Here is a 57,671-nt window from a genome sequence, read left to right as displayed (position 1 = left end):
TGTGAACAGTGCGGGTCACCATTTGACTGGTTACGATGCCGATAGTAGCGGCAATATCATTTCTTCTTCACCTGTTGACTTGCAGATTGATTCAACAGATTTGCAGCCGCAAGCAACATCCACACAAACCGTCGGTGTGAACCTTGATTCTCGTTTAAGTGCCATTACAGCAACATTTGACTCGACTGATGCAACTACTTACAACAAGAGTGCATCACAAACCGTTTATGACAGTTTGGGTAATCCACATACACAAGCATTATATTTCCAAAAAACAGCCTCAAACTCTTGGAATGTGTACATGACAGTCGATGGTACGGCTGTTAATTTGAATGGCGCCTCAGCTGCCGCGACAATGACTTTTGGCACTGATGGTACATTGAGCACTGTTACATCATCAGGTGCAACAACAGATCATATTCTCTCTGCTTCTTACACAGCGGCAGGTGCTAATGCTCAAACGTTTGATATTGATGTTTCAAACTTCACCCAGTTTGGTAGTTCATATAGTGTAAATACACAAACCCAAGATGGTTATTCTTCTGGTCGTTTGAGCGGGATTACGATTGCGGATGATGGTACGGTGCAAGGTAACTATACCAATGGCCAGTCACGCAATATGGGTCAAATTGTGTTGGCCAACTTTACAAATCCGCAAGGCTTACAGGCGAAGGGTAGTAATGAGTGGGTGGAAACTCCAGATTCTGGGGGGGAAATTATTGGCGTTCCTGGTTCTTCAAGTCTTGGTGTTTTGCAGTCATCAGCCATTGAAGAGTCAAAAGTAGATTTGACAGAAGAATTGGTGAATATGATTACCGCACAACGTATTTATCAAGCCAATGCGCAAACCATTAAAACACAAGATCAAGTGCTTCAGACCTTGGTTAACCTACGTTAATTGAGTGAATAGCCATGGATCGTTTGCTATATGTGTCAATGACTGGAGCGCAGCATGCGCTCTATAAACAAGCGTCAACGACAAACAACCTCGCCAATGTAAATACTCAAGGCTATAAAGCCGAAACCAATAGTTTTCGGGCGCTTTGGGTGTATGGCGATGGTATGCCTACTCGTACATTCGCTGTTGATGCGACAACGGGATCAGACATGTCTCCCGGCACATTGATGCAAACTGGTCGTGATCTGGATATGGCCATTCAGGGTAAAGGTTGGTTTGCTGTGCAAGCGGCAGATGGTTCAGAAGCCTATACCCGAAACGGTGGTTTTCAGATGGATAGTGAAGGGACATTGATGACCGGTGCTGGCCAACCGGTGATTGGTGATGGTGGTCCTATCCAAATCCCTGCTAACGTACAAATCACTATTGGAAGAGATGGCACCATCTCTACTGTGCCAAATGGTAATGGTGTGACACAAGTTGCTGTGCTTGGTCGTGTAAAGCTGGTGAATCCAGATGAAAAAACGATGGTGCGTGGCGAGGATGGTCTCTTTAGAACCGAAGGTGGTCAGCCGGCAGAAGCCGATAATACGGTCGTGTTGGCGGGCAATGCTTTGGAAAGCAGTAACGTGAATGCTGCGAAATGTATGGTGGATTTGATTACCCAATCCAGACAGTTTGATATGCAGGTAAAAATGATGCAAACCGCAGATCAAAATGCTCAAAAAGCCTCACAAATTCTTTCACTCAGCAGCTAATAAAAGAAGAGTTGAATAATGATTAGATCGCTCTGGATTGCTAAAACTGGTCTCGATACGCAGCAGACCAATATTGACGTCATTTCCAACAACTTGGCAAACGTCAGTACCAATGGTTTTAAACGCCAACGTCCGCTATTTGAAGACTTGCTTTATCAGACGCTTCGTCAGCCCGGCGCAAGTTCTACAGGGCAAACGCAAATTCCAAGTGGGTTGCAGGTTGGTACGGGTGCCAGACCAATTGCCACCGAGCGAATTTTTACTCAAGGTAGCTTACAAAGCACAGAAAATTCGCTGGATATGGCGATTAATGGCTCGGGTTTTTTTCAAGTGCTTTTGCCAGATGGTACGACGGGTTACACGCGTGATGGTGCTTTCCAAAAAGATAGTACTGGCCAAATTGTGACCAGTAGTGGTTACCCACTTCAGCCGGCGATTACGATTCCTTCTGATGCGACGTCTCTCACCATTGGTACAGATGGTACGGTTTCTATTACGCAATCGGGCAGTTCAGCGACGACACAGATTGGCAATATCACCTTAGCTAACTTTATTAACCCGGGTGGTCTGCAAAGCCAGGGTGAGAATTTATTCATTGAGACCGCATCCAGTGGTGCGCCAACTGTTTCTACACCGGGTACGAATGGTACTGGTTTAATTAACCAAGACTATTTAGAAACCTCAAACGTGAACGTAACAGAAGAGTTGGTGAGTATGATTCAAGCGCAAAGAGCGTTTGAAATTAACTCACGTGCGATTACCGCATCTGACGAAATGCTGCAGAAACTCGTTAGCCTCTAAGTTTAAAGGTGGGATGAAAATGTTTGCTCGTTTATTGTCACTTACTTTTGTCGGCATGCTGTTGTCGGCTTGTAGCAATACACCAAAAAGTATTGTTGAAGGCCCCTTAACGGTACGACCCCCAAAACAAGTGGTGGCAGCTCCGCAAAACGGTGCAATTTATCAAGCCAGCAATAGTCGAATCAATTTATTCGAAGATCGAATTGCAAGAACGATTGGTGACACGCTCACAATTAGCATCGAAGAAAAGTTGAGTGCGAACAACAAAGCCGAAACGAAGACCAGTAAATCGAATACATTATCAGCGGGTTTGCCGACTGTCTCTGGTTCGTTAGTGCCTAGCGCATTAAGTAAGTTAACAGACTTGTCTGTTGATGGTTCCTCTAGCTCTACCTTCAATGGAAAAGGTGAAAGTACCAACAGCAATACCTTTACCGGCAGTATTTCTGTAACCGTGGTGGATGTATTGAATAACGGAAATTTAGTCGTTGCTGGTGAAAAGCAAATTGCCCTAAACCAAGAAACCTCGTTTGTACGTTTCTCTGGTGTGGTGGATCCACGAGATATCAAAGTGGGTAACACTGTTTCTTCCACTAAGGTGGCAGATGCAAGGATCGAGCAGCGTGGTGACGGGCAAGTAGATGCTTCACAGGCAATGGGTTGGTTATCTAAATTCTTCTTATCATTTTTACCGTTCTAAAGCAGAGTAAGGAATAGGCATGAAGCTGATTTTACGTTTGCTTTGTCTTGGTTTGATCGCTATCAATGGTGCGGCTTCAGCGGAGCGGATCAAGGATTTAGCAAACATAGAAGGTGTTCGGATTAACCAGTTGGTTGGTTATGGTGTGGTGGTCGGATTGGATGGGTCTGGCGATAGCTCGTCTTTAACGTCGCAAAGCTTAGTTACAATGTTGAGTCAATTAGGCGTGCAATTACCCGCCGGAACTAACTTATCGGCAAAAAATGCCGCACCGGTTAGTATCACTGCTACCTTGCCGCCATTTGCCCGACCTGGCCAGCAAATTGATGTCACCGTTTCTAGCCTTGGTAGTTCAAAAAGTTTGCGCGGAGGTACTTTGCTACTCAGTCCGCTAAAAGGTGCTGATGGGCAAGTGTATGCGATTGCACAAGGAAACATCTTGCTCGGCGGGGCTGGTGCATCTGCCAATGGAAGTAGTGCGCAAGTGAATCAGCTAAACGCAGGACGCATCCCTGCTGGTGCAACGGTTGAAAAGGCCGTGCCAACACCGCTTGGGCAGGGTGAGTTTATCAACTTAGAACTAACGACAACAGACTTTACTACAGCCGACCGAGTGGTAGATGCAATTAATCGTTCGGTTGGTGGTAATGCAGCGAGAGCCCTTGATGGTCGATTGATTCAAGTCAGAGCACCATCGGATTCAACAAAGCGTGTCGCCTTTATTTCTCAAGTTGAAAACTTGATGGTTGCACCTGCTACAGCATCGCCAAAGGTGATCGTAAATGCACGGACAGGATCAATTGTCATGAATCAGTCTGTGATGGTGGATCACTGTGCGGTGGCGCATGGCAATTTATCGGTGGTGATTGGTACGGATAATTCGGTTAGTCAACCAGGTGCATTGTCTAATGGGCAAACAGCAGGTACGGCAAACTCAAATGTTTCCATCAATGCAGATAAAGGCCAATTAGTGAGTTTGCCAAAAGCAACCAGACTCTCTGATGTAGTGAAGGCATTAAATGCGGTAGGTGCTACACCGCAGGATTTATTGTCCATTTTGCAAGCAATGAAAGCTGCGGGCGCATTGCGTGCAGATTTAGAAATCATCTAGTTAAGATTGATTTAATCATAGAAATAAAAGCCTTCCCAATGAAGGCTTTTATTTTTGGATCTTTCTTTTCATATATGGCATGTTTCCTGCTTATTAATTAGCAAAGGTCGCATATTCAAGGAAAGAAAATGAATCCCGCATTAACAGGCTCATCGACAATTAATTCAGCGCCATCATTGGCGATTGATGTTAATGCGATCGGCAATATGAAAGCGGGCGCTGCGAAAGGAGATGTTGCAACACTGCGTAAAGCCGCCCAGCAGTTTGAAGCACTCTTACTTGAGCAAATGATGAAAAGCATGCGGGCAACGGTTGGGGAAGATGAAATTTGGGATTCCTCTTCGACTAAAATGTTTCAAGGCATGTACGATCAGCAAATTTCATTAGATATGGCGAATAGTAAAGGGATTGGTCTTGCTGATATGTTGGTTAGGCAATTATTGCCGCAAAACCAACAAGTGGCGGCAACAGATGCCTTTACAGGGTTAAATGTACGCTCATATAACGGTCAAGCACGGCAACCAGCTGTAACTGGGATGGTAAATAGCATTTCAGAGGCATCTACCCAGTTGGCTGGCACGGTGAATCCAATTAATGAGGCACTTGCCGCTGCAAAAACAACGGTTTCAGATAATTTTATTGATCGCATTAGTGGTGGATTACAAACTGCTGCCAGTATGCTTGGTGTCTCACAAAGAATTATTGCTGCACATGCCGCCTTAGAAAGTGGCTGGGGCAAAAAAGAAATTAAAGATTCCAATGGAAAAACTTCATTCAATTTATTTGGAATCAAAGCGAATAGTGATTGGCAAGGTAAATCAGTAGAAACCTTAACTACTGAATATATCAATGGCTCACCAGTCAAAAAAGTGGAAAGGTTTCGCGCTTATTCGTCTTATGAAGAAGCGTTTGCCGATTATGCAAACTTATTGGCAAAAAATGATCGCTATCGCCATGCCCTCAATAAAGGGAATGATGCAACTGGCTTCGGCCTTGCATTACAGAATGGTGGCTATGCAACAGACCCAACATATGCAATGAAGCTAGCGAAAGTGGCTAGGCAAACTAGATTGCAAAATTTGTAATCGTTTGAGTAATTTGATTCAAGTTATACATACTCAAGTCGATATAGAGAGTAAGGAGTAAATCAAATGACGCTGTATTCAATTGGTCTTTCTGCGTTGAGTGCTGCCCAATTAGGTATTTCTACCACTGGGCATAATATTACCAACTCAAGCAGCACTTCGTACCATCGACAATCGATTACGCAAACTAGTCAAACCCCACAGTTGACCGGCTCGGGCTTTGTTGGTGCCGGCACGATGGTGACAAACATTACTCGTTCGTATAACGATTTCTTGGATAGCCAAGTTAGAACGGTGAGTGGGGAGGCTAGTTATCTCAGCACATATCTCAGCCAAATTTCGCAAGTAAATGATCTTATTAGCTCAGATAATAGTATCTCGACTGGATTGAGTACTTTTTATAATGCGCTTTCTTCTGTTGCGAGTACACCTGCGAGTGTCTCTTCTCGTCAGTCATTTTTGTCCTCAACAGAGGCGTTGGTGAATCAATTCAATACCATGGCAGAGAGGTTGAATGACTTGTACAGCGGCGCTGATCAGCAAATACAAGATTCTGTTGCGCAGGTTAATTCATACACTTCGCAAATTGCAAAGTTAAACGCCTCTATTGTCCGAATTGAAAGTACTTCTGGCAATCAGCAGGCGAATGATTTGCACGATCAGCGCGACGCGCTGGTCAATGAGTTAAATAAAATTATACAAGTGGATGTTACAGAGGACTCGTCTGGATTTTTCAATATAACAACCGGTAATGGTCAGAGCTTAGTTGTTGGTACGACAGCAAATGAAGTTACGAGCAAGCGCTCTGCCTCCAATCCACAAAAATCGGACATTTATTTGTCGAATGGCGCATCTGATATTCTGTTGGACTCAACTAGTTTAAGTGGCGGAAGTTTAGGTGCGCTAATTGATTATCGTGACGTAACGGTAACCAATGCGAGAAATGAACTGGGCAAAGAGGCAATGGTCTTGGCCAATGCCTTTAACGAACAGCATAAGTTAGGCCAAGATTTGAATGGTAATTTAGGTGCGGATGTATTTTCAATTAGCTCACCATCCGTCTATTCAAACTCAAATAATGTGTCTACTGCGGCATTAACCGCGACTGTATCGGATTATTCTTCGTTACAAGCAAGTGATTATAAAGTTGCATTTGATGGTACAAACTACAATGTAACTAGAATGTCAGATAACACGGTAAGTTCATTTACAGGTTCGAGTTTTACGCTTGATGGTATTGATTTTTCGTTGTCTGCCACGCCAACCGCTGGCGATTCATATTTAGTACAACCGACAGTTAGTGGGGCAACTAATTTAAGTGCCTTAATTTCTGATACCGCAAAAGTAGCCGCAGGCTTACCATTAACCGCAACTGCCGGTACTAGCAACACAGGAACATCTACTTTAACGCTTAATAGTATAGATAGCGCCACTTTGTCTGACTCGGCATTCCCTGCATATGGCAGTACGTCTGCGATGAGAACGTTCACTTATTCTGGTGGGGCGTTTACCTCTTCGGATTCTGGAGACACGATTACGTTGAGTGGGAATACTGTTTCAGTCGCGCTTAGTTCTGGTGGTACCATGTCTTTCACGCTATCTGGTACACCTAGTTCAGGGGATTCATTTACAGTTGGCCGCAATAATAGTGGTACAGCGGATAGTCGAAATGCTAATTTGTTAGGTAAATTAGCAACCGCAAAATTGACCAATAATGGTACGGCAACGATTTCGGAATCTTATGCCCAGTTAGTGAGTTCAGTGGGTACAAAAACGAGCCAGTTAGATACTGAGTACACTTCTCAAACTACATTGCTAGATAGTGTAACCACTGCGCAGCAGTCATTCTCTGGTGTTAACTTAGATGAAGAAGCTGCCAATTTAATTCAGTATCAACAAGCATACCAGGCGGCCGCACGTATTTTAACGACTGCTCAAAAAATGCTCGATGATATCTTTAGTTTAATGAGTTAATGAGGTGAAATATGAGACTCAGTAGCTTAACCATCAGATCCATGGCCCAAGCCGGGATGACTGAAAAAATGAACGAGCAGGTAAAAGCGCAATTACAGCTATCTACCGGTAAGCGTGTTGTTACCGCTTCTGATGACCCTGTCGCCGCTGCTCGTGCGTTAAATGTGATTAACTCGCAATCAAGAGTAGATCAATTTACAAAGAATGGCCAGACGGCTGCAGATACCATGTCGTTATTGGAGACACAGCTTACAAATGCTTCAGATATCTTAACAAACTTACAAGATATTGCGGTGCAAGCCGGTAACGGAACACTTTCAGATGCGAACAAGCAGCAATTGGCCGCGAGTGTGGAGTCTCAGTTTCGTGAATATTTGAGTTTGGCAAATACACAAGGTGCAGATGGTTTATATATGTTCTCTGGCTACCAAGGTGGTACACAGCCATTTACAGAGACTGCATCAACAGGTGCGATCGGCACAATTAGCTATAATGGTGACCAAGGTGTTCGTCAAATTCAATTAACTGAATCACGCTATATACAAACTAGTGAAGCCGGTGATTCTGTCTTTGGTGACTCGTTTGGTAGCATTAAACAGTTGTACGATGCATTGATGGCAGGTTCATCATCTTCTACCTATACCGCAGATGTGACTTCTGCCTTGGCTGGTATTAAATCTGCGCAACAGCAAATTGGGGTGAAGGTGAGTGCAGTTGGTACGCGCCAAAATGAAATTGATATGTCCACACAAGTGAATGAAGACCTATCTCTGCAGTATGAGACTGAAAGAAGCCACTTGATTGACGTCGATTATGCAGAATCGGTCACCAATTATATGCAAGCGCAGCAGTTGTTAGAAGTGACGCGTACAACGTACAAACAGACACAAGGTCTATCTTTGTTTGACTATTTGTCGTGATATGACTTTGATTTGATTCTTTTTTCTGCTAGAATCCCATTTTTTATAAACCTAACCTTTTGAATTGAGGTCGATGTTCTATGCCAAGCGTACGCGTTAAAGAGAATGAGCCGTTTGAAGTTGCCATGCGCCGTTTCAAGCGCACAGTAGAAAAAACAGGTCTATTGACCGAACTACGTGCTCGCGAGTTCTACGAAAAGCCTACTGCTGAACGCAAGCGCAAATTAGCTGCTGCAGTTAAGCGTCATTACAAACGCCTGCGTAGCCAAACTTTGCCACCAAAGATGTATTAATCAGATTTGATTCTTCATCTGTAGTAAATTTGAAAAGAGAGTTGTTGCAATGTCTTTAAAGCAGCAAATTCTCGATGACATCAAGGCAGCCATGCGTAGCAAAGAAATGCAACGCCTGGGTGCCTTGCGTCTTTTGTCATCCGAGATTAAACAAAAAGAAGTGGATCAGCGTATTGAGTTGGCTGACGCTGATATCATTGCCATTATTAGCAAAATGCTAAAACAACGCAAAGATAGTATTTCCCAGTTTGATGCGGCAGGCAGAACCGATCTTGCCGATGCAGAGCGTGCGGAAGTGGTGATCTTGCAAGCATATTTGCCTGCTTCACTATCTGAAGGAGAGATTCGTCAGGTGGTTGAAAAAGCAGTGGCTGAGTCAGGTTTGACTGGCCCGCAAGCGATGGGCAAAGTAATGCCTGTATTAAAAGCTGAATTGGCAGGTAAAGCAGACATGTCAGTGGTTTCTGCGATATTGAAAGAAGTCCTCGCAGGATAATACTGCTGATGGATGAAGCAATTAGCAATTGCCCGTTACGATTCTTCGCAACGGGCATTGTTGTTTGTGGTGCTATTTAATTTTAGGAGCCTTGGCGCGTGATTCCGCAAACCTTCATAGATGACTTGCTTGCAAGAGCGGATATCGTGCAGGTGGTGGAGCGTTTTGTTCCTTTAAAAAAAGCAGGTCAGAACTATTCCGCCTGCTGTCCATTCCATCAAGAAAAGTCACCTTCCTTTACCGTTAGTCCAACCAAACAGTTTTATCACTGCTTCGGATGTGGTGTGCATGGAAATGCCCTTGGATTTATCATGGAATACCAAGGGTTAGGTTTTATTGATGCCGTAAAAATGCTTGCCTCTGAGTACGGGATGGTGGTGCCAGAAGAGCGCTCGGAGCGTTTTGAGCAACAAAAAGCTGTCGTGTCTCCGTTATTGGATGTGATGAGTGTTGCAACTAATTTTTTCAAAAAATCCCTCAAACAATCGCCTGAAGCAATTGATTATCTTAAGAAGCGAGGGCTAACTGGTGAAATTGCTGCGCGCTTTGAATTAGGGTTTTCTCCAGAAGATTGGCAGGCATTGGCCACCGTCTTTCCTCAATATGAGACACAAGACGATTTGTTAAGCGCTGGCTTAGTCATTAAGAATGAGCAAGGTCGTCGTTACGATCGCTTTCGCCATCGCGTGATGTTTCCCATCCATAACCAAAAAGGCCAAATCATTGGCTTTGGTGGGAGGGTATTGGGTAAGGGGGAGCCTAAATATCTTAACTCACCAGAAACGCCTTTGTTTGAAAAAGGTAAGGAGTTGTACGGACTCTGGCAGGCACGACAAGCGATTAAAACCGCTGGAAAAGTGATGGTGGTCGAGGGGTATATGGATGTCGTGGCGCTATCCCAGTTTGGGGTGGATTATGCTGTGGCTACGTTAGGCACGGCAACAACCGGCGACCATATTCATAAGTTACTCCGCTATAGTGAACGCATTATTTTTTGTTTTGATGGTGATAATGCGGGGCGCAAAGCCGCCTGGAGAGCATTGGAAAATTTATTGCCATTACTAACCGATGCCATTACCACTGAATTCTTGTTTTTACCCGAAGGAGAGGACCCCGATACTTTTGTACGGCAAGTAGGAAAAGATGGTTTTGAAAAGCTACTTGCGGAACGTGTATTGCCATTGTCTCGATTCTTGATTCAAGAAATTGGAAGCAGAACCGAGTTGGCCAAAGGTCGAGCGGAGGATAAAGCAAAGTTTTGGCATGAAATAAAGCCCTTGTTAAATCAAATAGCCGCCCCCACATTAAGAAATGTAATGTGGACTGAAGCAAGAAACTTTGCCGGATTACTCAGGCCTAAACAGGAAAAATGGCAGCCAGGGAAAAAACGTTCTCCACCAGAAGTGAGGATGGCAAGTAAAGCGCCGGCTACATTAGAAGATAGGTTAATCGGTTTTTTGCTACAAAAACCGGCAATAGCAGAACGTAATCGCTCATTATTTGGGCAGTTGCATAAATCGCATATTGATGGAGCGGAATCCCAAGCGCTGCTTGAGTTTTTGCAATCATCACCTACATTAAAAGAAGTATCGACAGAAGTTATTTTGCAGCAGTTTCCTCAGTTTCATTCGCGTTGGCAAAAGTTGCTTACGGCAGAGTGGGTGGTGTCTCAAGATTTTGCTAGTGAGGAGGCTGAAAAAGAGTTTGCAGATATTTGTCAGCAAATCATTAAATCGGCGGAGTGGAAAAAGCAAGAGCAATTGCAAGATTACATTGAGCGCAAAGTTACCTCTTCTGGTTTGGCTAGTTTAACGCCAGAAGAAAAAGAAAAGTACCGAGAGCTAACGTTAATGCGGGCTAGACGGTAGGGTAGATTTTTTTCAGAAAAAACATTAAAATCAATGGTTTTTCGGGTGCTCAGTCCAACCCCATTTGGAATTAAAAGATAATGACCGAAGAAATTCGCAACGAAAAGCACGAAAACTCAAAACGGGATCATGAACAGTCGCGTCAGCGCTTGAAGACGTTGATCGTCCTTGGTAAGGAACGTGGGTATTTAACCTACGCAGAGATCAACGACCACTTGCCTGAAGACATGTTAGATGCTGAGCAGATCGAACAGATCATCAGCATGATCAACGACATGGGTATTCAGGTAATGGATGAAGCGCCGGATGCGGAAGACATCTTAATGTCTGATGCAGCGCCTCCTGTTGCTGATGATGATGTGGTTGAAGAGGCTGAGGCCGCTTTATCTTCTGTAGATTCAGAGTTTGGTAGAACAACAGACCCTGTACGTATGTACATGCGTGAAATGGGTACTGTAGAACTATTGACTCGTGAAGGCGAAATTGAAATCGCTAAACGAATCGAAGAAGGCCTAAAACATATGGTGCAGGCAATTTCTGCCAGCCCAAGTACCATTGCCGATATTCTTGGCATGATCGAACGCATTGAAAAAGATGAAATGCGTATCGATGAATTGATCGACGGTCTAGTTGATCCAAATGCTGAAGAAGTGACCGAAGAGCCAACCGACCTCAACATCGATGATGAGGAAGAAGCCGATGACTCTGATGAAGAAGAGGATGAAGACGGCGAGGGTGGTGGTACCCCTTCAGGTGTAGATCTAGAGCAATTGAAAGCGGATGCAATGGTTCACTTTACGGTAGTGCGTGAGCATTACGGTAAAATGTTAGCTGCATTAGAAGATAATGGCTTTGGCTCTCCTGATTTCTTGGCTGCACAGCAAGCAATTTCTGACGCGCTAACCATGATTCGCTTCTCGGCGAAACAGGTAGATGCTCTTTGTGACAGTCTTCGCCAGTTGGTAGAAGAAATTCGTGCACAAGAGCGCGAGATTCAAGATTTGGTTGTGCTAAAAGGTCAAATGCCTCGCCAACACTTCTTGAAAATCTTCCCTGGTAATGAAGATAATCCAAGCTGGGTTAACGAAGAAATCAATGCGGGTAAAGCATATAGCGACGTATTGTCTCGCTTTAAACATGCTATTTTTGAGCGCCAAGGTAAATTGGCTGAAATTCAAAAGCGTGTTCGCATCCCAATTAAAGATTTAAAAGAAATTAACCGTCAAATGTCGACAGGTGAGGCTCGTTCACGTCGTGCGAAGCGCGATATGATTGAGGCTAACTTGCGTCTAGTAATTTCTATTGCGAAGAAATACACCAACCGTGGTCTTCAGTTCTTGGATCTAATTCAAGAAGGTAACATTGGTCTAATGAAGGCAGTGGATAAATTTGAATACCGTCGTGGTTACAAATTCTCTACTTATGCCACATGGTGGATTCGTCAGGCAATTACTCGTTCTATTGCTGACCAAGCGCGTACCATTCGTATTCCGGTTCACATGATTGAAACAATCAACAAAATGAACCGAATTCAACGCCAAATTCTTCAAGAGACAGGTATTGAGTCTACTCCTGAAGAGTTGGCGGCACGCATGGAAATGCCAGAAGAGAAGATTCGTAAGATTCTTAAAATTTCCAAAGAGCCAATCTCTATGGAAACGCCGATCGGTGATGACGATGATTCTCATCTAGGTGACTTCATTGAAGATGCAGTAACTATTGCGCCTTCTGATGCGGCGGTATACGCAAGCTTGAAAGATGTCACTAAAGAAGTGCTAGATACCTTAACACCACGTGAAGCAAAAGTGCTACGTATGCGTTTTGGTATTGAAATGAATACGGATCACACACTTGAAGAAGTGGGTAAGCAGTTTGATGTGACTCGTGAACGTATTCGTCAGATTGAAGCGAAGGCCCTGCGTAAATTACGTCATCCGACTCGTTCAGAAAGACTGAGAAGTTTTCTGGACGGTGAAGAAAATCAAGGGTAAAATGCGCAACTTTCTTGCATTTGGCATGTGTCAGATGCAAGTGGGCCTCTAGCTCATGCTTGGTTAGAGCAGCGGACTCATAATCCGTTGGTGCCGGGTTCGACTCCCGGGGGGCCCACCAAGTTTCAAATAAAAAAACCAACCTTAAAGGTTGGTTTTTTTATTTGTCTAACGTAAATACAATCCCAATTAGCTTTAGGCTAAGTTTTTTAGCTTTTCAATTGCATCTTGAAAAAGTGTTTCTTCAAGTCCAAAAATTTTAAGCACGTTACCGCGATGTTCTTCTAGCAGATTAATCACATCTGATATAGATGAGCATGCTTCTAATTGTGTTTTTAGCGATAGCATTTTGGGCAAATCAAAAATGCCAGGTGTTTTACTGCCGCTTGCTAGAACAGACTCAATGATGCTGCGCACTTCATTCTTGTTCATTTACTTCTACTCCGTCATCATTTCATATGGTTATCTATCAATAGCATGATTAATTGATAAGTTGGTATTTTATTTACTACTTTTTGCCAAAATATAATGAATAGCTTGCTTGCATATACATCGATCAGAAATGGCTCGAATGCGTGTAGATGTATTTCTAGATTGTGCTAGGTTCAAAGTCGAACACCATGACATCTTTTAGAAATGGTTTAAGATATTCAACAAATGCTACATGCAATGGATGGCTTAAATAGGTATCGCGATCAGATGTCGAGCTAAAATAAATAATAAATGCATGTGTTAACCCCTTGTTTAATAACTCGGGACTATTGTTGATGCCATGAAAAAAATCTTGAATGAGGTTGGTTTTTTTTAGTGCGTAGAACTGTTCGACAATCGATTGGGTGTCTTCTTCAGATGCTGAATCGTTGAATGAAAAATAGACGTGATGATGAATTGGCATTTTTTAGACTCTTTTATGTGAAAAATACACTTCGTTGAATGATTTTTGAAAAAAACCACTTGCTATCCCATTCGTTACATCGTATAAATTGGGCTCGCAGTTGTGATCCAGCTGTTATAAAAATAATAAAGTTGTGATAAGTAAATAAAAAGTATTACTCGCCCACAGCAACAACATAAGCAGTTAAACCATTGCTTAGATTGATTGCAAATCCCTTGGTGCAAAGCACCTTTTTAAACGTGATGAACGATTGCCGTTAGAGCAACACATGCGTTTAAAACATCAAAACAATAATATTCCTGCCCAGAAAATACAATGAGTGCGCGCGCAAAAAATTTGCGAGCCAAAGCCTGACTGCGTCCAAGAAGATTCGCAGCAGATGACAGTTTTTTCTATCACGCATGCAGAGGGGAAATACATGCGAATTGGCATCATCAAGGAAGTTATGCCGCATGAAGCCCGTGTCGCCGCAACACCGGAAACGGTGAAGAAGTTTGTGGCTGCTGGGTTGTCGGTCGCGGTTGAAAAAGGGGCGGGCTTGCTCGCGGGTGTATTGGATGCAGATTATGAAGCCGCTGGTGCAAAACTAGTGGCGTCAGCGCAAGAGGCATTATCAGGTGCCGATATTGCGCTGAAAATCCGTGCTCCAATTGAGTCTGAAATTGGATTGTTTGCAAAAGGGACGCGTGTATTTGCTGCCGTCAATCCTCACAAAAACGAACTGCTGGGCGCTTATGCGGCGGCGGGGCTAGAAGTATTGGCCATGGAGCTGATGCCACGGATTACCCGTGCTCAAAGCATGGACATTTTATCTAGCCAGGCAAACATTGCCGGTTACCGTTCGGTGCTGCTGGCAACTCAGTTCTATCCACGTTTCTTCCCAATGCTGATGACTGCCGCCGGTACAGTGAAGGCTGCCCGCGTACTGATTTTGGGCGCTGGGGTGGCTGGCCTACAGGCGATTGCAACTGCAAAGCGTTTGGGTGCAGTGGTTGAGGCTTTTGATGTGCGTCGCGCTGCAAAAGAACAGGTGGAGTCGCTAGGTGCTAAGTTTGTGGAAGTACCTATTGAAGAGTCTGGCGATGCGGCAGGTGGCTATGCGCGTGAGATGTCTGATGAGTACAAGGCGAAGCAAGCTGAGCTTATCCATGAGCGCGCACGTCAAGCGGATATTGTGATTACAACTGCGTTAATTCCGGGACGTCCTGCGCCGATCTTGATTAAAGCGGCAACCGTTGCTGCAATGAAAGCCGGTTCGGTGGTGGTGGATTTGGCTGTAGAAAACGGTGGTAATACAGAAGGTGTGGTGCTAGACGAAGTGGTTACCACATCAAATGGGGTCATCTTGGTTGGCTTATCTAATTTGCCGGGAATGGTGGCAGCTGATGCTTCTGCATTATTTGCGAAGAACCTGCTGAACTTCATTTCTCCAATGTTGGATAAGGAAAAAGGGTTGGTATTAAACCCTGAAGATGAATTGGTAAAGGCAACGCTTGTGGTATCGAATGGCCAAGTGCTGTTCGGTAAATCTGCGTAAGTGCGTAGTTACTATTTCTTCTGACAACCTGAATTGTTATTTAAGGAATCAAGATGGATCCATTAATTGTTAATCTGACGGTATTCGTGCTTGCCGTCTTTGTTGGTTATCACGTGGTATGGAATGTGACACCTGCTTTGCATACGCCATTGATGGCGGTAACGAATGCGGTGTCTGGCATTATCGTGGTTGGCGCTTTGCTACAAGTTGTAGAGATCGATGGCCAACAAATTACGTTAACCAGCGTTTTAGGTGCATTAGCGGTATTACTGGCATCAATTAACATCTTTGGTGGCTTTATGGTCACTCAACGTATGCTAGAAATGTTCAAGAAAAAAGAGCGTAAGAAAGGAAATGCATAATGCAAAACCTATCTTCTCTCTTATATCTAGTCGCATCGGTACTCTTTATTCTGGCTCTGAAAGGCTTATCTAGCCCGACAAGCGCGCGTAAAGGCAATATGTACGGCATCATTGGCATGTTGATTGCCGTTGTTACTACTTTGCTACTAATGGATAAACCGGTATTTGCTTTAATGGCTGGCGCTGTGGTGGTTGGTGGTGCAATCGGCGGAACATTGGCGAAGCGTGTTCAGATGACACAAATGCCAGAGTTGGTTGCTGCGATGCACTCGCTAGTTGGTTTGGCAGCTGTGTTAATTGCTGTTGCGGCGATTTTTCACCACGGCCAAGAGCATACCGGTGCGCAGAAGATCGAACTCTTCATTGGTGCGTTTATTGGCGCGATTACCTTTACTGCGTCGGTGATTGCCTATGGCAAGTTATCTGGTCGTTTCGGTGCAAAACCAATTAACTTCTCTGGTCAGCATTTACTTAACCTGATCTTGGCAGTATCGATGGTTGGGTTTGGTTTTGCCTACTATGCAACCGATAGCCATGCAGCTTTCTTGATCATGTGTGCGATTGCCTTGGTTTTGGGGATGTTGCTGATTGTGCCAATTGGTGGTGCAGATATGCCTGTTGTGGTATCAATGCTAAATAGTTACTCAGGATGGGCGGCTGCCGGTATTGGTTTTACACTAAACAACAGCGTGCTGATCATTGCAGGTGCATGTGTGGGGGCATCAGGTGCGATTCTGTCTTACATCATGTGTAAGGCAATGAACCGCTCGATTATCTCGGTGCTATTGGGTGGCTTTGGCGCCGAAGTAGCGGCGGGCAGCGTATCGACTGGCCCGAAAAACTACAAATCTGGTAGCCCAGAAGATGCGCTATTCATGATGAAAAATGCCGATAGCGTGGTGATCGTGCCTGGTTATGGTTTGGCCGTTGCCCGTGCCCAGCATGCGTTGCAAGAGATGGCAGAGCTACTGCAAGAAGAGGGTGTGAATGTACGCTATGCGATTCACCCGGTGGCGGGTCGTATGCCTGGTCATATGAACGTCTTGCTAGCTGAAGCTGAAGTGCCTTACGAGCATGTATTGGAAATGGAAGAAATCAATAATGATTTCTCCTCTACCGATGTGGTGCTAGTGATTGGCGCGAACGATGTGGTCAACCCTGCCGCAAAAACCGATCCGGCCAGCCCGATTTATGGGATGCCGATTCTGGAAGCGCACAAGGCACGTACCATCTTGGTGGTAAAACGTTCGATGGCCGCAGGTTATGCAGGCCTAGATAATGATCTTTTCTACATGGACAAAACCATGATGGTATTTGGCGATGCGAAAAAGGTTGTTGAAGATATGGTGAAGTCTTTTCACTAAGTCTTGAGTAGATTGTTTCAGGGCAACCCCATTTGAAGTCATTCAAATGGGGTTTTCTTTTTTCATAAAAGATGATCTAAGCTGCAATCCCCCTCTATAGCCTACTTCTTCGTCATGATAAACTAAGGTTTTGGGTTAGTTGGGTCAGATAGATGGCAATTTTAGTCACGGGCGGTGCAGGGTTTATTGGCGGTAACTTTGTATTAGATTGGTTGGCAGGCGCTGATGAGCTAGTGATCAATCTAGATAAGCTTACCTATGCTGGTAATTTAGACACCCTGAAGTCACTAGAAGGCAATGCTTCTCATGTTTTTGTGAGAGGGGATATTGGTGATAAAACACTGGTTTCTGAACTGCTTAATCGCTTTCAACCGCGTGCGATCATTAATTTTGCTGCTGAATCGCATGTCGACCGTTCGATTCATGGACCTGCCGATTTTATTCAAACGAATATTGTCGGTACTTTCAATTTATTGGAGTGCGCGAGAGCTTATTGGAATGAATTAGGTGAAGCGCTTAAGGCAAATTTCCGATTCCTGCATGTTTCTACTGATGAAGTATATGGTTCATTGGCTTCTGATGCGCCTGCATTTACAGAAAACCACCCGTTCGAGCCAAACAGCCCGTATTCCGCCAGCAAAGCAGCGAGTGATCATCTAGTCAGGGCATGGTTTCACACCTATGGTTTCCCTGTGCTGACGACCAATTGTTCTAACAACTATGGCCCGTATCATTTCCCTGAAAAGCTAATTCCGCTAATGATCCTAAATGCCCTAGCCGGCAAAGATCTACCCGTTTATGGGGATGGGCAGCAGATTCGCGATTGGTTGTATGTAAAAGACCATTGCAGTGCGATTCGCGCTGTACTTGCCAACGGTAAATTGGGTGAGACCTACAATGTGGGTGGTTGGAATGAAAAAGCCAATTTGTCGGTGGTGCATACTATTTGTGATCTGCTGGATGAACTACAGCCCAAAGCAGTTGGCATGTCTTATCGTGAACAAATTCGATATGTAAAGGATCGCCCGGGCCACGATCGTCGTTATGCCATTGATGCACGTAAGTTGGAAAGCGAACTAGGCTGGCGTCCTGCTGAAACATTTGAATCTGGCATCCGTAAAACCGTGCAATGGTATTTAGATAATCAAGCATGGGTAAGCAATGTAGTGAGCGGCAATTACCAAACTTGGATTGAACAACAGTATGGCCACTAAACCCAAGTTATTGATCCTTGGCGCGAACGGACAGGTTGGTTTCGAGCTAAAACGTGCAATGGCTTTGCATGGTGTGGTGACTGTCGCTGATCGCGCACGCGCTGATTTTACCCAGCCAGATGCTCTTGCCAACTACGTGGTGTCTGTTTCTCCTGATGTCATCATCAATGCTGCCGCGTACACGGCGGTTGATAAAGCAGAGAGCGATGTTGAGACAGCGCACTTAGTCAATGCAAGTGCAGTGGGCAAATTAGCCGACGTCGCAAAACAGCTAGATGCTTTACTGATTCACTATTCAACAGATTACGTATTTGCAGGCACAGGCAATTTGCCCTATCAAGAGTCTGATCCGATTGCACCGGCGAATGTCTATGGACAAACGAAAGCCGAAGGGGAGGTTGCAATCAGACAGGCTGGTTGCAAACACCTGATCTTTCGCACTTCTTGGGTGTATGGCGTACACGGCGGCAATTTCCTAAAAACCATGTTACGGTTAGCCAAAGAGAGAGAAAGCTTAAGTGTGGTGGCAGATCAAATTGGCGCACCCACTTCTGCCGCCTTGATTGCGGATGTGACAGCCATGGTCGTGCATCAATACATGCAAGCAGACCCAACTAGCTTTTCGTATGGTATTTATCATCTAGTCCCTAGCGGGCAAACCAACTGGCATGCTTATGCTAAATTGGCGATTCAAACGGCGTTGCATGCTGGATGGCCGGTAAAGGTGGATCCAGACAACATTCAGCCGATCCCTACCTCTGCCTATCCTGTGCCAGCGAAACGCCCTGCCTGGTCGGTGATGTCCAATCAAAAACTAGCGCATACCTTTGGATTGACGCTGCCAGATTGGCAATCTCAAGTGACAGAAACAACGCGATTAATTGTGGAGTTAGCAAAATAACATGACAACTAGCCCAAAACGTAAAGGGATTATCCTTGCTGGTGGTAGCGGTACAAGACTATATCCTGCGACCACGTCTGTCAGTAAACAGCTCTTACCGATTTACGACAAGCCAATGATTTACTACCCGCTAACCACGTTGATGCTAGCCGGTATCCGCGAGATTCTGATCATTTCTACGCCACAAGATACTCCGCGCTTCCAGCAATTATTGGGAGACGGACATCAGTGGGGGATTGAGCTCAGTTATGCCGTACAACCTAGCCCGGACGGGCTCGCCCAAGCCTTTATCATTGGAAAAGCGTTTGTCGGGAGTGATCTATCTGCGTTGGTGCTGGGAGACAATATTTTCTATGGACATGATCTAACCATGCAATTAGAACGAGCGGCAGCGCAAACCGAAGGCGCCTCTGTTTTTGCCTATCATGTAACAGATCCTGAGCGTTATGGTGTGGTGGAGTTTGATGATCAATTCCGTGCGCTAAGCATTGAAGAAAAGCCACTGAAGCCAAAATCTAACTATGCCGTAACGGGATTGTATTTCTATGATCAGTCGGTATGCGATATTGCCGCCAACATCCAACCTTCTGCCCGTGGCGAATTAGAAATTACCGATGTAAATAAAGCCTATCTTGAGGCGGGCAAGCTAAACGTAGAAATCATGGGGCGCGGCTATGCTTGGTTAGATACCGGTACACACGAATCACTACTAGAGGCATCTAGCTTTATCGCCACCTTGCAGAAACGGCAAGGACTGATGGTTGCTTGTCCTGAAGAAGTCGCTTATCGCGCAGGCTGGGTAGATGGAGAACATATTTTGGCGTTGGCTAAACCATTGGCGAAGAATGCCTATGGACAATACTTGCTAAACCTCGTAAAAGACTAACCCTGAGTCAAGACAGGATCCGACATGCCTTACCAAGTAGTAAAAACGGCCATTCCAGAAGTGCTGATTTTAGAGCCAAAAGTATTCGGTGATGACCGAGGTTTCTTCTTTGAAAGCTTCAATCAAGCGCAATTTGAAGAAGCAACGGGTTTAAAACGAACTTTCGTACAAGATAATCACTCGCGCTCATCCAAAGGTGTGCTGCGCGGATTGCATTATCAATTGCCACCACATCCCCAAGGCAAGTTGGTGCGTGTCGTCGCTGGCGAAGTATTTGATGTGGCGGTGGATATTCGTCAAGACTCACCTACCTTTGGGAAATGGGTAGGCGTTATGCTGACCGGCCAAAACCATCGCCAACTATGGGTGCCTGAAGGATTTGCGCATGGGTTTGTCGTGCTATCTGACTCTGCAGACTTTTTATACAAAACGACTGACTACTACATGCCCGCGTTAGAGCGTTGCATTGCTTGGAACGATCCTGACATTGGGATTGACTGGCCGATAGAGGGGATGACCCCAGCGTTATCTGCGAAAGATCAGGTAGGGATGGCCTTAGTTGATGCGATGAGAGACATAGAAACAGTATTGAATACTGAACAAGGTAATGCTTGATAGTTTGTCTTGTTGTCACAGGTAGGGCGACATTGAATGAATACAACACGCAGGTTATTCAATGTCGCCGATCAATTAGAGTTGTTTAATCAGTCGTTGTAACTGCTCTAGAAAACGCGACCTAGCTTTTTCTGGCGTCCAAGGTTCCCAAGGCGTATCACCATAATGAGCAGCAAGAATATCTGCTTCTTTTGGATGGAGACGTATCTTTAGTGTTTGTCGAATTTCTTCCTTGCTCCAGCCAACCACATGTAAGGCTTCTGAGGCGGCGGCTACTCGATCTGCGCGTTTATGTTCCGCTTTATCTTCTACATTCCAGCTAGGTAATCCATAACGTAAAAATACCGCGTGTTCTAGCCTCGTGCTGAGTTTCTTAAAACCTTCCCCCATAAACGGCTTCAGCACCGAAATACAGTCAAAACCTAACAAACCTTCTTCTGCATCATGTAGTAGTTCGCGTAACTGCTGTAGGGGGGATAAGTTTCCCTTGTTCATTTCCTGACGAAGTAGCATCACCGCAATGGAATGTTGAGCAACGGATAAAGGTAGCGGCCATGCTGAATGCCCCCCCCAACGGTAGGTTCTTGCGAGGCCTAGTGCTAAATCCTCGTCTTCCCAATCAAAAGGGGTCGGGTTTAATAAGTCTAATCGTTTGCCTGATGGCATGCGCACCCATGCGCGTTGGCTAGTGTTACTCATAAAATACGAATTCAAATCAATTAAAACGGAGAAGGAGGGACCCATTTCCCTTGGTAATCTAGAGAAATACCATTGCTAATTAGCGGGAGCGATGCTTTGCCGGTTAGTTGGTAAGGTAAACCAATCGTTGGATTCTTTACCCATGTTCTAAAAGTAGGCACTAGCTTATATAGGTTAGTCGATAGTAATAGCGTTACTTTGCCTTCTCCCTTGGCTGGAAGATTGACTTGCTCTGTCGATGCACCAGAAATAACGCCTTGTTGGTTAATGCTCAAATCGATGGCCAGTTTTGTGATTGGAATCGTAAAACCATTTGGATTTTTTAGCGTCAGCGTAACGGCAAGTGTTTGGCTATTGGCGTCTAGTTGTTTTAACTCGATAGCGACCGAACTGATGGTTGGTTTTTCAATTTTATTTTTTAAACTAGCACAGCCCGCTAGAAAAACTGAAAAACAGAAAAGAAGAAAAGTTGTGAAGGATGAACGCATGCTAACACCGATGGCATACAAAAACATATTGTACGCCATCGGGAAATATCACACTACTAGACTGATGGCTAATCCCCACATTACTGTGCCGACAATCACATCTAAAATGCGCCATGCAATTGGTTTGGCAAAGAGTGGGGCTAATAATCTTGCGCCATAACCTAAAGAGATAAACCATAAGCAAGAAGCTGTCATTGAACCGAGTGCAAACCACCATTTTGCAATACCACCATGTTGTCCACCGATGGAGCCAAGTAAGACGACAGTGTCTAAATACACGTGTGGGTTTAGTAGCGTAATAGCTAGCACGGTGGCTAATGCCTCTTTAACGCCTATCGCTTTAATTGGGGCACTAGCATCTAACGAGTCATTTTTAAAAGCGGCTTTCCATGCGTTGAGCCCATACCAAAATAAAAAGAGCGCACCGCCATATTTAGCGAATTTCATTAAGATGGGGGTTTTTTCAATCAATGCGCCCATTCCTGCAACGCCTGCAGCTATTAATGCCATATCGCAAATAATGCAAACGAGGACGGTTAAGCTCACATGTTGTTTTTTTAGGGCTGTACGCAGAACATAAGCATTCTGACCGCCAATAGCCATGATTAAACCACCACCTAGCCCCATGCCTTGTAAATAAACGGGTAAAAACATAATGCACTCCTTGTTCGTTGAAGGCATTGTCAGTCATTGCATCTTTATTTGAAATAATATTTAATAAATCTACTGAATCATTAATTTTTCTTAATATTGGTGGCGGCATGGATGTTTTAGATTTCATCGACTTGAAACAAGCTGAAGCATTAATGGCGGTGGCAGAAACAGGAAGCTTCGAGCAAGCGGCGGCACAACTTTTTGTTACCCCATCCGCAATTTCTCAGCGAATTAAGCTAATGGAAACGCGATTAGGGAAGCCGCTTGTTGTGCGAACTAGGCCTATTCGGGTAACACCCCATGGGCAGCGGGTGTTGCAATATCTGCACCGAGCAAAGTTATTGGCAACCGAACTGGCGAATGACTTAGTTGGCGATCAAGAGGATATGCTGAGTGTGGCACTGGCGGTGAATGCCGACACGCTAAGTAGTTGGTTTTTGCCTGCCTTATCGGATTTTCTGATTAAGGAAAATATTCTGGTCGATTTGACTGTGGATGATCAGGATTACACTCATGAACTACTCAAAGCAGGGATGGCCATTGGCTGCGTGACGGCAGAAGTCGAGCCAATGAAAGGCTGTGTGGCGGTGCCATTAGGGAGTATGCGCTACCGAGCCGTTTGTTCGAAGGCATATCAGGCGAGATGGTTATCCGATGGCACTACTCGAGAATCTTTGCGTAAAGCGCCTGTACTTGTTTTTAATAATAAAGATCGCTTGCAGGCAGACTGGTTGATTACTCATTTTGGCTTAACAGAAGGTAGTTATCCCTGCCATTATTTGCCTGCATCAGAACCCTATCTTCAAGCGGTTTCACTTGGTTTGGGATGGGGAATGCTGCCTGAGGTGCAAATGGCACCTTGGTTAGACCGCGCAGAATTTTTTGAAATCTATCCCGATCATCCTGTAGATGTGTATCTGTATTGGCATCATTGGCAATTGCAAACCCCAAAAATGGAACGGCTATCAAAGCATATCGTAGAGATGGCGCGGCAATATCTCATTCAACCCTGATTAGGCGTAAAAAAATACCCCGCTCATGGCGGGGTTTCAGTCATCGCAGGCACCGGAGACGCCTGCGTGTCGGGTATGGGATTTATTCATTTTTTATCCCATTGGTAAGAGGGGACCAACCCGGGATGATGTTTGGTTTTCTCATTCATTGCTGCAACAATTAATGTACCAAGTGGGGGAGTCATCATCCCGGTGGCAATGAATGCTCAGACTTTATTTGCTGAATCGTGTAGGTAGCGAATCTGGCATTCATTTCTAAACTGTTCGTCTGTTATCGCTGTTGCTTTATATTTAGCAAATGCCGTGCCAGATGTTGTGTATTCTCAGAAGAAATCTAACTATCTAATAAAATCAATAAGATAGCGTTTTATTGCGGGTGAATTTTCTTTCTTGGATAATTTCATTGATTGGATTTTGTTTCAAATGAATGTTTCATTGTTTTATACTTTGAAACATGAAACAAGGTGGGAAATGAAATGCCTTCTAGAAAACCACGTATAGCAATCATTGCCTACAGGCGTTTAGCTGCCTTAGCTAGGTCTGTCCTATCAGATTATTCTGGTTATCTGGATGTTCAAGTGTTGGATATGCCTGCAGAGGCGGCATTTCATGAACTTTCTCTGCGATCATCAACCTCGTTGCCACCTGACGTATTAATTGCTGCCAGTGCTAACGCACGATGGCTAAAGGCGAATACCAATTATCCTGTTTCTATTATCAAAGTCACGGGGTTTGATCTACTGCTGGCCATACAGCAAGCGCAGCAATTGGCTCTTACCAATGGAGCAACGATCTTATTGCTAGCAAAACATGCACTAGTCAGCGTGTTTGAGTCATTTCGTGGTCTATTATCCATCCCTGTTGAAGTTGTTGAGTTTCAAGATAATGCAGAAGCATTATCGATTCTTGCTGACTACCGACAACGGCAAAAAAAATACGTCGTTGTCGGGTCTAGTATTGTTGCTGATTGGGCTGAGCAGCAGGGATTGCCTGCGGTAATCATCTATTCAATTGATGCGTTAAAACGTGCCATTGATGAGGGCATCGCCTTAGCAAAAGTAACGACAGACCAAGAGGAGAAGCGTGGGCAATTAAATCAAATTGTGAAAGGCTTATCAGAAGGTGTCATTGCAGTGGATGCCCATGAATGCATACAGACGATTAATGATGCGGCTGCCAATTTATTTAATAGCTCGTCTGATCGATTGTTTGGTAGGAAGCTGTCAGACGTTCAACCATTACTTTCGCTAGCCGAAGTATTGCAGAGTGGTGAGTCTCAGTTAGATTTAGTGGTCAGTGTGGGGCAAAGACGGCTAATTACCCATCGCACGCCGATGATCGAGCATGGGCAGCAAAGAGGGGCGCTACTCACCTTTCAAGAGGCCTCGCGTATCGAGCAGGCAGATCGGACATTGCGCCATCAGGTTAGTCGAAAACAGTTTTCGGCAAAGTATCAATTAGAAGATATTGTCGGTGGCTCCCCACAAATTCAACATTCAAAAGAATTGGCCACTTTATATGCGCCAAGTGATGCATCAGTACTTATCTTGGGTGAGTCGGGTACGGGTAAAGAGTTATTTGCTCAGGGGATTCATCTAAAATCACAAAGAAAATCTAGCCCCTTTGTTGCGGTGAATTGTGCGGCATTTCCTGAGACATTATTGGAGTCCGAATTATTTGGTTACGAAGAGGGCGCTTTTACTGGTAGTCGAAAGGGTGGCAAAGCCGGCTTAATAGAACTCGCTCATAAAGGAACGATTTTTCTCGATGAAATTGGTGATATGCCACTCGCGCTTCAGACTAGGTTGCTTCGTGTTTTACAAGAAAAAGAAGTGCTAAGGCTGGGGGCTAGCGAACCGATTTATGTCGATGTCAGGGTGATTGCCGCAACGCATGCCAATCTATTAGAAAAAGTAAAAGCACAAACTTTCAGGGCCGACTTATTCTATCGACTCAACATCCTATCACTTCATCTCTCACCACTTAGGATGCGGGCTGGGGATATTCGTCAATTGATCTCCCACTTTGTGGTTCAGTTTATGCGCCGATCTGCTGTTTATATTGATCCAAACGAGTTATCGAAAGTGTTTTGGAGCCTAGCCGAGCATTACCATTGGCCGGGAAATGTGCGTGAGCTTGAAAATTTAATCGAACGAACCGTGGTTTATGTCACAGCATTAGGAAAAATCGACTACGCAGCAATGGCAGACATTTTGCCAGAGTTGCGTATCGAGAAATCAACTATAACACCAGAAAAAGTAGATTCAACTACTAGCTTGGAAGATGCATTACAGCAAACAGGAGGCGACTTGCAGGCAACAGCCGCCCTCTTAGGTATTAGCCGAACCACGCTTTGGCGAAAGCTCAAATTACGGGATGTTGGGAGATAAAGGCACAATATGCAGCGTGTCTTTGCTGTCTACGTTTAATAAATGAAACTCTCTATCCGTTAAATGACTAGCCTCCGCTGTGGAGGAGGCTCTTTTCAGAATGCATCGAAAGTTTGGTAATTGTTGGTTGGCCACCAAGTAGCTAATATGTGGCAGCTCTGCCGTGTTTGTTTCTGCTTCAAGTATCGGCTTTGCTGTTTCATTCGTCGATTCTTTGATGATTCGCAAGTCATCTATGTATGCTTCGAGTGTGGCTCCCCCATCGAAAATGTCGATATATCCTTGGTACTGCAATCCTTCTGCTTCCAGCATTTTCCTTGCGGGTGCAGTGTTTTGATGTACTTTGCCGATGACGGCCTGAGCGTCTTCAGAAAGTAAACTCGTGTAGATCGGAAATTTCGGCATTAACTCTGCGATAAATTGTTTGTCCCCCACGCCTGATAGATAATCCGCTTTTGCGAACTCCATTGAAAAGAAATGTTTTCCAAGGCTTTCCCAAAAAGGAGATAGCCCATTTTCATCGGATACGCCCCGCATTTCTGCTACGACTTTCTGGCCAAACGCCTCACGAAACACGTTTATAAATAGCAACCGAGATTTCGAGAGTAACTGCCCATTCTGATTGCCTCTTGCTGCCGGCGCTAAAAATAAGGTACATAGTTCGCTATGCCCTGTATGGTCATTTGATAAAAATAAAGTAGGTACATGCTGTGCCACGCCCAAGCTTGCGGACATGTGGCTTACCGTGCCAACGCGATAGTTGTACCACGGTGTGGATAGCCCAAGTGCTACTTCAATCCCGCATACCCCAACCGGTTCGTCATTACTATCAGCTAAAACAAAAAGATAGCCTTGATCAGCTTGTTCTGCTGTTTGTCGAAAGGTCTGAATGCTCCGCTCAATCCGCGCTTTCAATTGCTCTCTATTGGGTTGCAGGGACGTTAAGCCCGTGCCTGCCTCATTCGCTAGCGCAATTAAGCCATCAAGATCTTTTATTGCTACAGGGCGAATTAACATATAATGTCCTCTTCAACTTGCTGGGTGCTAAGTGCTGATGAGTTTCGTTTAGGTAGGAAAATTTCTGCAATCATGCATCTAGCCCCGCCACCACCAAGAGTCTCAATAGTTTCTAAATTGGCGATCACTGGTTGGGCTTGTTTCTCAATTAATTTCTTTTGATGAGTGTTAAATGCGTGCCAAGCGCGTTCTGATAGCGCAAGAACTGGTTCGTGTGCTCGATTGTGCAACGCTAAAACATTGCCACAGAATTGCTGCATTTGCTCATACGTGATGTCGATGAGTACTCTATTTTCAGAGACTAAACGCTGTCGAATAAATGCTTGTTGATGTGGGTTTTTGATGGCCTCCATACAGACAACCGCAATCGTTTTGCCGACAGACATCATTACATTGGTGTGGTAGATGGCCTGATTATTTTTGTCTACCGCATCAAACCAATACGCTTTTGTGCCTAGCGTTTGGTTTAGACGTTCCATTACATGGGGATGTGATCGTAAGGATCTGCAAATGAAAGCCAAATCCTGTGCATGATCAAACACCATAACCCCAGTGCCTTCATGAAATTTTCCTTCTCGCTCAAATAGGCTTAAATCTACAACTTGTTCAATTTCAAAATGTCTTGCTAATCCTTCAATAATGTCCATGCGGCGTTCCAGTCGCCTATTACTCGCTGCCATCGGATATAAAACGACTGTTCCATCAGAATGGGTGGTGAACCAATTGTTAGGGAAGCATGCATCTGGTTTAACTGGGTGCGGAGTGTCATCCACAAGATGCACATGAATACCTGCATCAACTAACTTTGCTGCATATGCGTCGAATTCCTTCATCGCAGCGACTTCTGGCATGACATCCATCTGTGTTTTACGTTGAAATGCGTTACTCGAAGCGGTTTCAACATTGCAGGAGAAATTCGCAGGTCTAATCATGAGGATGTCAGAAGTGGTTTGCATATGCTCAATGCCAATTGCTGGTTTGAAAGCAATATTTTCTGATACCTAACAAATTGAAATGCGTGGTTTCGGATGGAAAGGACAGCGGGTTTATGCTGTTTTTAACGGATAAAGCAGCATGAATGGTGGAAAGATGGATGCAAACCAATTAGACCGAATTGACCATAAGATTTTAGAAGTCTTAGCCAAAGATGGACGGATTAGTTATCAAAAGCTAGCGGATCAAGTCTGTTTAACTGCTCGGCCATGCCAAGAACGGGTGAGGAAACTAGAAAAGCTTGGTGTGATTCAAGGGTATCAAGCCGTCATCGCTAAGCCAGATCGGGAAGATGGCTTAATTTTGCTACTGCAAGTAATCATGGATACCCAGCAAAACCGATCTTCATTTGCGGCATTCGAACAAAAACTAGCAAAACATCCTGCTGTCGTTAATGCGTGGTTGGTTGGTGGTGCGATTGATTATTTCATCAGGCTTCGCTGTAAAGACATGGAAGCCTATCAGACAATCTGTAACGAGTGGCTATCCGATCCGAAATTGGCGATTAGTCGCATTGTATGCGCACCAGAAATGCAAGTGATCAAATAGCCATCTAATAAACTAGGCTTTGCTAGTTATCTACGAGCGATTCTAATCGTACCAACAAATTGTTCTCCTTTTATCAGCATAGGAGAGTGCTCTTGGATATTGCCATTTTCAACACAAGCAAAGCTATCCCAATGATCTGGTCCAATATCCCCCATTGAACTGCCAAGTTGTTCACCAGGGTTCCACACGATGGCATTCTGAAAACCAAGTGAACTAATCTGAATACGCTGATTATTAGTGTTTAAAACACATTCACCTTTTACATCTTTGTAAACACGATCAACTTCGCCGCTAAAAGAAACATCGCCAATTTGCTTTTGGATAGAAGAATTGGTTTTATCAAAATACATCTTGCCATTTAAACCAGAGATACTTGTCTGGTTGATTGAAGTCACAGGAAAGTAACTGTGTAATGCAATGCCGTAACGTTCAGGAATTTCACCTGTATGGGTAAAACGCACTTGTAGCAAGATATCCTCACCAAGCGTCATCTCTAATTCCATATTGGATGCGTAGGGTGGGTATGCTGGGTTGGAGGCAAGAGTCCAGTTGATTTTGGCTTGATGTTCAAATACCTGAATTTGAGTGCACTGCCATTCACTGGTACGGGCGTAGCCATGTGCAGGATATTTTTCTTCGCCGTCATGTGCACCGAACCATGGCCAGCAAATCGGTATGCCGCCACGAATTGCTTTGCCTTTTGCAAACTTGGCGTTTGGAGATAGCCAAAGCAAGTCTGTTTGATCAGCTGGTATGTAACTGAGTAATTGCGCACCTTGGGTAGAAATAACGGCTTGTCCCCATGGGGCATTCATTGTTAACAGGGTTAATTCACCTTCATTCGTAATGGAAAAATAAGGTGAAGACTCAATTAAGGCTTGAAGGCTCATCGTTACGCCATTTCGATCAAAAGGTTTAATTGCAAAAAGTATGTAAAAAAGGCCTGTCAAGAGACAGGCCTTTTACGCATCACAACGCTAGATTAACCTAGTAGGTGAGCAACGCCTGCGCGCTCTTCTTCTAGTTCTGCTAGTGTATGGTTCATGCGGTCACGGCTGAATTCGTCGATTTCCAAGCCTTCAACGCGCTTGTATTCGCCGTTTTCACAAGTAACTGGAACACCGTAGATAACGCCTTCAGGGATGCCATAAGAGCCATCTGAAGGAATACCCATCGTAACCCATTTACCATTCGTGCCTAGTACCCAGTCACGGATGTGATCAATTGCTGCATTTGCTGCAGATGCAGCAGAAGACAAGCCACGTGCTTCGATGATCGCTGCGCCACGCTTACCAACGGTAGGTAAGAAGTTCGTGCGGTTCCACTCTTCATCATTGATCAAGGTTTTCAAGCTTTCGCCGCCAACGGTCGCAAAACGGTAGTCTGCGTACATGGTTGGGCTATGGTTACCCCAAACAACCATGTTTTCAATTTCTGCAACTGCTTTACCAGATTTTGCAGCCAATTGAGACAATGCGCGGTTGTGATCAAGACGCAACATTGCGGTGAAATTCTTAGCAGGAAGATCAGGTGCGCTCTTCATTGCAATATATGCATTGGTGTTTGCTGGGTTACCAACAACCAATACTTTAACGTCGCGGCTAGCAACGTCATTCAATGCTTTACCTTGAACGGTAAAGATCTTTGCATTTTCTTGTAGCAAGTCTTTACGTTCCATGCCTGGGCCACGTGGACGTGCGCCAACTAGCAAAGCAACGTCAGCATCTTTGAATGCTACGTTAGGATCATCAGTGCCTACCATGCCAGCTAGCAGAGGGAATGCGCAATCTTCAAGTTCCATCATCACGCCTTTAAGCGCTTGTTGAGCTTTCTCAACTGGAACTTCTAATAGCTGAAGAATAACTGGCTGATCTTTGCCTAGCATTTCACCGCTAGCAATACGGAACAACAAGCTATAACCGATTTGGCCGGCTGCGCCGGTCACTGCAACACGTACAGGTGCTTTCATGAGGATTCGTGCTCCAACGTTGTCTGCTAAGTAGTCTTACCCAATTTATAAAACTGAGCGAATACCCCGCAGGTGAGTCATAAGGATTGCCTAACATAAAATTGTTGCATAACAGCAACTTGGCAACACTTTGATTTTGCACGTTATATAGAAGGGGGCGTGCATTCTTAAACAACCGCATTAAGTCTAGCACGTTGACCCTATTTTGACGATACCCAAACAGGGGTAAATCATGTAAGATTTGCTTACTGTCTTATGTCTTATATAAGATAAGGGTAGACAGTTAAACTATAGGGTGATAAAAATGCAGCATCAAATAAAAGACGTGCAATTTTTGCCGCTGTATCAGCAAGTTAGATTTCAATTGCTGCAAAAAATTTCGGATTCTGTTTGGCTTGCTGGAGAAATGATTCCCTCGGAGTTTGCATTGGCAGACGAGTTTACGGTGAGTCAAGGAACGGTAAGAAAAGCATTAAATGTACTGGTGGCTGAAGGGTTGCTGGTAAGGAGGCAAGGTGTTGGGACGTTTGTTTCCGACTGGCCTGAAGAGTGGGGTGATGCAAGGTTGGTTTTTCATGGGGCAGAGTTTTCTAGCCTGAAAGATCGAATTGAACCAGAGTTACTTTCTTGTTCTAAAGGCATCGCAACGGATCGAGTCGCAGAAGGGCTCGGTATAAAACGTAACACTCCTGTGATAAATATTCGTCGAGCTTGGCGGCTATCTGGGCAGTTGGTTGCATTTGATGAAGTTACATTAGATGCATCACGGTTTGATCGAGTAGATGCAAGACTGATCAAACAACACGCCGGAAAGTTATATAAGCTTTACTTAGCAGAGTTTGGTGTAAGGGTTTCTGCAGCAACCGAGTGGTTCATGGCTGCAGGCAGTATAGAGGCGGATTGGGTTCGATTTACCGATAACGTCCCTGTGCTAAAAGTGGAGCGTTGTACAACAGAAATGAATGCTACGATTTTTGAGTGGCGTCGGATCTGGGTAGACTCAAGAAGGTGCATGTACCGCAGTGCTTAGCTTCAAAAGAGCAAAGAATTGTATGGACAGGCTGGTGCTGTTTACTAAAATTTGAGAAACATTTGTTTTACGTCGCTTCTTGGCAAGGAAATTTGTTAAAATCGACATGTTTCTCTATCGGGTGTGACATGGGGTTATCCCGATGGCGTTTCCGTGGTGCTAGCGGTTCCCCTAACTGACTAGTGTGGCGTTAACATCATTTGCGTATTGCTTAGGTGATACAAAAGTGTTGAGTTTAGGAAAACAAAACAATGCAAAAAGTGCGACCAAAGCACCTTGATATCGCGAAAATCAAGTTGCCATGGCCAGGAAAAGTTTCCATCCTGCATCGTATTAGCGGTGTTGGTCTCTTTCTAGGTCTTCCCTTCCTTATGTATCTGTTGCATCTCTCCCTGACCTCTGGTGCCGCTTTCGAAGCAGCTAAGTCATTTTTCTCAAATCCACTCGTGAAACTGGTTTCTCTAGGTTTTATCTGGGCATTTATGCATCACGCCTGTGCGGGTGTGCGTTTCTTATTGTTAGATATGCACATCGGTTTGAAAAAGCCAACGGCACAAGCAAGCGCTAAATTAGTAATGGTAATCAGCATTGCGCTGACCTTGGTGATTGGTGGGGTGGTGTTGCTATGAGCAAAAATAGAATTATTGCAGGCGCCCATTACGGCCTGCGCGACTGGATTATGCAACGTGTAACCGCAGTGGTAATGCTGGCTTACTTGGTTGCTTTTGTGGTTATTTTACTTTGTATTCCTCATGATCATGAAGGTTGGAGAAGTTTGTTTGCCAACCACGCAGTAAAAGTCTTTACCTTAATTACTTTTATTGCCTTGTTGTTACATGCATGGGTAGGTGTACGTGATCTTTGGATGGATTACATCAAGCCAGTTGGCCTAAGACTAGCACTGCATGTGCTAACTATTCTTTGGTTGTTGGCTTCCCTGATTTACTCAGTAAATATCATCTGGAGTGTATAAATGTCCCTACCTGTAAGAACATTTGATGCGGTGATTGTCGGTGCGGGTGGCGCAGGTATGCGTGCTGCTTTGCAGTTGGCAGAAGCGGGTCTTAAAGTTGCTGTTTTGTCTAAGGTGTTTCCAACACGTTCACATACAGTTGCTGCTCAAGGTGGTATTGGTGCCTCTTTGGGTAACATGGCAGAAGACAACTGGCACTATCATTTCTTTGATACCGTTAAGGGTTCTGATTGGCTTGGTGACCAAGATGCAATCGAATACTTGTGCCGTGAAGCACCAAAAGTAGTTTACGAACTAGAACATTTTGGTATGCCTTTTGACCGTAACGCAGACGGTACTATTTATCAGCGTCCATTTGGCGGTCACTCTTCTAACTACGGTGAAAAGCCAGTGCCTCGCGCCTGTGCTGCGGCTGACCGTACTGGTCACGCTCTATTGCATACGCTATACCAGCGCAATGTAAGAGCAAATACTCAGTTCTTCGTTGAGTGGATGGCACTAGACCTGATTCGTGATGAAGAAGGTGATGTGGTGGGTGTGACGGCGCTAGAAATGGAAACTGGCGACGTGATGATCTTGCACGCAAAAACCGTGATGTTTGCAACGGGTGGTGCTGGTCGTATTTTTGCTGCATCAACTAACGCCTTTATCAATACGGGTGACGGCCTAGGTATGGCTGCTCGCGCTGGTATTCCTCTAGAAGATATGGAATTCTGGCAGTTCCACCCAACAGGTGTTGCTGGTGCCGGCGTACTGATTACCGAAGGTGTGCGTGGCGAAGGTGGTATTCTTCGAAACGTAAACGGTGAGCGTTTCATGGAACGCTATGCGCCTACACTGAAAGATTTGGCTCCACGTGACTTCGTTTCACGCTCAATGGACCAAGAGATTAAAGAAGGTCGTGGTGTAAATGGCGATCACGTATTGCTAGATTTAACTCACCTAGACCCAGAAAAAATCATTAAAAAACTGCCGTCTATCCGTGAGATTGCACTGAAGTTTGCCAACGTGGATTGCTTGAAAGAGCCAATCCCTGTGGTGCCAACTATTCACTATCAAATGGGTGGTATTCCTACCAACATTCATGGCCAAGTTGTTGCGCCTAAGAATGGTAATCCAAATGAAGTGATCAACGGTTTGTATGCAGTTGGTGAGTGCTCTTGTGTATCTGTACACGGTGCAAACCGCTTGGGTACTAACTCATTACTAGATTTGGTCGTGTTTGGCCGTGCAGCGGGTAACCATGTTGTGGACTTCCACAAGAAGAACCCTGTGCTTAAACCATTGCCAAAAAATGCAGCTGACTTCACCTTGGCACGTTTGAATCGCCTAGAGTCTCGTACGTCTGGTGAGCAAACTCAAGATGTTGGTCTTTCTCTTCGTAAGACGATGCAGGCACATTGCGGTGTATTCCGTAATCAGAAACTGCTAGAAGAGGGCGTGACTAAAGTAATGGAAATCGCTGAGCGAGTGAACCACATTGCGATTAAAGACAAGAGCAAGGTGTTTAACACTGCTCGTGTAGAAGCGCTAGAAATGGAAAACCTGATCGAAGTTGCTAAAGCAACCATCGTTTCAGCTGAGGCTCGTAAAGAGAGTCGCGGTGCGCATGCTCGTGAAGACTTTGCAGATTCTGCAGCTCATCCAAACGGACGTAATGACGAAGAATGGATGAAGCATACTCTGTGGTATAGCGAAGGCAACCGCCTAGAGTACAAACCAGTGAACATGAAACCACTGACTGTTGACTCTATTCCACCAAAAACCCGTTCTTTCTAATCAAAGCAATTAGCTAGTTAGACTGAAAACAGGAAAAAAGGATACTCGAATGCGATTCCAAGTTTACCGCTACGATCCAGATAAAGATGATAAGCCGTACCTACAAGAGTACGACGTACAGTTAGAGCCAACCGACCGTATGTTGTTAGACGCGATTGTTCGTCTAAAACAACAAGATGATTCTATTGCTTTCCGCCGCTCATGCCGTGAAGGTGTTTGTGGTTCAGATGCAATGAACATTAACGGTAAAAACGGTTTGGCATGTATTACTAACTTGAAAGAAGTGCAAGAGCCAGTTGTTTTGCGTCCATTGCCAGGCTTGCCAGTGATTCGTGACCTGATTGTCGATATGACTCAGTTCTTCAAGCAGTATCACTCAATCAAGCCATACTTGGTAAATAACGACCCTGCGCCAGAAAAAGAGCGTCTTCAGTCTCCTGAAGATCGTGAACTGCTTGATGGTTTGTACGAATGTATCTTGTGTGCGTGCTGTTCTACCTCTTGCCCATCTTTCTGGTGGAACCCAGATAAGTTTGTGGGTCCAGCAGGTCTATTGGCTGCTTATCGCTTTATTGCTGATAGCCGTGACCAAGATACAAATGCGCGTCTAGATAACCTAGATGATCCATATCGTTTGTTCCGTTGCCATACCATCATGAACTGTATTGATGTATGTCCAAAAGAACTAAGCCCAACTTTTGCGATTGGTAAAATCAAAGAGTTGATGGTTAAACGAGCTGTTTAATTGGTAGGCGTCAACCTAAGCTAGTTAACCTACTAGCTTAGGTTTAGATGGAAAGTCGGGAAATGAGTGATTTTGACAAAATCAGATGGCGTTCTCGCAGAGGCTTGTTAGAGCTAGACATCATCCTAGAGCGTTTTTTGATTAGCGAGTGGAATGGGTTAACGAAAGAAGAACAAGATATCTACGTTGAAATTCTTGAGGAACTAGATAACGATCTTCTTGACTTAATCAATGAGCGCAAAGAAAACACGAATCCGCGCTGGGACTCAATGGTGGCTAAGCTAAGAGCAGCTTAAATAATAAATTACACAATAGAAGCGTATAACACCTTTAGTCAGATTTTACTGTTACAAATGGTCAGTCTGATCTAAAAAGAAATACGACTAAGATTTAGACATATAAATCGGAAAAACCCGCCCGTCATCAGTCCGAGCACTGATAAGCCAAATGGGCACTCAAGTGGAGCAGAGTATGGAAAAGGGTAAGGTTTCGTTAAATTACGGTGATAACCAGTCAATCGAGTTGCCAGTGCTTTCTGGCTCGCTGGGTCCTGATGTAATCGACATCCGCACACTCGGCAAGACCGGTATGTTCACTTATGATCCTGGCTTCTTGGCAACATCAAGCTGCGAATCAAAAATTACTTTTATCGATGGTGACCAAGGTCTGTTGTACTACCGTGGCTACCCAATCGAGCAGTTAGCAGAAAATAGCGATTATCTAGAAGTTTGTTATTTGCTATTGAATGGCGAATTGCCAACTGCAGAACAAAAAGCAGAATTTGACCATCTTGTGATGCGTCATAACATGCTTCATGATCAAATTTCATCATTCTTTAAAGGCTTCCGCCGCGATGCTCACCCAATGGCTGTCATGGTGGGTGTGGTTGGTGCGTTGTCTGCTTTCTACCACGATTCATTGGATATCAGCGATGCACGTCATCGCGAGATCTCTGCATTCCGCTTGATTGCGAAACTGCCTACAATTGCTGCTCAGGCTTATCGCTACAATAAAGGTTTGCCGTTCTCTTATCCAAAAGCTGGTTTGTCTTACTCTGAGAACTTCCTTCACATGATGTTCTCAACACCAGTTGCTGAATACAAAGTAAATCCAATTTTAGCTCGTGCACTTGATCGCATCTTCACCTTGCATGCAGATCACGAGCAAAATGCGTCAACTTCAACTGTTCGCTTGGCTGGTTCTTCTGGCGCTAACCCATTTGCATGTATTGCTGCTGGTATCGCATGTCTATGGGGCCCTGCGCACGGTGGTGCTAATGAAGCTGTTCTGAAAATGTTGAACGAAATCGGTGATGAATCTCGTATTCCTGAGTTCATTGCACGTGCTAAAGACAAGAACGATAGCTTCAAGCTAATGGGCTTTGGTCACCGTGTTTACAAAAACATGGATCCACGCGCGAAAATCATGCGTGAGACCTGCTACGAAGTATTGAACGAACTAGGTCTACACGACAGCAAACTATTCAAGCTAGCAATGAGCTTAGAAAAGATTGCGCTAGAAGACGAATACTTTGTATCTAAGAAATTGTACCCGAACGTAGACTTCTACTCAGGCATCGTACTTTCTGCCTTGGGTATTCCTGTTTCTATGTTCACCCCGATCTTTGCTCTGTCTCGTACAGTAGGCTGGATCTCTCACTGGGCAGAAATGATTTCTGATCCAGGTATGAAGATCGGTCGTCCACGTCAGTTGTACACTGGCGCAGAACGTCGCGACTACGTACCAATCGAGCAACGCTAATGGCACTAGGTCCGGTAGCAATACCGGACCGTGGGTTTGCCTATGGTGCTCATCCCTTTAACCTGACTCTCTAGTGATCAAAGACAATGTCAAACGAGATGCAACAACATTGGGGCAGTTCTTACCTGTTCGGTAGCAATGCACCGTTCATTGAAGAACTGTATGAACGCTATCTGGCAGACCCAGCCAGTGTAGATGAAGAATGGCGTAAATATTTCGACAATTGGCAACATCTAGGTAACGGCCGCGATGTAGCGCATGCGCCAGTCCAAGCTTCTTTTGTCGAGTTAACAAAGCGCCCACGTGGGGCAACTGTCGTTGCAGATGACTCACAAGCCGAAAAACAACTTCAAGTTTTGCGTTTGATTTCTGCGCACCGTATTTTAGGTACGCGTCATGCAAGACTAGATCCACTACAACGCTTTGATCAAGAAGCGCTGAAAGAGTTGGACTTAGAGCACCATGGCTTAAGCCTAGCTGATCTAAATACCACTTTCCAAGGTGGCTCTTTGATGGGCAATAGTGTCGCTAAGTTGTCTGACATTGTTGCTAAGCTAAAGCAAACCTATTGCGGTTCTATCGGTATTGAGTACATGCACATTACTGATAGCGAACGTAAAAAATGGGTTCAAAATTGGTTTGAGGATCGTGCGTCTACACCGGCATTCTCAACTGATAAGAAAAAACGAATTCTGAAGCAGATCACTGCCGCGGAAACGTTAGAAAAGTACTTACATACTAAATATGTCGGTCAAAAACGTTTCTCACTAGAAGGCGGTGAATCACTGATCGCATCTATTGATGAATTGATCCAAGGTGCTGGCGAACGTGGCGTTCACGAAATGGTGATCGGTATGGCTCACCGTGGTCGCCTAAACGTACTAGTTAACTCTTTGGGTAAGTCGCCAAAAGACTTGTTCTCTGAGTTTGAAGGTCGCCCAACAACAGACCTTCCTTCTGGTGACGTGAAATACCACATGGGTTTCTCTGCAGATATCCCCACACCGGGCGGTCCAATTCACTTATCGCTAGCATTTAACCCATCACACTTGGAAATTGTTAACCCAGTGGTGGTCGGTTCTGTACGCGCTCGTCAAGAACGACGTAAGGACCGTGATGGTTCTCAAGTACTAGCTATTTTGGTTCATGGTGACTCAGCTTTTATCGGTCTAGGCACGAACCAAGGTACTTTCAACCTATCCCAAACACGTGGTTATGGTACTGGCGGTACGGTTCATATCGTCGTCAATAACCAAGTTGGTTTTACGACCTCTGATACACGTGATACTCGCTCTACATTATTCTGTACCGATATCGCTAAGATGATCGAAGCACCGGTCTTCCACGTGAATGGTGATGATCCTGAAGCTGTCGTATTAGTGACGCAAGCTGCTTTAGACTACCGCGCAAAATTCGGCAAAGATGTTGTTATCGATATCGTATGCTTCCGTCGTCATGGTCACAATGAGTCAGATGATCCGTATCTAACTCAACCGATGATGTACAAAAAGATCTCTCAACATCCGGGTACACGCAAATTGTATCTAGATCGTCTAGAGACTGAAGGTGTGGTAGCGAGTGCAGAAGGCGATGCTTTGATTAAAGCTTATCGTGCAGCGCTAGATAAAGGTGAACATGTAGAGCAAACGTCTCTAACAGGACATCAGCGTCAATTCGCAATTGATTTTGCACCATACTTTGGTACGCATTGGGCTCATCCAATTAATACCTCTCTACCGGCGGCTGATCTGAAGCGTTTGGCTGAAAAGATCACAAAAGTACCTGAAGATTTTAAACTACACCGTACTGTAGATAAGCTGCTGAAAGATCGTATCAGCATGGTAAATGGTGACTTGCCAGTAGATTGGGGCATGTCTGAAACCTTAGCGTATGCGTCTTTATTAGAGTCAGGTTATCCAGTACGTATTTCAGGTGAAGATTCTGGCCGAGGCACGTTTAGTCACCGCCATGCAGTGGTTCATGATCAAAATCGTGAAAAGTGGGATGCGGGTGCTTATGTACCGCTTCGCAACTTGTCAGACACGCAAGCTAACTTCTTAGTGATTGACTCAATCCTTAACGAAGAAGCGGTTTTGGCTTTTGAATACGGATACGCAAGTTCTGCACCAGATTCTCTTGTTATCTGGGAAGCACAGTTTGGTGACTTTGCTAACGGCGCCCAAGTGGTAATTGACCAGTTTATTACTTCTGGCGAAACCAAATGGGGTCGTTTGTGTGGTCTGACAATGATCTTGCCACATGGCTATGATGGTCAAGGTCCAGAGCACTCATCTGCTCGCTTGGAACGTTACTTGCAATTATGTGCTGAACATAATGTACAAGTCATTATGCCGTCAGAAGCAAGCCAGATGTTCCATCTGTTGCGTCGTCAGATGATTCGTCCATATCGTAAGCCATTGATTATTCTGATGTCTAAGCGTCTATTGCGTTTCAAAGATGCAATGAGCCCGATCGAGCACTTCACAGATGGCGAATTCCGCACTGTGATCTCTGATCCAGTTGCTCTAGACAAGAAAAAGGTAAAACGCGTGGTTATATGTTCAGGTCAGGTTTATTACGACCTAGCAAATGGCCGTAAAGAGCGTGAGCTTGATGATGTGGCAATTGTGCGTGTTGAGCAACTTTATCCATTCCCAACAGAGACATTGCGTGCAGAACTAGCGCAATACTCTGCTGCGAAAGACATTGTCTGGGCACAAGAAGAGCCTCGCAACCAGGGCGCATGGCATCAGATTCGTCACCGTTTAGAAGCATGCATGAGTGCTAAGCAAACCTTAACTTACGCAGGACGCGATTCTTCCGCATCTCCAGCGGTAGGTTACATGAGCAAGCATACCGCTCAGCTTAAAGGGTTTGTTGAAGCAGCTTTGACAGGTAATAAATAAGCGTTGCTTACCATTTAAAGATAATTGGCAGCGGGGGTCTCCCCCGCCAAGAGTGAGAAGGATAAATCATGATCGTTGAAGTTAAAGTTCCAGTACTGCCAGAATCAGTATCAGAAGCAACGCTTTTGGCGTGGCATAAAAAAGAAGGTGATTTCGTTGAGCGTGACGAAAACCTAGTTGACGTTGAAACTGACAAAGTGGTTTTAGAGTTGCCAGCACCACAGGCTGGTAAGCTAATTAAAATCATCAAAGGTGATGCAGCTGTTTGTATTAGCCAAGAAATTATTGCTCAGATTGATACTGAAGCCGTTAAAGAAGCTGGCGCGCCAGCTTCTGCTGAAGCAGTTAAAGCGGCAGCAGCTGATGCTGGTGTACCTGCAAATGCGATTGGCTTTGGTACCGCAGTTGCTCCACGCGTAGATGCAGATGCTGCTGCAATGCCTTCTGCTAAAAAATTAGCTGCTGAAACTGGTGTTGATCTGAACGCGGTTGCTGGTTCAGGACGTGGTGGTCGCGTGTTGAAAGAAGACGTAGTTGCGGCAGCTTCTGCGCCAGCTGCAAAAGCGGCTCCAGCAGTGATTACTGATCTTGGTGCTCGCCCAGAGCAACGTGTACCAATGTCACGCCTTCGCCAACGTGTTGCTGAGCGCTTGGTTCAGTCTCAGTCTACTGCAGCGATCCTAACTACCTTCAATGAATTGAACATGAAGCCTGTGATGGATTTGCGTAACAAGTACAAGGACAAGTTCGAGAAAGAGCATGGCGTGAAGTTAGGTTTCATGTCTTTCTTCGTCAAAGCAGCTGTTCATGCATTGAAAAAATTCCCAATCGTGAATGCATCAGTGGATGGTAACGATATTGTTTACCATGGCTACTTCGATATTGGTGTGGCTGTTGGTAGCCCACGTGGCCTAGTTGTACCGGTTCTTCGTGACTGCGATCAAATGAGCCTTGCTGATATTGAAAAGAAAATTGCTGACTTCGGTAAGCGCGCACAAGACGGTAAGTTAGGTGTTGAAGAGCTAACTGGCGGTACATTCACCATTTCTAACGGGGGTACATTCGGTTCAATGATGTCTACCCCAATTATCAACCCACCTCAATCAGCAATTTTGGGTATGCACGCAACGAAAGAGCGTGCCGTGGTTGAAAATGGTGAAGTGGTTGTTCGCCCAATGATGTATCTAGCTATGTCTTACGATCACCGCATCATCGATGGTCGCGAAGCTGTACTAAGCTTAGTTGCAATGAAAGAAGTTCTAGAAGACCCAGCTCGCTTGTTGTTGGATCTGTAATTAGCATGACACAGCCCTCTTTTAAGAGGGCTGTCTGTTTAGGTTGATCACCTGATGTGAATTGCTAATTCATTCATCAAATGAAATTAGCAAAAAGCCAAAGCTCGTGAAAAGGAATACAAATGTCTAATTATGATGTGGTAGTGATTGGTGCCGGCCCAGGCGGGTACATCGCTGCTATTCGCGCTTCCCAGTTGGGTTTTAAGGTAGCGTGTATTGATGCATGGAAAAACAAAGAAGGTAAAGCAAGCCTAGGTGGTACTTGTCTAAACGTTGGATGTATCCCATCTAAAGCGTTGCTACAATCTTCTGAGAACTTTGCTCAGCTTCAGCATGACTTTGCTGATCACGGTATTACTGCGGAAGGTGTAAAACTAGACGTAGCAAAAATGCTATCTCGCAAAGACAAAATTGTAGATAAGTTAACTGGTGGTATCGGTTTCTTATTCAAAAAGAACAAAATTGATAGTCTGCATGGCGTAGGTCGTTTGGTAAAACGTGAGAACGATTTATGGCAAGTAGAAGTAAAAGATGGTGAAAAAGTTGATGTAGTCAGTGCTACTCGCGTAATCATTGCAACTGGTTCTAGTCCACGCCAAATCCCTGGTGCAGAAGTAGATAACGTTAATATTCTAGATAACGAAGGTGCGTTGAGCCTTGCTGCAGTGCCTGCAAAACTTGGCGTTATCGGCGCGGGTGTTATCGGACTAGAAATGGGTAGTGTTTGGAACCGTCTTGGCTCACAAGTAACGATTTTAGAAGCTGCTCCAGCATTCTTAGGTGCTGCAGATGAAGCGGTAGCTAAAGAAGCAACCAAACTATTCACCAAGCAAGGTCTATCCATTAATACTGGTGTAAAAATCAACAGTGTTAATAGCACAGAAACTGGTGTGACTGTCGCTTATGTTGATAGCAAAGGTAACGAAGTTACTGCTGCATTTGACAAGTTAATTGTTGCTGTTGGCCGTGTTCCAAACACAAATGGTCTAGGCGCAGAAGTTGTTGGCCTTCAACTTAATGATCGTGGACAAGTAGAAATCAATGATCATTGGGAAACCAATCTTCCAAATGTTTACGCAATTGGTGACGTTGTACGCGGCCCAATGTTAGCGCATAAAGCAATGGATGAAGGTGTTGCACTTGCTGAACAATTAGCAGGTCAGAAACCTCACCTAGACTTTAATACTATCCCTTGGGTTATCTATACAAACCCTGAAATTGCATGGGTTGGTAAAACAGAACAACAGCTTAAAGCAGATGGCGTTGAATACAAAGTTGGTAAATCTGTATTCGGTGCGAACGGTCGTGCATTAGGTTTAGGCATGGCTGATGGATTTGTTAAAGTGCTCGCTTGCGCTAAAACAGATCGCGTTTTAGGTGTGCATTTAATCGGTCCATTCGCATCTGAAATGATTGCAGAAGCAGTGATGGCGATGGAGTTCCGTGCGGCAAGTGAAGATATTGCACGCATCGTACATGCTCACCCATCTTTATCAGAAGTGTTCCACGAAGCCGCATTGTCGGTAGACAAGCGCGCATTGCACGCATGATCGTCACTGAGGTAATTGCATTGCAACTACCTCAGTGTTGATTCACTAACCCCTCGAGAAGAAGGAATCAGAATGAATTTGCACGAGTACCAAGCTAAGGAGCTGCTAGCTTCATACGGTTTGCCTGTTCAGCAGGGCGTGTTGGCGAATACGCCAGAAGAAGCTGCTGCTGCATTTGATAAATTAGGTGGTAAATTTGCTGTTATCAAAGCACAGGTTCATGCCGGTGGCCGTGGTAAAGCAGGTGGCGTTAAAGTAGTTAAGTCTCGCGAAGAAGCTGCAGAAGTAGCTAAAGGCTTGATCGGTAAAAATCTAGTAACTTACCAAACTGACGCAAACGGTCAGCCAGTTAACTCGGTATTAGTATGTGAAGACATGTACCCAGTACAACGTGAATTGTACCTAGGCGCAGTGGTTGATCGCTCTAGCCGCCGTGTGACTTTCATGGCATCAACTGAAGGTGGTGTTGAGATTGAAGAAGTTGCTCACAACACTCCTGAAAAAATTCTAAAAGTGACTGTTGATCCGCTAGTTGGCTTGTTGCCATTCCAAGCGCGTGACGTTGCTTTTGCTTTAGGCTTGTCTGGCGATCAAATCGGTCAATTCACCAAGTTGATGACTGGCGCTTACAAAGCATTCGTTGAAAACGATTTTGCACTGTTCGAAATCAACCCATTAGCCATTCGTGGCGATGGTTCATTGGCTTGCGTGGATGCTAAAGTTGGTATCGATAGCAACGCATTGTTCCGCTTGCCAAAACTAGCTGCAATTCGCGATAAGTCTCAAGAAAATGAGCGCGAATTGAAAGCCTCTGAGTTCGAATTAAACTATGTTGCACTAGAAGGTAACATCGGTTGTATGGTTAACGGTGCTGGTTTAGCGATGGCCACAATGGACATCATTAAACTGTACGGTGGCCAACCAGCTAACTTCTTGGATGTTGGCGGTGGCGCGACTAAAGAACGCGTAATCGAAGCATTCAAACTAATCTTGGCTGATCCATCAGTTCAAGGCGTATTGATTAACATCTTCGGTGGTATCGTACGTTGTGACATGATTGCAGAAGCAATTATTGCTGCTGTGAAAGAAGTGAATGTGACTGTTCCAGTTGTTGTTCGCTTGGAAGGTAACAATGCCGAATTAGGCGCAAAACTGCTTGATGAGTCTGGCTTGAAACTGACTTCTGCTCAAGGTTTGGCAGATGCAGCTCAGAAAGTCGTTGCAGCCGTTAAAGGCGCTTGATCAGCACAATTATCTGGAAAGGTTCTAATAAATGAGCGTACTCGTAAATAAAGACACCAAAGTGCTGGTGCAAGGTTTCACCGGTAAAAATGGTACATTCCACGCTGAACAAGCAATCAAGTGTGGCACCAAAGTGGTTGGTGGTGTAACGCCTGGTAAAGGTGGTTCTGAGCACCTAGGTCTTCCAGTGTTCAACACCATGAAAGATGCGGTTCGTGAGACTCAAGCAGATGCTTCTGTTATCTACGTTCCAGCTGCTTTTGCAAAAGACTCTATCATTGAAGCTGCAGATGCTGGCGTTAAGCTAATTGTATGTATTACTGAAGGCGTGCCAACGCTAGATATGCTACAAGTTAAGCGCTATGTTGAGGCTTCTGGCTCACGTCTAATTGGACCAAACTGCCCTGGTATTATCACTCCAGGCGAATGTAAGATTGGTATTATGCCTTGGCATATCCATAAGCCAGGTCGCATTGGTATTGTTTCTCGTTCTGGTACGCTAACATATGAAGCAGTTGCTCAAACAACTGCTGCTGGCCTAGGTCAGTCTACATGTATCGGTATCGGTGGCGATCCAATCCCTGGTACAAGCCATATTGATGCGCTTCAATTGTTCCAGGACGATCCTGATACAGACGCGATCATCATGATTGGTGAAATCGGTGGTTCTGCAGAAGAAGAAGCCGCAGAATATGCTAAAGCATACGTAACTAAACCAATCGTTGGTTACATTGCTGGTGTTACCGCTCCTAAAGGTAAGCGCATGGGCCACGCTGGTGCGATTATTTCCGGTGGTAAAGGCACTGCAGAAGAGAAGTTTGCTGCGTTCGAGAAAGCTGGTATTGCTTATACACGTAGCCCTGCAGAATTAGGCTCTACCATGGTAGAAGTACTAAAAGCAAAAGGTATGCTGTAATTAGTCAAAGCTAATTGCACAAACCAACAAAAAACCCCGCAATTGCGGGGTTTTTTGTTGGTCAAAGCACAGTAATTTATGCTTTTTTCGCGTAAGCGCTACACCAGCCTTTGGCAGCAACATTTTTGCCACCAAAGATCGGACAGGGTGCGCTAGCCGCGCCTGCTTTAGCGAATAGCTGGCATGTACCGCAGTTTTGGCCTGCCGCGTACTTAGGGAACTTCTTTTTATCTACTTTAGTTGCGTCAGCTTTGTAGCCTAGTGCCGTAGCTTGAGGATCTGCTTCTGTCAGATCTGCTGCGAATGCTACTTTACCTGCTGCAAGTGCTAAACCGGTTGCAGGCACAACTTTCAACATAAACGTTCTGCGATCCATAAAGTTCTCCATTTAATATAACAACGTTAAGACACGAGAAGAAAAAATACTTTCTCATATGTTAAACCTGTTATGGAAAATGGAGACTGATGCTAATCAAGCTTTTGTTAAAAGTTGTGATTTAGTGTATTGAGTCAATACAGCTTACTGATGAATATATTGCTCTAACTGGGCAATCACAAACTCTTGTTCAGCAATGACTGCTTTAACAAGGTCTGTAATAGATAGAACACCGATGACCGTATTATTTTCAACAACAGGTAAATGTCGAATGCGGTTTTTAGACATAAGTGCCATGCAGGTATGAATATCAGTCTTGGGTTGAACGACAATTAATCGGCTTGTCATTACATCGCTAACTAATGTGTCTGTTGAGTTTTTCCCTTTTAATATGATTTTCCGGGCGTAATCACGCTCAGAAAAAATACCAACTAGAGACTCTTCTTCCATTACAAGCACCGCACCAATATCTTTCTCTGCCATCAATTGCAAGACCGAATAAATACTGGCATGAGGAGGAACAGAATAAATGCCGGCTGGTTTACTATCTAAAATATGTTGCGCTAGCTTCATGTGTAGTACTCCCTTGCTTTGTGAGAGAAGAAACGTTCATGCAAATATCAATAGATAGTTGGGCGATGACTATCGACTGGCATTTGCCTCGACTAACAACTCCATAATATCGGTATCATCGCGTTTTAATGACCACTTTAATGCGGTCATTCCATTTTCATTCTGTATATCAGTATTTGCGTGTAGCGAAAGAAGCAGCTTAATAATCTCTATATGGCCTTCTCGTGCAGCCATAATCATTGGGGAGCTACCATCCGGTGCAACTGCATTAATATCAGCCCCAGCTTTAATTAATGCGTTTACAACCTCAAGATCACCACTACTTGCTGCATAATGTAATGCCGTCCAGCCGGACGTATTCACTTTTGCGCCATTACTTAACAGAGAGTTAACCATTTTTGCGGAGTGCCGGTAGCTCGCAAGCATCAATACAGACTCACCGAACAAATTCTTTAATTCTAGGTTGGGTTTATAACCCATTAACACATCAAATACTCTAGGTGAGTTATTAAAGGCCGCTAGCATGATGAGCGAGTTGCCTTTTTCATCAATTGTGTTTACGTCAAAGCCGCTGTCTAATAAGGTTTGAGCATCCCCTGCAAAGTCATTTTTTACAGCTTGCATCATGTCATCATAAGATTCCGCATTTGCTTGTATTAAGCAACTAGCAAAAATGAAGAGTACTGCAAGAATTTTATTAGGGAAGTAACGATTCATTTGAATAGCTTTGTTCATAGTTAATTTCATTTTAGTCTTTTTTTTTATCAATCTATTTAATATGATAAAAAAAAAGCTCTTGAGTTCTTCGCTCAAGAGCTTTTATTTGAAAAAGAAGCAGATTATTTTGCTTTTAAATTCACCTGAAATTCTTTATTTGTTTGAATTTCACCAGAAAGCTGCCATGTTTTTTTCGGATCGGTAATATCCATGTACCACTTGCCAACTTTTAAATCGATTGGGCTACTGACATAGCTCCCAGGCGCTCCCTCTGGATAGAGATTAAAGTGCTTATCTTGTTTTTGATCGACAGCGTGTTGGAAAAACAAAGCTAAATGATCATATACAGGTTCACCGGTAGTTTGCTTTAAAAAGACACGAATCTTTTTATCTTCCCCCATAACTAACTGCGCCGTAATCCCAAGTTTGCTTGCTGTCTCATCTTTGACAATCACTTCATTGATGGTGGTACCTTCTTTATAGTAATCATCGACGATTAAGCTATCTTTGGTCGTCACTGCGTAATAAATAGTTACAACACTGGCTGCAACGACCACAAGTGGCCCGGCTAATAAAAACCAAAGCCACTTATGTTTATACCAAGGCAAAACGGTATTACTAGTCTTCAATTTGTGTTCCATTTATCTAGCAATGAAAGTTGATTTTTCTACTCTTGAAAGGGTAGGCGTATCAACAGCTTCAATCTTAAAGTGAATATCATACGTGCCTGGTTTTGCCTTTTCAGGATCGGCAATGACACGGACAGGGAATTTTAACGTACTACCAGATGCCATTGCTACAGGCAGTTTGGTGTCACTTGCCAACTTGATTCCATCAATACCATCTACTGAGACATTATATTGATGATCTTTTTCATCTGTATTAATAATAATCAGACTATAAACATTTTCTAGTCCATCTGCTGTCTCACGTACTAATGTATTCCTATCTCGCAATACATCGGCTTTAAGAGGGTTTCTAACTGCTAAAGTTCCAATCATTGCAGCAACTAGCACAAAAAGAATCGCCGTATATAAAATGACTCTTGGGCGAATGATAATCTCAAGGATGCTCTTTTTCTCTGAGTACTTGTGTTCGAGTGCATTTTCAGTCGTGTAGCGAATTAACCCTTTAGGATAATTCATTTTCTCCATTACCTGATCACATGCATCAATACAGGCGGCACAGCCAATGCATTCATATTGAAGACCATTGCGGATATCAATACCAGTTGGACAGACTTGAACACAGATACCGCAATCAATACATGAGCCTAAGCCTAATTCTTTTGGATCGGCAGATTTTTTACGGCTACCTCTTGGGTCTCCACGTTCCGCATCATAACTGATGATTAATGTATCTCTATCAAACATCGCGCTTTGAAAGCGTGCATACGGACACATGTACTTACAAACTTGTTCACGTAAAAAGCCTGCATTACCGTAGGTCGCTAGACCATAAAAGAAAATCCAGAATGTTTCCCATGGGCCAAATGCAAAGGTTGTGCTTTCTTTAAATAAGGTTGCAATAGGGGTGAAATACGCGACGAAGGTAAAACCAGTCCATAAAGAAAACAATATCCATGCTGCATGCTTTCCTCCGCGTCGTAAGAGCTTGTTCGACGTCCAATTGCCATTGTCTAGTTTTTGTCTAGCTAGGTGTGAACCTTCTATTTTCTCTTCTATCCACATGAAGATTTCAGTGTAAACCGTTTGTGGACAGGCATAGCCACACCATAGACGACCTGCGATGGTTGTCCACCAAAATAAACCGAAGGCAGATACCATTAGTAAAAGTGCTAGATAGATTAGATCTTGCGGCCAAAGAATCAGGCCAAATAAAAAGAATTTTCTGGTGGTTAAATCAAATAAAACCGCTGGACGATCACCCCAAGTTAACCATGGAAGACCATAAAAAACAATTTGTGTTATCCACACTAATAACCATCTATAGGTTGCAAACATACCGCTGACAGAACGCACTTGAATTTTCTTGCGAACTTCGTATAGGTCATCGGACGCATCGGTGGTTGCAGTTTTGATGGGGATGTTTTTGAATGATTTACTCATGATGTATCGCCCAGAAAGTTAAGACATTAACAATATGGCTATTATATCTAACTATATAACCATATTGTTATTATCTTCTCAAAAGAAAAGGGGGTTTCCCCCCTTTCTTGATACTAGTCAAATTACTTAGATAGACCGTATACGTATGCTGCTAATAAGTGAACTTTTGCCGCGCCGAGCTCTTGACCTTTGGCTGGCATTACACCGTTGCGACCGTTGGTCACTGTTTCAACGACAGTAGATTGTGATCCACCATACAACCAAACGTCATCGCTTAGGTTCGGAGCTCCAAGAGCTTGGTTACCTTTTGCGTCTGCGCCGTGACAAGCTGCACAATTCTGCGCGTACACTTCTTTACCACGTGTAGCACGGTCTTGGTCAACTTTACCTGGCTGAGAAAGTGAACGAACGTAATTAGCTACGTCTTTTACTTTTTCTTCACCAAGGATTTTGCCCCACGCAGGCATGCGCGGTGCGTCAGACACAGGTTGTACGCCATCAGGACCAGCAGCAGGACGACCATGTAAAATAGTTGCCTCGATAGTCTCTGGTGCGCCGCCCCATAGCCAATCTTTATCACGTAAGTTCGGGAAGCCTTTTGCGCCACGTGCATCAGAACCGTGACACTGAGCACAGTAAGTTAGGAACAAACGCTCGCCCATTTTTTGTGCTTTAGGATCTTGAGCAACCACAGCAACTGGTTGTTTTAGATAACCATTAAAAATTGGACCATAAGTTTGTTCTGCAACTTGTTGCTCTTTATCCCACTGACCATGAGAAGACCAGCCAAATACGCCTTTATTGGTGCCTAAACCTGGGTAAAGAATTAGGTAAACAACACCAAAAGCTAAAGTGCCGTAGAACATCCATAACCACCAGCGTGGTAATGGGTTGTTGTACTCTTCTAAGTTGTCATCCCATACGTGACCCATGGTTTCAACTTTTTCACCAGCTTTTTTCTCAACCTTGTTCTGGCTAATTAAGAGCAATAGCAGACCAATCATCCCGCCAATTACGATAGCAGAAATGAAGATTGGCCAGAAACTGCTTAAAAATACTACATCAGTAGTTTCATTCATTTGATATCTCCTGATGGATTATGCAAATGACTGTCATCGTCAGCGAATGGGAGGTTTGCTGCTTCATCAAAACCTTTCTTGTTCTTTGGGAATACTGCCCAAGCAATTACCCCAAGAAAGACAATGAAACTAAGCACCGTAGTGATCACTCTCATCTGATTCATATCCATTTGCATATTCCTAATCAATTTCAGCGGTTGTTCTTAATTGCAGTACCTAGAACTTGCAGGTAGGCAATCAGAGCATCCATTTCCGTCTTACCAGCTGCATCTGCTTGAGATTTGCTGATCTGGTCTTCTGTATATGGAACGCCAAGCGCTTTCATTGCAGCCATTTTCTTAGGCAGGTCAGTTGTATCCAAAGCGGTACGACCTAGCCATGGGAATGCTGGCATATTAGATTCAGGTACAACATCACGCGGCTGATTCAAGTGCGCACGATGCCAGTCGTCAGAGTAACGACCGCCAACACGAGCAAGATCAGGACCTGTACGCTTAGAACCCCACTGGAATGGGTGATCCCAAACAGATTCGCCTGCTACAGAGTAGTGACCATAGCGTTCAGTTTCTGAACGGAATGGACGAATCATCTGTGAGTGACAGTTATAACAACCTTCGCGGATATAAATGTCACGGCCAGCTAACTGAAGTGCGGTATAAGGCTTTAGACCTTTAACTGGTTGCGTGGTGGCTTTTTGGAAGGCCTGAGGAAGAATTTCAACTAGACCAGCAAAGCTCACAACGATCACAGTCAAGATGATCATTAAGCCAATGTTTTTTTCAATTGTTTCGTGCTTGATAAACATGATGTATTCCTTCCCTATCAAGCGTGGTGAGACGCATTAGCTGCTGGAATGGTTGCATCAACCGCTTTACCTGCAGAAATGGTTTTGAATACGTTGTAAATCATCAAGAACATACCTGATAGATACAATGCACCACCTAATACACGCATGACGTAGTAAGGGTATTTTTGTTTTAGTGCTTCAACGAAGGTGTAAGTCAAAGTACCATCGCTGTTAAATGCACGCCACATTAGACCTTCCATCACACCGGCAATCCACATAGAAGCGATGTACAGAACGATACCAATCGTTGCAACCCAGAAGTGAGTTTCAACTAGTTTCTTCGAGTACATTTCATCACGGCCAAATAGGCGTGGGATCAAGTAGTAAATTGCACCGATAGTAATGAAACCAACCCAACCTAGCGCACCACTGTGAACGTGACCAACGGTCCATTCGGTGTAGTGAGATAGCGCGTTAACTGTTTTGATAGACATCATCGGGCCTTCGAAGGTAGACATACCGTAGAAAGACAGAGATACCACCAAGAACTTCAAGATTGGATCGTCACGTAGTTTGTGCCAAGCACCAGACAAGGTCATGATACCGTTGATCATACCGCCCCAGCTTGGTGCAAGTAGAATCAATGAGAACACCATACCTAAGCTCTGTGTCCAGTCAGGCAATGCGGTGTAATGCAAGTGGTGAGGACCTGCCCACATGTAAGTGAAGATCAGTGCCCAGAAGTGAACAACTGACAAACGGTAAGAGTAAACTGGGCGACCAGCTTGTTTAGGTACGAAGTAATACATGATACCTAAGAAGCCTGCAGTCAAGAAGAAACCAACCGCATTGTGACCATACCACCATTGAACCATGGCATCTTGTGCGCCAGAGTAGAATGAGTAAGATTTCCACATAGAGACAGGAAGTTCTGCACTGTTGACTAGATGTAGAAGCGCAACGGTCAGAATGAAACCGCCAAAGAACCAGTTAGCAACATAAATGTGCTTAACTTTACGTTTGATGATGGTACCAAAGAACACAATCGCGTATGAAACCCAAACGATAGTGATCAAGATATCAATTGGCCATTCCAATTCTGCATATTCTTTACCGGTGGTGAAGCCTAGCGGTAGTGTAATAGCAGCTAGAAGAATGACTAATTGCCAGCCCCAAAAGGTAAACGCAGCCAGTTTGTCGCAGAAAAGACGAACTTGACAGGTGCGCTGTACGCAATAGTAAGAGGTAGCAAAAAGACCGCAACCACCAAATGCAAAAATAACCGCGTTGGTGTGTAACGGACGTAGTCGGCCATATGTTAGCCATGGTAGACCTGGGTTAAGGTCCGGCCAGACAAGCATAGCGGCGACAATGACGCCGACCAGCATGCCCACGATGCCCCAAATAACGGTCATCACGGCGAACTGGCGGACCACTTTGTAGTTATAAGTGGCTTGCGCTTCCATAGTGTGGGTTCTCCCGTTTACAAAAACTTGTAGCTTAAGGACATTATCAATTCAGGATGTTCCTGATCCTTATTGGCTAACGCTGTGACTCCTGAGCCGATTGCTCAGACTTATCACTGTCGTCATCCATCATGATCTGGAAACCTGGCCCTTCAAGATCGTCAAACTGACCGCCCTTGATTGCCCACCAGAACAACATACTGATGAGCAATACAACAACAAGGCTGACAGGTATCAGTAAATAAATAATGTCCATCGTCAGAATGAATTTTTGGTGAGCTGCAGATTATACGCACGTTTGCAGCAGCTGCGGCAAAATGTAGCGCACCATGTAACAGCGACTGCGACAATTTAGCGCAGGTGAGAAGGGGGTATTTTGACCCATATCAATTCTTACAGTTGGCGAGATGCGACTTGCGCAAGACTTATTTGCTTATTTTCGCGCTAAACGTAAGGCATTCAATACGACGATCAACGAACTGCTGGCCATGCCAACGCCTGCAATTAACGGAGTTACGTAGCCGGTAATGGCCAAGGGGATTGCTATCAGGTTGTATCCCAGTCCCCAAACCAAGTTTTGTTGGATTATTTGCTTGGTTTTTTTTGCGGTTTTAATACCAGTAAGAATGGTTGATAGGTGGCTGTCAGCAAGAATCATATCGGCATGTTGTTGCGCAATATCCGCCCCAGATCCTATAGCAATGGATACTTGTGCTTTCGCTAAAACAGGCGCGTCATTTACGCCATCCCCAATCATGCAGACGGTTTTATTCTCTAATTGAAGTGATTCAATAAGTGTTAGCTTATCTTTTGGAGAGCAGTTTGCATGCCAATCATTGATCTCTAACGAAGTAGCAATGTTTTTAACATTTAGACTCTGATCACCACTTGCGATATGAATGCTAATATTTTCATCTTTTAATTGCTTAATTAACGTGTTGGCATCCGCTCTTAACTTGTCAGAAATATAAATCGCAGCAATGAGCTTATTGTTTTTGGCTAGATAGATTGGTGCATTAGTGTCTAGGCGGGTTTGCTCAGGAAGTGTTTGAATGAATGCCTGTACAAAACTTGGGTGGCCTAAGCGGTATGCTTGCCCATCAATATATCCCTCAATGCCTAATCCTTTGGAAATATGAAAGTCTAAAATAGGCAATAGCGTCGCAGACCTCACCTGTTCGAAAGTACAGATTGCCCTAGCAAGTGGGTGCTCGGATTGAGACTCTAAGGTGTGCAAAATTTGGTGAGTGAGATGTTGGTCATCAAAATAAATAATCTTTTCGATGGCCAGTTCACCAGTTGTAAGCGTCCCGGTTTTATCAAATACAATATCCGTAATATTTGCAAGTGTTGTTAATGCGTGACCTTTTGCAATGAGTAATTGCTTGCTAGCTAGTGCACCGGTGGCGGCTGTTAATGTGACGGGTACTGCTAAAGAAAGTGCGCAAGGGCAGGTAATGACAAGAACAGACACTGTAATCCAAAGTGCTTTGCTCGGGTCGTGCAAATACCAAAAATAAGCAGTTGCAGATGCCACGATTAAAATTGCAATGACAAACCAACTGGCGTACTTGTTGGCTACCTCTGCAATCAGAGGCTTACTGCTAACTGCATTGTCTAGTAAACGAACAATTGCAGAAAGCTTTGTGTCGTTCCCCACATGAGTTGTCTCAATCACGATGGGTTGTTCATGATTCATGCTGCCCGCAATGATTTCTTCTCCCAACGCTTTTGTAATTGGTCTACTTTCACCAGTGAGCATGGACTCGACTAACTTGCTCTGGCCATGTCGCAGGATTCCGTCAACTGGCACGGTTTCTCCTGTTTTTACTAATATAAAATCACCTGGCTTTATCCGTGAAACAGCTTCTTCTTGTGATTGATTGTCTTTAGGCCAATTTACTAGTTTGTGGGCAAAGGTAGGTATAAGCTTTGTTAAACGGTCAGTGTTCTCGCTTGCTTTTTGTCTTGCTGTGTATTCAAAAAAGCGACCGAGCAAAAGCAAAAAGACGAACATAGTGACTGAATCAAAATAGACTGGTCCATGTTTTACTGCTGTCGCCCAAACACTGGGAATAAATGCACCTAATATGCCGAGTGCGACAGGTGTGTCCATTCCCACAGTCTTTGCCCGCAGGTCTCTAGCAGCGCCCTTTAAAAAAGGAAGGGCAGAATAAGTAACGACTGGAACGGTAAGCACTAAGCTTGCCCATTTGAGAAGTAAATCTTGATCGAAAGGAAGGTCAATCGCAGTCGCAAAATATGCAGGCCATGCATACATCATCACTTGCATCATGCCAAAACCGGCTATGAATAAACGTTTTAGTGCATCTTTACGTTCTTTGTTCTGAATCGTTTGAAGTTTACTTGCATCAAATGGATAGGCCGCATAGCCAATATGGCGGATTGCTTCTAGGATGGCAGATAAACGAATTTTTGCCGGTTGCCAGCGAACGGTTGCTCTTGCATTGCTGTAGTTAATACTTACAAATGTGACACCATCAAGGCGTCTAATCGTTTGTTCGTTTAACCAGATGCAGGCAGCACAGGTAATCCCTTCTAAAATTAGGCTTGCTTCTTGTTCGTCTTTCACTTTTGTGACGAACGACGCTTGAATCTCTGCATCATCAAATAAGTTGAGCTGCTGCAGAATATCTTCAGGAATAGCGTCAATCTTTTTACCTTCCGATTGACGCTGTGTGTAGTACGCGCCTAGTCCTTGGTTGATGATTGCTTGAGCAACTGCTTGGCAGCCCACGCAGCAAGTTTGTTCTTTTTTGCCTTGAAAAGAGATTTCGAATGATGGCGTTTGATTCAAAGGCTCACCGCAGTGAAAGCATTTGCCATCACTGTTGGCTTTTATTGCTTGCATTAATTAATCCTGAAATCTCGAATGTATTGCATCTCTAAGGTCTTCGAACTCTGTTAGCTCTAAACCTAGGTGCTTTAGGATGGCCAGTCCTCTTTCCCCATCCCAGCCTGGGTCAGGTCTATGACTCAGCGTGGCCTCTATATGTTCCGCAAGCCTGCCAATGGCAACCATACAACTAGTTTGTGATGGTGCGATAGGGTTTTCTGTCACGAAAAAATCTTCTTCATGATGTTGTAAGATTGCTTCGCATATCTCATCGGGAAATAGCCATGCCCTAGCGACAAGGTAGCCAATAGTAGCATGATGGCACTGATGGAATTCTTCTTCAATTTTTAAAAATTGAGAATCAGATGCTTGGTGTGCCAGTTCGAGTGTTCTTCCATAACTAGGAAAGCGCATCAATAAAATAGGAATGCCACAATCTCTGAATAAGCCAAAGCAATACATGTCTTCAGCATTGCAGGCGCCTACGTGCTGTGAAACAAGTGCTGAGATCATTGCAACTCGATTCGACCACTCCCAGAAATGTTCTAAGGCAACCACAATGGATTGCGTTGCTTGGGATTGAGTTGATTGTCGGAGTATGAATGCTGTAGCAATTTGGCGAATATTTTTTTGTCCAAGTACGCTAATCGCATGGCTGATGTTGGTGACTTGACCACGACCTAAAAAAGCAGGGGAGTTGGCAGTCTTAATGACACATGCCGAAAGCCCAAGATCTTTGGCGATTAACTTAACAAAATCCTGATGATTTGCATCTTTGTTGATGGCAAGTTGATGTAACTCATTCAGCAGCTCTGGGCGTGGTGGGATAACGATGTTTTGAGACAGCCGGTTCACGTCATCTTTAGAGATTGATTGCATCTTTATATATCCTGCTTAGCTGCTTTTGTTAGCTGGCTGATTTTAAATGTGCGTAGAGTAAAGTTTTGTGCAACCTAGTTATAGGCGAAGAAACGATTTCAAAAAAGAATAATTTAGTTAGATAAGAATGGATTTGATAAATATTAAATTCTGGCAACTATTGGGAAGACAATCTTAAGGTTGTATACTAAGCAACAAATATACTTCAAGACTGATTTAACGGAAAAGGTTCGCGCATATGTACAAGTCAGAGTTCTCATCATTCATGGAATCATACTTGGAAAAAAATAAAGAAGTGGCTGATAGCCGTTTGGAAAATCGTGCGGTTTGGTGGGATAAGCCTGTTGATGCAGAGTTTGAAAAAAATGCAACGGCAGCTAAAGTAAAGCAAAATGGTTATTACTACCAAGGCTACTTCTACCGCTTACGGCCTAAAAAAGAAATCAAATTGTAATTCTGAGATGCTAGGTGAGTAAAAAATAAGAAGCAGAGGGTGGTGGTTGTAATGCATGCGATGCAGTCGAGTTTTGGTTGGTTGGATGGATTGGCGATAATTTGGTTCATATTGTTATGGGTCGGTTATAGCTGGTATACCGACAGGGGAGTAAGCGCTAAAACAGGATTGGTTGTAGCATCTCATCAGCATCGAGTCTTCTGGGCGAAATCTATTTTGTCACGCGGGCTACAGGTTGCTGATGCGGTTTTGGTTGGCAATTTGATGAGCAGCGTGTCCTTTTATGCTTCAACAACTATCTATGTCCTAGCTGGGTTGCTAGCTTTGATGGGGACAGTGGATAAAGTAATTTTATTCGCATCTAGCTTTTCCTATTACCAAGGCACTAGTAGAGAAGTATGGGAGTTCAAGCTATTACTCTTAGTGGTTGTCTTTGTGATTGCTTATTTTAAATTCACATGGTCTCTTCGCCAGTTTAACTTCCTTTCTATTTTGTTAGGTGCTGCACCAAGTACATCAGAAGACCATGCGGTATATGCGGACAGGTTGGCAAAACTAAACACCTATGCCGGAGATGAGTTCAATAGAGGTATCCGAGCTTATTATTTTGGGCTTGCAGCAATCGCATGGTTTATCCAGCCTTTGGCTTTTATCGTAGCCAGTACCTTAGTGGTAATAATCTTGTATCGAAGAGATTTTGCCTCTGAAGCATTAGATGCCATGCAATCTCATTAGTGATAATCCATGCTGCAAAGATTGGCATTTGAAACCTTGTGTGAAAGTTCTGCTGAAGAAAAAGTACGGCTGACATTTTCGTTGCAGGGTTACATAGAGCAATTACAAGCTGGTGAGCTTGAAGAGTTATTTCAATTAAGCCTAGAAGAAGAATGTCCTGGGCTTCCATCCTCCGTTATTCTTGTTTCTCCTGATCAAGTGCCTAGGCGTAGATTGGGTTCTCTTCATGGTTGTGCCGCAATGTTGCACGCGGTCGCTCATATAGAATTTAACGCAATCAACCTGGCGCTTGATGTTGTTTGTCGCTTTGCAGGCATGCCTAAAGCGTTTTATCTGGATTGGTGTCGTGTTGCTGTAGAAGAGGCTTATCACTTTTCTTTGGTTTCTGACCGCTTGGCAGAACTTGGCTTTAATTATGGTGATTTTCCTGCGCATCATGGATTGTGGGAAATGGCACTTAAAACAAAGTCAGACCCGTTAGCAAGAATGGCCATGGTTCCACGTTTGCTAGAAGCACGGGGTTTAGATGTGACGCCAGGTTTGCAGGCGCGGATGCTGGCCGCAGGAGAGAAAAAAGGCGCCGGCATACTGGATATTATATTCAGGGATGAGGTTGGCCATGTAAGGGTTGGTAACTATTGGTTTAGATGGTTGTGCAAAAGTAGAGGCCTTGATCCATTGGAGATCTTTAGAGTCTACCTTCCTTTGTATAGTGCGCCAAAGCATCGTGGCGAAATGAATTTAGAAGCTAGGCTGAGCGCGGGGTTTGATCAAGATGATATAAATGTCTTACTAGCGTATTCAAATGCCTGACCTAGTTATATGTATATATAACACACAAAAACAAAGCCCCTAGGTGTTCCTCGGGGCTTTGTTTTTGTGTGTTTAGCTTGGTTGAATGTTGATTGCTGGTATTTTGAGTCAGATTTTGTACTGTTTTCGATTTGTTTAGAGAGATTTTTAGGTATTAAAGGTTGGTTTTATTTCGCAGTGTCGAAGAAAGATAAGATCTGGTCTAAAAGTTTCAAAAAATATTTTTGC

58 protein-coding genes and 1 tRNA gene (1 of these 59 running past the window's edge) are annotated in these 57,671 nt (G+C 44.2%); 38 read left to right on the top strand and 21 right to left on the bottom strand.

Translation table 11 applies throughout. The annotated features are described in order from the left end of the window. The 13 genes from flgE to LIN78_RS14560 form a co-directional block, all read left to right on the top strand. A protein-coding gene (gene flgE, locus LIN78_RS14625) for a flagellar hook protein FlgE (protein ID WP_227181597.1) crosses the window boundary here: on the top strand, positions 1-898 show its 3' portion. 341 nt of this gene lie to the left of the window's left edge; 898 of the gene's 1,239 nt are visible here — the last part of the coding sequence; its start codon lies off the left edge, out of view; the stop codon is at positions 896-898. A 14-nt stretch (positions 899-912) separates the two neighbouring features. Beyond that, a complete protein-coding gene (gene flgF, locus LIN78_RS14620) occupies positions 913-1,656 on the top strand; it encodes a flagellar basal-body rod protein FlgF (RefSeq protein ID WP_227181596.1) in 744 nt (247 codons plus the stop codon). A gap of 18 nt (positions 1,657-1,674) precedes the next feature. Then, on the top strand, positions 1,675-2,457 hold the full coding sequence (flgG, locus tag LIN78_RS14615; RefSeq protein ID WP_227181595.1) for a flagellar basal-body rod protein FlgG: 783 nt from the start codon (positions 1,675-1,677) through the stop codon (positions 2,455-2,457). A gap of 19 nt (positions 2,458-2,476) precedes the next feature. After that, positions 2,477-3,157, top strand: coding sequence for a flagellar basal body L-ring protein FlgH (locus LIN78_RS14610; RefSeq protein ID WP_227181594.1), 681 nt, complete (start codon positions 2,477-2,479; stop codon positions 3,155-3,157). Between the two features lie 19 nt (positions 3,158-3,176). Next, positions 3,177-4,268, top strand: a complete 1,092-nt coding sequence (locus tag LIN78_RS14605; RefSeq protein WP_227181593.1) for a flagellar basal body P-ring protein FlgI — start codon at positions 3,177-3,179, stop codon at positions 4,266-4,268. Positions 4,269-4,396: 128 nt separating this feature from the next. Next, positions 4,397-5,353, top strand: coding sequence for a flagellar assembly peptidoglycan hydrolase FlgJ (flgJ, locus tag LIN78_RS14600; protein WP_227181592.1), 957 nt, complete (start codon positions 4,397-4,399; stop codon positions 5,351-5,353). Positions 5,354-5,419: 66 nt separating this feature from the next. Continuing rightward, positions 5,420-7,327 carry a flagellar hook-associated protein FlgK gene (flgK, locus tag LIN78_RS14595; protein ID WP_227181591.1) on the top strand — a complete coding sequence of 636 codons (1,908 nt, stop codon included), beginning with the start codon at positions 5,420-5,422 and terminating at the stop codon, positions 7,325-7,327. An 11-nt stretch (positions 7,328-7,338) separates the two neighbouring features. Continuing rightward, the gene (flgL, locus tag LIN78_RS14590; protein ID WP_227181590.1) at positions 7,339-8,247 is read left to right on the top strand and encodes a flagellar hook-associated protein FlgL; all 909 of its coding nucleotides are present in this window, start codon (positions 7,339-7,341) and stop codon (positions 8,245-8,247) included. An 80-nt stretch (positions 8,248-8,327) separates the two neighbouring features. Further along, the gene (rpsU, locus tag LIN78_RS14585) at positions 8,328-8,540 is read left to right on the top strand and encodes a 30S ribosomal protein S21 (RefSeq protein WP_018150241.1); all 213 of its coding nucleotides are present in this window, start codon (positions 8,328-8,330) and stop codon (positions 8,538-8,540) included. A gap of 49 nt (positions 8,541-8,589) precedes the next feature. Further along, complete coding sequence (locus tag LIN78_RS14580) at positions 8,590-9,036, top strand: GatB/YqeY domain-containing protein (protein ID WP_227181589.1); 447 nt, start codon at positions 8,590-8,592, stop codon at positions 9,034-9,036. 98 nt (positions 9,037-9,134) lie between these two features. Further along, complete coding sequence (dnaG, locus tag LIN78_RS14575; RefSeq protein WP_308443963.1) at positions 9,135-10,904, top strand: DNA primase; 1,770 nt, start codon at positions 9,135-9,137, stop codon at positions 10,902-10,904. A gap of 80 nt (positions 10,905-10,984) precedes the next feature. Next, positions 10,985-12,895, top strand: coding sequence for an RNA polymerase sigma factor RpoD (rpoD, locus tag LIN78_RS14565; RefSeq protein ID WP_227181588.1), 1,911 nt, complete (start codon positions 10,985-10,987; stop codon positions 12,893-12,895). Between the two features lie 42 nt (positions 12,896-12,937). Further along, positions 12,938-13,016 (top strand) — tRNA-Ile (locus LIN78_RS14560). Between the two features lie 74 nt (positions 13,017-13,090). Here LIN78_RS14560 and LIN78_RS14555 read toward each other — a convergent pair. Both LIN78_RS14555 and LIN78_RS14550 read right to left on the bottom strand, forming a co-directional pair. Next, positions 13,091-13,327 (bottom strand): hypothetical protein, encoded by a 237-nt coding sequence (locus LIN78_RS14555; protein WP_227181587.1) that lies wholly within the window; start codon positions 13,325-13,327, stop codon positions 13,091-13,093. A 157-nt stretch (positions 13,328-13,484) separates the two neighbouring features. Beyond that, positions 13,485-13,790, bottom strand: a complete 306-nt coding sequence (locus tag LIN78_RS14550; protein WP_227181586.1) for a Dabb family protein — start codon at positions 13,788-13,790, stop codon at positions 13,485-13,487. 379 nt (positions 13,791-14,169) lie between these two features. Between LIN78_RS14550 and LIN78_RS14545 the strand changes: the two genes are divergently transcribed. The 7 genes from LIN78_RS14545 (at position 14,170) to rfbC (ending at position 20,669) form a co-directional block, all read left to right on the top strand. Next, the gene (locus LIN78_RS14545) at positions 14,170-15,327 is read left to right on the top strand and encodes a Re/Si-specific NAD(P)(+) transhydrogenase subunit alpha (protein ID WP_264474640.1); all 1,158 of its coding nucleotides are present in this window, start codon (positions 14,170-14,172) and stop codon (positions 15,325-15,327) included. 53 nt (positions 15,328-15,380) lie between these two features. Beyond that, entirely contained in the window at positions 15,381-15,689 is a 309-nt protein-coding gene (locus LIN78_RS14540; protein ID WP_227181585.1) for a proton-translocating transhydrogenase family protein, read from the top strand. After that, positions 15,689-17,053: an NAD(P)(+) transhydrogenase (Re/Si-specific) subunit beta gene (locus LIN78_RS14535; protein ID WP_227181584.1), complete on the top strand. Its 1,365-nt coding sequence runs from the start codon at positions 15,689-15,691 to the stop codon at positions 17,051-17,053. Before LIN78_RS14540 ends, LIN78_RS14535 begins: the two co-directional genes overlap by 1 nt. Positions 17,054-17,205: 152 nt before the next feature. Then, a complete protein-coding gene (rfbB, locus tag LIN78_RS14530) occupies positions 17,206-18,267 on the top strand; it encodes a dTDP-glucose 4,6-dehydratase (protein ID WP_227181583.1) in 1,062 nt (353 codons plus the stop codon). Then, on the top strand, positions 18,257-19,168 hold the full coding sequence (gene rfbD, locus LIN78_RS14525; RefSeq protein WP_227181582.1) for a dTDP-4-dehydrorhamnose reductase: 912 nt from the start codon (positions 18,257-18,259) through the stop codon (positions 19,166-19,168). The genes rfbB and rfbD overlap by 11 nt, the downstream gene beginning before the upstream one ends. A 1-nt stretch (position 19,169) precedes the next feature. Then, on the top strand, positions 19,170-20,054 hold the full coding sequence (gene rfbA, locus LIN78_RS14520; protein ID WP_227181581.1) for a glucose-1-phosphate thymidylyltransferase RfbA: 885 nt from the start codon (positions 19,170-19,172) through the stop codon (positions 20,052-20,054). Between the two features lie 24 nt (positions 20,055-20,078). After that, on the top strand, positions 20,079-20,669 hold the full coding sequence (gene rfbC, locus LIN78_RS14515; protein WP_227181580.1) for a dTDP-4-dehydrorhamnose 3,5-epimerase: 591 nt from the start codon (positions 20,079-20,081) through the stop codon (positions 20,667-20,669). 75 nt (positions 20,670-20,744) lie between these two features. On the opposite strand, the gene LIN78_RS14510 is transcribed toward rfbC, so the two are convergent. From LIN78_RS14510 to LIN78_RS14500, 3 genes are read right to left on the bottom strand one after another with little or no spacing between them, the layout of a single operon-like run. Further along, positions 20,745-21,368, bottom strand: coding sequence for a phosphohydrolase (locus LIN78_RS14510; RefSeq protein ID WP_227181579.1), 624 nt, complete (start codon positions 21,366-21,368; stop codon positions 20,745-20,747). Between the two features lie 20 nt (positions 21,369-21,388). Then, positions 21,389-21,856 carry an LEA/WHy family protein gene (locus tag LIN78_RS14505; RefSeq protein ID WP_227181578.1) on the bottom strand — a complete coding sequence of 156 codons (468 nt, stop codon included), beginning with the start codon at positions 21,854-21,856 and terminating at the stop codon, positions 21,389-21,391. Positions 21,857-21,904: 48 nt separating this feature from the next. Further along, a complete protein-coding gene (locus LIN78_RS14500; RefSeq protein WP_227181577.1) occupies positions 21,905-22,510 on the bottom strand; it encodes a LysE/ArgO family amino acid transporter in 606 nt (201 codons plus the stop codon). Between the two features lie 107 nt (positions 22,511-22,617). Here LIN78_RS14500 and LIN78_RS14495 point away from each other — a divergent pair, with 107 nt between their 5' ends. After that, positions 22,618-23,523 carry a LysR family transcriptional regulator ArgP gene (locus tag LIN78_RS14495; RefSeq protein WP_227181576.1) on the top strand — a complete coding sequence of 302 codons (906 nt, stop codon included), beginning with the start codon at positions 22,618-22,620 and terminating at the stop codon, positions 23,521-23,523. 476 nt (positions 23,524-23,999) lie between these two features. Further along, complete coding sequence (locus tag LIN78_RS14490; RefSeq protein ID WP_227181575.1) at positions 24,000-25,913, top strand: sigma 54-interacting transcriptional regulator; 1,914 nt, start codon at positions 24,000-24,002, stop codon at positions 25,911-25,913. Here the strand turns inward: LIN78_RS14490 and astA are convergent. Next, positions 25,893-26,930 (bottom strand): arginine N-succinyltransferase, encoded by a 1,038-nt coding sequence (astA, locus tag LIN78_RS14485; RefSeq protein WP_227181574.1) that lies wholly within the window; start codon positions 26,928-26,930, stop codon positions 25,893-25,895. The two genes, LIN78_RS14490 and astA, sit on opposite strands and share 21 nt — an antisense overlap. Further along, the gene (ctlX, locus tag LIN78_RS14480) at positions 26,924-27,886 is read right to left on the bottom strand and encodes a citrulline utilization hydrolase CtlX (RefSeq protein WP_227181573.1); all 963 of its coding nucleotides are present in this window, start codon (positions 27,884-27,886) and stop codon (positions 26,924-26,926) included. The genes astA and ctlX overlap by 7 nt, the downstream gene beginning before the upstream one ends. A gap of 118 nt (positions 27,887-28,004) precedes the next feature. Here ctlX and LIN78_RS14475 point away from each other — a divergent pair, with 118 nt between their 5' ends. Further along, complete coding sequence (locus tag LIN78_RS14475; RefSeq protein ID WP_227181572.1) at positions 28,005-28,472, top strand: Lrp/AsnC family transcriptional regulator; 468 nt, start codon at positions 28,005-28,007, stop codon at positions 28,470-28,472. Between the two features lie 26 nt (positions 28,473-28,498). On the opposite strand, the gene LIN78_RS14470 is transcribed toward LIN78_RS14475, so the two are convergent. Further along, positions 28,499-29,362 (bottom strand): D-hexose-6-phosphate mutarotase, encoded by an 864-nt coding sequence (locus tag LIN78_RS14470; protein ID WP_227181571.1) that lies wholly within the window; start codon positions 29,360-29,362, stop codon positions 28,499-28,501. 92 nt (positions 29,363-29,454) lie between these two features. Beyond that, positions 29,455-30,441 (bottom strand): malate dehydrogenase, encoded by a 987-nt coding sequence (locus LIN78_RS14465; RefSeq protein WP_227181570.1) that lies wholly within the window; start codon positions 30,439-30,441, stop codon positions 29,455-29,457. A 304-nt stretch (positions 30,442-30,745) separates the two neighbouring features. Between LIN78_RS14465 and LIN78_RS14460 the strand changes: the two genes are divergently transcribed. The 12 genes from LIN78_RS14460 to sucD all read left to right on the top strand — a co-directional run bounded on the left by LIN78_RS14460 (position 30,746) and on the right by sucD (position 44,638). After that, positions 30,746-31,471 (top strand): GntR family transcriptional regulator, encoded by a 726-nt coding sequence (locus LIN78_RS14460; protein ID WP_227181569.1) that lies wholly within the window; start codon positions 30,746-30,748, stop codon positions 31,469-31,471. Positions 31,472-31,722: 251 nt separating this feature from the next. After that, complete coding sequence (gene sdhC / locus LIN78_RS14455; protein WP_227181568.1) at positions 31,723-32,100, top strand: succinate dehydrogenase, cytochrome b556 subunit; 378 nt, start codon at positions 31,723-31,725, stop codon at positions 32,098-32,100. Beyond that, the gene (sdhD, locus tag LIN78_RS14450; RefSeq protein WP_227181567.1) at positions 32,097-32,444 is read left to right on the top strand and encodes a succinate dehydrogenase, hydrophobic membrane anchor protein; all 348 of its coding nucleotides are present in this window, start codon (positions 32,097-32,099) and stop codon (positions 32,442-32,444) included. The genes sdhC and sdhD overlap by 4 nt, the downstream gene beginning before the upstream one ends. Continuing rightward, positions 32,445-34,223 (top strand): succinate dehydrogenase flavoprotein subunit, encoded by a 1,779-nt coding sequence (sdhA, locus tag LIN78_RS14445; RefSeq protein WP_227181566.1) that lies wholly within the window; start codon positions 32,445-32,447, stop codon positions 34,221-34,223. A gap of 49 nt (positions 34,224-34,272) precedes the next feature. Next, positions 34,273-34,968 (top strand): succinate dehydrogenase iron-sulfur subunit, encoded by a 696-nt coding sequence (locus tag LIN78_RS14440; protein ID WP_227181565.1) that lies wholly within the window; start codon positions 34,273-34,275, stop codon positions 34,966-34,968. A 62-nt stretch (positions 34,969-35,030) separates the two neighbouring features. Next, positions 35,031-35,264 carry an FAD assembly factor SdhE gene (locus tag LIN78_RS14435; protein WP_227181564.1) on the top strand — a complete coding sequence of 78 codons (234 nt, stop codon included), beginning with the start codon at positions 35,031-35,033 and terminating at the stop codon, positions 35,262-35,264. A 175-nt stretch (positions 35,265-35,439) separates the two neighbouring features. Further along, entirely contained in the window at positions 35,440-36,729 is a 1,290-nt protein-coding gene (gene gltA / locus LIN78_RS14430; RefSeq protein WP_227181563.1) for a citrate synthase, read from the top strand. Between the two features lie 98 nt (positions 36,730-36,827). After that, positions 36,828-39,635, top strand: coding sequence for a 2-oxoglutarate dehydrogenase E1 component (locus LIN78_RS14425; protein WP_264474639.1), 2,808 nt, complete (start codon positions 36,828-36,830; stop codon positions 39,633-39,635). 68 nt (positions 39,636-39,703) lie between these two features. Continuing rightward, positions 39,704-40,930: a 2-oxoglutarate dehydrogenase complex dihydrolipoyllysine-residue succinyltransferase gene (gene odhB / locus LIN78_RS14420; RefSeq protein ID WP_227181561.1), complete on the top strand. Its 1,227-nt coding sequence runs from the start codon at positions 39,704-39,706 to the stop codon at positions 40,928-40,930. A gap of 122 nt (positions 40,931-41,052) precedes the next feature. After that, positions 41,053-42,480, top strand: coding sequence for a dihydrolipoyl dehydrogenase (lpdA, locus tag LIN78_RS14415; protein ID WP_227181560.1), 1,428 nt, complete (start codon positions 41,053-41,055; stop codon positions 42,478-42,480). A gap of 72 nt (positions 42,481-42,552) precedes the next feature. Next, positions 42,553-43,722 carry an ADP-forming succinate--CoA ligase subunit beta gene (gene sucC / locus LIN78_RS14410; RefSeq protein ID WP_227181559.1) on the top strand — a complete coding sequence of 390 codons (1,170 nt, stop codon included), beginning with the start codon at positions 42,553-42,555 and terminating at the stop codon, positions 43,720-43,722. Positions 43,723-43,753: 31 nt separating this feature from the next. Beyond that, on the top strand, positions 43,754-44,638 hold the full coding sequence (gene sucD / locus LIN78_RS14405; RefSeq protein ID WP_227181558.1) for a succinate--CoA ligase subunit alpha: 885 nt from the start codon (positions 43,754-43,756) through the stop codon (positions 44,636-44,638). A 76-nt stretch (positions 44,639-44,714) separates the two neighbouring features. Here the strand turns inward: sucD and LIN78_RS14400 are convergent, their stop codons facing one another. From LIN78_RS14400 to LIN78_RS14345, 12 genes are all read right to left on the bottom strand, one after another. Then, positions 44,715-45,014 (bottom strand): high-potential iron-sulfur protein, encoded by a 300-nt coding sequence (locus LIN78_RS14400; RefSeq protein WP_227181557.1) that lies wholly within the window; start codon positions 45,012-45,014, stop codon positions 44,715-44,717. Positions 45,015-45,158: 144 nt separating this feature from the next. Continuing rightward, positions 45,159-45,587: a CBS domain-containing protein gene (locus LIN78_RS14395; protein ID WP_227181556.1), complete on the bottom strand. Its 429-nt coding sequence runs from the start codon at positions 45,585-45,587 to the stop codon at positions 45,159-45,161. Positions 45,588-45,656: 69 nt separating this feature from the next. After that, a complete protein-coding gene (locus LIN78_RS14390) occupies positions 45,657-46,400 on the bottom strand; it encodes an ankyrin repeat domain-containing protein (protein WP_227181555.1) in 744 nt (247 codons plus the stop codon). A 26-nt stretch (positions 46,401-46,426) separates the two neighbouring features. After that, positions 46,427-46,933, bottom strand: coding sequence for a FixH family protein (locus LIN78_RS14385; protein WP_227181554.1), 507 nt, complete (start codon positions 46,931-46,933; stop codon positions 46,427-46,429). 12 nt (positions 46,934-46,945) lie between these two features. Further along, positions 46,946-48,373, bottom strand: a complete 1,428-nt coding sequence (ccoG, locus tag LIN78_RS14380) for a cytochrome c oxidase accessory protein CcoG (protein ID WP_227181553.1) — start codon at positions 48,371-48,373, stop codon at positions 46,946-46,948. Positions 48,374-48,495: 122 nt separating this feature from the next. Next, positions 48,496-49,452: a cytochrome-c oxidase, cbb3-type subunit III gene (gene ccoP / locus LIN78_RS14375; RefSeq protein ID WP_227181552.1), complete on the bottom strand. Its 957-nt coding sequence runs from the start codon at positions 49,450-49,452 to the stop codon at positions 48,496-48,498. Beyond that, positions 49,449-49,622 (bottom strand): cbb3-type cytochrome oxidase subunit 3, encoded by a 174-nt coding sequence (locus LIN78_RS14370; RefSeq protein WP_227181551.1) that lies wholly within the window; start codon positions 49,620-49,622, stop codon positions 49,449-49,451. Before LIN78_RS14370 ends, ccoP begins: the two co-directional genes overlap by 4 nt. Before the next feature lie 20 nt (positions 49,623-49,642). Next, entirely contained in the window at positions 49,643-50,257 is a 615-nt protein-coding gene (gene ccoO, locus LIN78_RS14365) for a cytochrome-c oxidase, cbb3-type subunit II (protein WP_227181550.1), read from the bottom strand. Positions 50,258-50,274: 17 nt separating this feature from the next. Further along, the gene (ccoN, locus tag LIN78_RS14360; RefSeq protein ID WP_227181549.1) at positions 50,275-51,705 is read right to left on the bottom strand and encodes a cytochrome-c oxidase, cbb3-type subunit I; all 1,431 of its coding nucleotides are present in this window, start codon (positions 51,703-51,705) and stop codon (positions 50,275-50,277) included. Between the two features lie 76 nt (positions 51,706-51,781). Then, on the bottom strand, positions 51,782-51,961 hold the full coding sequence (gene ccoS, locus LIN78_RS14355; RefSeq protein WP_227181548.1) for a cbb3-type cytochrome oxidase assembly protein CcoS: 180 nt from the start codon (positions 51,959-51,961) through the stop codon (positions 51,782-51,784). A 177-nt stretch (positions 51,962-52,138) separates the two neighbouring features. After that, a complete protein-coding gene (locus LIN78_RS14350) occupies positions 52,139-54,577 on the bottom strand; it encodes a heavy metal translocating P-type ATPase (RefSeq protein WP_227181547.1) in 2,439 nt (812 codons plus the stop codon). A 3-nt stretch (positions 54,578-54,580) separates the two neighbouring features. Further along, a complete protein-coding gene (locus LIN78_RS14345; protein ID WP_227181546.1) occupies positions 54,581-55,441 on the bottom strand; it encodes an HDOD domain-containing protein in 861 nt (286 codons plus the stop codon). Between the two features lie 238 nt (positions 55,442-55,679). Between LIN78_RS14345 and LIN78_RS14340 the strand changes: the two genes are divergently transcribed. From LIN78_RS14340 to LIN78_RS14330, 3 genes are read left to right on the top strand one after another with little or no spacing between them, the layout of a single operon-like run. After that, positions 55,680-55,895: a DUF3460 family protein gene (locus LIN78_RS14340; protein ID WP_227181545.1), complete on the top strand. Its 216-nt coding sequence runs from the start codon at positions 55,680-55,682 to the stop codon at positions 55,893-55,895. Between the two features lie 51 nt (positions 55,896-55,946). Continuing rightward, the gene (locus LIN78_RS14335; protein ID WP_227181544.1) at positions 55,947-56,630 is read left to right on the top strand and encodes a DUF599 domain-containing protein; all 684 of its coding nucleotides are present in this window, start codon (positions 55,947-55,949) and stop codon (positions 56,628-56,630) included. 9 nt (positions 56,631-56,639) lie between these two features. Beyond that, complete coding sequence (locus LIN78_RS14330) at positions 56,640-57,443, top strand: ferritin-like domain-containing protein (protein ID WP_227181543.1); 804 nt, start codon at positions 56,640-56,642, stop codon at positions 57,441-57,443. Positions 57,444-57,671 lie beyond the last annotated feature (228 nt).

Origin of the sequence: Leeia speluncae, from assembly GCF_020564625.1 — a bacterium.
GTDB classification, from domain to species: Bacteria; Pseudomonadota; Gammaproteobacteria; order Burkholderiales; family Leeiaceae; genus Leeia; species Leeia speluncae.
Note: the sequence above shows the minus strand (reverse complement) of the source record. Positions and strands in the feature narration are given on the sequence as shown.

Excerpts from the sequence above, each read along its gene's own strand:
- LIN78_RS14540 (WP_227181585.1), top strand. The coding sequence starts at position 15,381 with ATGGATCCATTAATTGTTAATCTGACGGTATTCGTGCTTGCCGTCTTT.
- LIN78_RS14500 (WP_227181577.1), bottom strand. The coding sequence starts at position 22,510 with ATGTTTTTACCCGTTTATTTACAAGGCATGGGGCTAGGTGGTGGTTTA.
- LIN78_RS14510 (WP_227181579.1), bottom strand. The coding sequence starts at position 21,368 with ATGAGTAACACTAGCCAACGCGCATGGGTGCGCATGCCATCAGGCAAA.
- lpdA (WP_227181560.1), top strand. The coding sequence starts at position 41,053 with ATGTCTAATTATGATGTGGTAGTGATTGGTGCCGGCCCAGGCGGGTAC.
- sucC (WP_227181559.1), top strand. The coding sequence starts at position 42,553 with ATGAATTTGCACGAGTACCAAGCTAAGGAGCTGCTAGCTTCATACGGT.
- rfbC (WP_227181580.1), top strand. The coding sequence starts at position 20,079 with ATGCCTTACCAAGTAGTAAAAACGGCCATTCCAGAAGTGCTGATTTTA.
- flgG (WP_227181595.1), top strand. The coding sequence starts at position 1,675 with ATGATTAGATCGCTCTGGATTGCTAAAACTGGTCTCGATACGCAGCAG.
- LIN78_RS14605 (WP_227181593.1), top strand. The coding sequence starts at position 3,177 with ATGAAGCTGATTTTACGTTTGCTTTGTCTTGGTTTGATCGCTATCAAT.
- LIN78_RS14610 (WP_227181594.1), top strand. The coding sequence starts at position 2,477 with ATGTTTGCTCGTTTATTGTCACTTACTTTTGTCGGCATGCTGTTGTCG.
- LIN78_RS14475 (WP_227181572.1), top strand. The coding sequence starts at position 28,005 with ATGAATGGTGGAAAGATGGATGCAAACCAATTAGACCGAATTGACCAT.
- LIN78_RS14335 (WP_227181544.1), top strand. The coding sequence starts at position 55,947 with ATGCATGCGATGCAGTCGAGTTTTGGTTGGTTGGATGGATTGGCGATA.
- LIN78_RS14470 (WP_227181571.1), bottom strand. The coding sequence starts at position 29,362 with ATGAGCCTTCAAGCCTTAATTGAGTCTTCACCTTATTTTTCCATTACG.
- flgK (WP_227181591.1), top strand. The coding sequence starts at position 5,420 with ATGACGCTGTATTCAATTGGTCTTTCTGCGTTGAGTGCTGCCCAATTA.
- sucD (WP_227181558.1), top strand. The coding sequence starts at position 43,754 with ATGAGCGTACTCGTAAATAAAGACACCAAAGTGCTGGTGCAAGGTTTC.
- rpsU (WP_018150241.1), top strand. The coding sequence starts at position 8,328 with ATGCCAAGCGTACGCGTTAAAGAGAATGAGCCGTTTGAAGTTGCCATG.
- LIN78_RS14345 (WP_227181546.1), bottom strand. The coding sequence starts at position 55,441 with ATGCAATCAATCTCTAAAGATGACGTGAACCGGCTGTCTCAAAACATC.
- ccoO (WP_227181550.1), bottom strand. The coding sequence starts at position 50,257 with ATGTTTATCAAGCACGAAACAATTGAAAAAAACATTGGCTTAATGATC.
- rfbD (WP_227181582.1), top strand. The coding sequence starts at position 18,257 with ATGGCCACTAAACCCAAGTTATTGATCCTTGGCGCGAACGGACAGGTT.
- sdhC (WP_227181568.1), top strand. The coding sequence starts at position 31,723 with ATGCAAAAAGTGCGACCAAAGCACCTTGATATCGCGAAAATCAAGTTG.
- LIN78_RS14505 (WP_227181578.1), bottom strand. The coding sequence starts at position 21,856 with ATGCGTTCATCCTTCACAACTTTTCTTCTTTTCTGTTTTTCAGTTTTT.
- LIN78_RS14440 (WP_227181565.1), top strand. The coding sequence starts at position 34,273 with ATGCGATTCCAAGTTTACCGCTACGATCCAGATAAAGATGATAAGCCG.
- ccoN (WP_227181549.1), bottom strand. The coding sequence starts at position 51,705 with ATGGAAGCGCAAGCCACTTATAACTACAAAGTGGTCCGCCAGTTCGCC.
- LIN78_RS14555 (WP_227181587.1), bottom strand. The coding sequence starts at position 13,327 with ATGAACAAGAATGAAGTGCGCAGCATCATTGAGTCTGTTCTAGCAAGC.
- LIN78_RS14550 (WP_227181586.1), bottom strand. The coding sequence starts at position 13,790 with ATGCCAATTCATCATCACGTCTATTTTTCATTCAACGATTCAGCATCT.
- LIN78_RS14400 (WP_227181557.1), bottom strand. The coding sequence starts at position 45,014 with ATGGATCGCAGAACGTTTATGTTGAAAGTTGTGCCTGCAACCGGTTTA.
- LIN78_RS14435 (WP_227181564.1), top strand. The coding sequence starts at position 35,031 with ATGAGTGATTTTGACAAAATCAGATGGCGTTCTCGCAGAGGCTTGTTA.
- LIN78_RS14395 (WP_227181556.1), bottom strand. The coding sequence starts at position 45,587 with ATGAAGCTAGCGCAACATATTTTAGATAGTAAACCAGCCGGCATTTAT.
- flgL (WP_227181590.1), top strand. The coding sequence starts at position 7,339 with ATGAGACTCAGTAGCTTAACCATCAGATCCATGGCCCAAGCCGGGATG.
- sdhD (WP_227181567.1), top strand. The coding sequence starts at position 32,097 with ATGAGCAAAAATAGAATTATTGCAGGCGCCCATTACGGCCTGCGCGAC.
- sdhA (WP_227181566.1), top strand. The coding sequence starts at position 32,445 with ATGTCCCTACCTGTAAGAACATTTGATGCGGTGATTGTCGGTGCGGGT.
- LIN78_RS14465 (WP_227181570.1), bottom strand. The coding sequence starts at position 30,441 with ATGAAAGCACCTGTACGTGTTGCAGTGACCGGCGCAGCCGGCCAAATC.
- rpoD (WP_227181588.1), top strand. The coding sequence starts at position 10,985 with ATGACCGAAGAAATTCGCAACGAAAAGCACGAAAACTCAAAACGGGAT.
- ccoP (WP_227181552.1), bottom strand. The coding sequence starts at position 49,452 with ATGAATGAAACTACTGATGTAGTATTTTTAAGCAGTTTCTGGCCAATC.
- flgJ (WP_227181592.1), top strand. The coding sequence starts at position 4,397 with ATGAATCCCGCATTAACAGGCTCATCGACAATTAATTCAGCGCCATCA.
- ctlX (WP_227181573.1), bottom strand. The coding sequence starts at position 27,886 with ATGCAAACCACTTCTGACATCCTCATGATTAGACCTGCGAATTTCTCC.
- gltA (WP_227181563.1), top strand. The coding sequence starts at position 35,440 with ATGGAAAAGGGTAAGGTTTCGTTAAATTACGGTGATAACCAGTCAATC.
- LIN78_RS14425 (WP_264474639.1), top strand. The coding sequence starts at position 36,828 with ATGCAACAACATTGGGGCAGTTCTTACCTGTTCGGTAGCAATGCACCG.
- ccoS (WP_227181548.1), bottom strand. The coding sequence starts at position 51,961 with ATGGACATTATTTATTTACTGATACCTGTCAGCCTTGTTGTTGTATTG.
- flgF (WP_227181596.1), top strand. The coding sequence starts at position 913 with ATGGATCGTTTGCTATATGTGTCAATGACTGGAGCGCAGCATGCGCTC.
- LIN78_RS14460 (WP_227181569.1), top strand. The coding sequence starts at position 30,746 with ATGCAGCATCAAATAAAAGACGTGCAATTTTTGCCGCTGTATCAGCAA.
- LIN78_RS14580 (WP_227181589.1), top strand. The coding sequence starts at position 8,590 with ATGTCTTTAAAGCAGCAAATTCTCGATGACATCAAGGCAGCCATGCGT.
- astA (WP_227181574.1), bottom strand. The coding sequence starts at position 26,930 with ATGTTAATTCGCCCTGTAGCAATAAAAGATCTTGATGGCTTAATTGCG.
- LIN78_RS14490 (WP_227181575.1), top strand. The coding sequence starts at position 24,000 with ATGCCTTCTAGAAAACCACGTATAGCAATCATTGCCTACAGGCGTTTA.
- ccoG (WP_227181553.1), bottom strand. The coding sequence starts at position 48,373 with ATGAGTAAATCATTCAAAAACATCCCCATCAAAACTGCAACCACCGAT.
- LIN78_RS14330 (WP_227181543.1), top strand. The coding sequence starts at position 56,640 with ATGCTGCAAAGATTGGCATTTGAAACCTTGTGTGAAAGTTCTGCTGAA.
- rfbB (WP_227181583.1), top strand. The coding sequence starts at position 17,206 with ATGGCAATTTTAGTCACGGGCGGTGCAGGGTTTATTGGCGGTAACTTT.
- LIN78_RS14535 (WP_227181584.1), top strand. The coding sequence starts at position 15,689 with ATGCAAAACCTATCTTCTCTCTTATATCTAGTCGCATCGGTACTCTTT.
- odhB (WP_227181561.1), top strand. The coding sequence starts at position 39,704 with ATGATCGTTGAAGTTAAAGTTCCAGTACTGCCAGAATCAGTATCAGAA.
- LIN78_RS14370 (WP_227181551.1), bottom strand. The coding sequence starts at position 49,622 with ATGGATATGAATCAGATGAGAGTGATCACTACGGTGCTTAGTTTCATT.
- LIN78_RS14340 (WP_227181545.1), top strand. The coding sequence starts at position 55,680 with ATGTACAAGTCAGAGTTCTCATCATTCATGGAATCATACTTGGAAAAA.
- LIN78_RS14495 (WP_227181576.1), top strand. The coding sequence starts at position 22,618 with ATGGATGTTTTAGATTTCATCGACTTGAAACAAGCTGAAGCATTAATG.
- LIN78_RS14350 (WP_227181547.1), bottom strand. The coding sequence starts at position 54,577 with ATGCAAGCAATAAAAGCCAACAGTGATGGCAAATGCTTTCACTGCGGT.
- LIN78_RS14545 (WP_264474640.1), top strand. The coding sequence starts at position 14,170 with ATGACAGTTTTTTCTATCACGCATGCAGAGGGGAAATACATGCGAATT.
- rfbA (WP_227181581.1), top strand. The coding sequence starts at position 19,170 with ATGACAACTAGCCCAAAACGTAAAGGGATTATCCTTGCTGGTGGTAGC.